Here is a 57,144-nt window from a genome sequence, read left to right as displayed (position 1 = left end):
ACGCCACGCAACCGGCACGCCCAGCGCAAGAAGAAGGAATTCACAGTGAAGAAGTCATCCCTGAAGAAGAGCATCCTGGCCTCACTGGCCGTCGTGCCGCTCGCCGCGCTGCTCGTCGGGTGCGCGGGAAACGCCGGCACCGCAGGCGAAGCCGCTGACAACGAGACGGTCCGCATCGGTGTTGTCGGCGCCAGCGACCCCTACTGGGAGACCTACGTCGACGCGGCAGCCGACGAAGGCATCGACGTCGAAATCGTCGACTTCTCCGACTACAACCAGCCCAACCCGGCTCTCGCCGAGGGTGAGATCGACCTCAACCAGTTCCAGCACATCATCTACCTGGCTGATTACAACGAGGCTAACAACCAGGACCTCGTGCCGATCGGCGCGACCGCGATCTACCCGCTGGGCTTGTACTCGACCCAGTACGAGAGCGTCGAGGACATCCCCGACGGTGCGACCGTCGCTGTGCCGAACGACCCGAGCAACCTCGCTCGCGCGCTCCTCGTTCTGCAGTCCGCTGACCTCATCACCCTCAAGGGCGGTGGCAGCATCTACTCCACCTCGGCCGAGATCGACGAGGCGAAGTCCCGCGTCACGGTAACCGAGCTCGACCCGACCCTCACGGCGACGTCGCTGCCGGATGTCGCGGCTGCGATCATCAACAACGACTTCATCACCGACTCGGGCCTCGAGGCATCCGATGCCATCGCGCAGGACGACCCGTCCGACCCCAACGCTCTCCCGTACGTCAACATTTTCGCGGCCCGTTCCGAGGATGCCGACAATGAGACCTACAAGAAGCTCGTCGAGATCTACCAGGACTCGAAGGCGGTCACCGATGGTGTCGTCGAGAACGCGGGCGGCACCGCCGTGATGGTGAAGACTCCGGTGGATGACCTCCTCGAGTCGCTCAAGACCGTTCAGGAGCAGATCGCCGAGCAGGGCTAAGTCCCACGTCGAAGCGCCACCAGGCGGAGAGGCGCCGGAGCGGATGCTCCGGCGCCTGTTCGCGCCGCGGCCTGTTGAGGGAATCGAGAGAGGAATCCCCGTGAGCATCGTCAGCATGACGGATGTCGTAAAGTCGTACCCGTCGGCCCAGAAGGGCGGCGCCCCGGTCGTCGCGATCGACGGCGTGACCCTCGAAGTTGAGCGGGGTGACGTATACGGCATCATCGGCTACTCCGGCGCAGGAAAGTCCACACTCGTGCGCCTGGTGAACGGGCTCGAGAAGGCCACATCAGGCAGCATCGTCGTCAACGGCACCGAGATCACCTCGTTGCCCGAGCGGTCGATGCGTGCCGTCCGTGGTGACATCGGGATGATTTTCCAGCAGTTCAACCTCTTCAACTCGAAGACCGTTGCCCGCAACGTCGCGTACCCGCTGGAAGTCGCCGGACGATCTTCGGCCGAGGTCACCGCCCGCGTCGCGGAAATGCTCGCGTTTGTCGGGTTGAGCGACAAGGCGAAGAACTACCCGGACCAGCTCTCGGGCGGCCAGAAGCAGCGGGTGGGCATCGCCAGGGCTCTCGCCACGTCGCCCTCGCTGCTGCTGGCGGACGAGGCGACGAGCGCCCTCGACCCCGAGACCACGAGCGAGGTCCTCTCACTGCTTGCCCGGGTCAACCGTGAGCTCGGCGTCACCATCATCCTCATCACCCACGAGATGGACGTCATCCGCAGCTTGGCGACGAAGGTCGCTGTCATGGACGGCGGGCGCATCGTCGAACGCGGGGACGTCTTCGACGTCTTCTCCCAGCCCGAGAACGCTGCCAGCGCGCGGTTCGTCTCGACCGTTGTGCAGGGAATCCCCTCGCCGGTCGAGGTCGCCACGCTCAAAGCCCGCCATGAGGGACGGATCGTCACTTTCTCATTCCGTGACGGCAACGCCTCGCAGGCGCAGGTGTTCCTCGACCTCGCCGCTGCAGGCATCCGCTTCGAGCTCGTGTACGGCGGAATCAACGACATCCGCGGCCGGGCGTTCGGGCACCTGACCCTGGCGCTGACCGGGGATGACGCGGCCATCGACTCCGTTCTCGCCCGAATAGCCACCCACTCAGAAGTGACGGAGGTGAGCAGGTAATGGACAAGCTCATCGACCTTCTGCCCCTGCTCGGTGAAGCCGCGTGGGAGACGCTTTACATCGTCGCGGCGAGCCTGCTCTTCGGTGGCATCGCCGGTCTCTTCATCGGGCTCGGCCTGTACGTTACCCGCCCGGGCTCGATCCTCGAGAACCGGTTCGCGTTCACGGTGATCAACGTCCTCGTGAACATCTTCCGGCCGATCCCGTTCATCATCTTTATCGCCGCCATCCAGCCGCTGGCGCGCGCCGTCCTCGGCACAGGCATCGGCAACGGTGCGCTCATCTTCGCCATCTCGATCGGCGCCGCATTCGGCATCAGCCGCATCGTTGAGCAGAACCTGCTCACCGTCTCGCCAGGTGTGATCGAAGCTGCACGGGCGGCGGGAGCCGGGCCGTTCCGGATTATCCGCACCGTGCTGCTGCCTGAGGCACTCGGGCCGCTGATCCTCGGCTACACGTTCGTGTTGATCGTTCTCGTGGACATGTCAGCAGTCGGCGGCTACATTGGCGGCGGCGGCATCGGTAACTTCGCGATCCAGTACGGCTACAGGCAGTTCAACCCGGCCGTCACCTGGGCGGCTGTACTCGTCGTCATCCTGTTCGTCCAGCTGATCCAGTTCTTCGGGAACGCCCTGGCCAGGAGGATCATGCGGCGTTAGCTGCCGCTCTGCTCCGTGCGGTTCAGCTCTGGTCGAAGCCCATACTGAGCTTCCGGAGCAGGCCGGCGAGCTTCTGCTGATCGGCGGGCGACAGGGCCGCCAGCATGTCGGCTTCAGCGTCGACGAGGCGGGTGATCGCGGCGTCCACCCGAGTGAGCCCCGTCAGGGTCATCACCACGAGGATGCCGCGCCCGTCGCCCGGGTCGGCCTTGCGTTCGACGAGGCCGGATGCCACGAGCCGGTCGATCCGGTTGGTCATCGTTCCGCTGGAGACCAGGGTCTGCTGGAGCAGTTGCTTGGGGCTGAGGGTGTACGGCTCGCCCGCTCGCCGGAGTGCGCTGAGCACATCGAATTCCCATGATTCGAGTTTCGAGCGGGTGAAAGCCGTGCGGCGGGCGCGGTCGAGGTGCCGGGTCAGCCGCCCGACCCGCGAAAGCACCTGCAACGGGGCGAAGTTGAGGTCGGGACGCTCGCGCTGCCAGGCCCCGACGATGCGGTCGACTTCGTCGTGAACTTCAGGCATGCGTCCATTATGGCGGCGACGCGTCGGCTCTGGGTGCGGCAACTATCTGGCAGACTGGACTACTGCACGCGAGTGCGGTCCGCCTTAGTGTAATGGCAGCACGGCAACCTTTGGAGTTGTTCGGTCCAGGTTCGAGTCCTGGAGGCGGAGCGGAAGGCCCAGGTTTCTGCCCGGGCGACCGGAACGACCAGGGGCAGTTCGCCCGATCGGATTCTTGGGGAGACTCGTGCCAGACAACAACCTTGCCATCGTGATCCTGGCCGCCGGCCAGGGGACGCGGATGAAGTCTTCGACCCCGAAGCTGCTTCACCCGATCGCGGGTGTGCCGCTCGTCGGCCACGTCCTGGCAACGGCTCGTGCTCTGGATGCTGCCCATGTCGTCGCTGTCGTGCGCCACGAACGCGACCGCCTCGTCGAGGTCATCACCGCAGAACTGCCCGACAGCATCATCGTCGACCAGGACGAGGTCCCCGGCACCGGTCGGGCCGTCGAGCAGGCCGTCGATGCTCTCCCAGCGAACTTCGACGGCGACGTCCTCGTCGTGAACGGCGATGTCCCTCTCCTCGACGCGGGTACCCTGTCCTCGCTCGTCGCCAGCCACAGGGAAGCACAAACCGCTGCGACGCTGCTCTCCGCCGTCCTCGACGACGCCACGGGCTATGGCCGCATCATCCGTGGGGAGTCCGGCGGGCTCGACCGCATCGTTGAACAAAAGGATGCTTCGGAAACGGAGCGAGCGGTTCGGGAGATCAACGCCGGCGTCTATCTCTTCACGCTCGGGTCCCTTCGGGCGCAGCTCGCGAATCTCACGACCGACAACGCGCAGGGCGAGAAGTACCTCACCGATGTGGTCGAATTGCTCCGCGCCTCGGGTGGCGACGTCGCGGCGATTCCGGTCGCCGAGCCGTGGCTGGTCGAGGGAGTCAACGACCGCGCGCAGCTGAGCGCACAGGCCCACCGTCTGAACGCGCTCATCGTCCGCGGCTGGCAGATGGCCGGTGTGACGATCCAGGACCCCGCATCGACCTGGATCGACCTTAAGGTCAGCCTCGCCCCGGATGTGACGGTGAAGCCAGGGACCCAGTTGCTCGGGGCAACCGCCGTCGAAACCGGTGCCGTGATCGGCCCGGACACCACCCTCGTCGACTGTGAGGTAGGCGAAGGCGCCGAAGTGAAACGCACCGACGCGACTCTCGCCGTCATCGGCGCTGGAGCATCCGTCGGGCCGTTTTCATACCTGCGGCCCGGGACCGTTCTGGGAGCCGACGGCAAGATCGGTGCCTTCGTTGAGACCAAGAACGCCCGCATCGGGACGGGGAGCAAAGTCCCGCACCTGTCGTATGTCGGAGATGCGGAGATCGGCGAAGAGTCCAACATCGGCGCCGGGAGCATCTTCGCCAATTACGACGGTGTGAAGAAGCACTCGTCCGTCGTCGGTTCACATGTGCGAACCGGATCGCACGGCGTCTTCGTCGCTCCGGTTAGGATTGGCGACGGGGCGTACACCGGAGCGGGAACAGTCGTCCGAAAGGACGTACCGGCCGGAGCGCTGGCGATCAACGTCGCCCCCCAGCGGAACATGGACGGTTGGACCCAATCTCACCGTCCTGGCACGGCCGCAGCAGAAGCCGCGGCTCGGGCACAGCACACGTCCCCCGAAGAAAACTAAGCACTAACGCCGACAGTATCGGCAGGAAGCAGGGCTCGTGTCGGGCATCAAAAGCAGCGGAGAGAAACGACTGGTCCTCGTGTCAGGGAGGGCGCACCCGCAACTGGCGCTCGACATCGCTGCAGAGCTCGGCTCAGAACTCGTGCCAACCGATGCGCGCACCTTCGCGAACGGCGAGCTGTACGCCCGCTTCGACGAAAGCGTGCGCGGAAGCGACGCGTTCGTCATCCAGTCGCACACCGCTCCGATCAATGAGTGGTTGATGGAGCAACTCATCATGGTGGATGCCCTCAAGCGCGCATCCGCCAAGCGCATCACCGTGGTCGCCCCGTTCTACCCGTACGCCCGTCAGGACAAGAAGGGCCGCGGACGTGAGCCGATCTCGGCCCGCCTCGTCGCCGACCTGTTCAAGGTCGCCGGCGCGGACCGGATCATGTCTGTAGATCTCCACGCCGCACAGATCCAGGGCTTCTTCGACGGCCCCGTCGACCATCTCTTCGCGATGCCGGTGCTGCTGAACCACTTCCGTGAGAAGCTCGACCCTGAAACGCTCACTGTCGTCTCGCCGGACATGGGCCGTGTCCGTGTCGCCGACATCTGGAGCGACAAGCTCGGCGTTCCGCTGGCGATCATCCACAAACGCCGTGACCCGCTTGTGCCGAATCAGGTCTCGGTTCACGAGATCGTCGGACAAGTCGAAGGACGCGTGTGCCTGCTCGTCGACGACCTCATCGACACCGGCCGCACGATCGTCCGCGCCGCCGAAGCGCTCAAAGCGGCCGGCGCCCTCGGTGTCGTCGTCGCGGCGACGCACGCGGTCTTCAGTGACCCGGCGACCGACATCCTGCAGAGCGACTTCATCGACTCGGTCGTGGTCACAGACACCCTGCCGGTGCCAGAAGACAAGCGCTTCCCGAGCCTCATGGTTCTGCCGATCGCACCCTTGCTCGGCCGCGCCATCCGCGAGGTGTTCGAGGACGGCTCTGTTACGAGCATGTTCGACGGCGCCGCGTAGGTCGCGATCCGGGCATAAGAGAGGGCGGGATATCCCGACTATCCCGCCCTCAAAGACCCTCCGGAATATCCCGTCGTCCGGGTGCTCTCACTAGCACCTAAGCGGGGCAACTCGGGGAAGGATCTTCTAATTCTGAGGTTAAGTTCGAAGACTGCCCCTGTACAGGGGCTTGACAGTTTTCGAACCCGTGATCTCACCGGTCGGAGAAATCGCCCCCGTCGGCCCCTGCGATTCTGACGCTCTGTTCAAGCAGTTCGTCCTCGGAGATCGCGATCCCGGCGTCCGCGAATCGCTGCCGAAGAGCCTCGAGAATCTCGGCCTGATCATGGCCGGCCAGGTCGGCTTCTTCCTGCACGAGAATCCCCGCCACCTTGTCATCGATGGGCTGCGGGTGCTGGTCCTCGACGGGAGCGTCCTGAGTGCGGTCGTCAGTCATTTGTGATCTCCTTCACTGTTGGTCTCCCATTGTGCCCTGCCAGGGGGAAAGTCCGGGCGGGTGGGGTCGATTCCCAGTTGTGCCGTCGCCGTGGCGCGCCGGCTCAGTAGAGGAAGATGGCGAGCCACTCGGGGTTGTGCGCATGCAGCAGCACGAGGAAGAGGACGAAGTCGAACAGCAGGTGGACACTGACGATGTACGACAGTGACTTCGTCTGCTTGAAGATCCAGCCCTGGACGAGTGCGAACGGGAAGATGAGCAACGGCCCCCACGCGTGGAAGCCGAGTTCCCAGAGGAACGAGGTGAACAGCACGGCCTGGATCAGGTTAGCCTGCCAGTCGGGGAAGTGCCTGCGCAGAAGCGTGAAGCAGGTGCAGATGAAAAACAGTTCATCCCAGATGCCGAGCGCGTTGGTTCCGAGGAACAGGCGGGCGATTTCGTCGGGAGCGGTCGCCGCTGGCCAATTCTGGTAGACATCGGTTGGGATCATGTAGACCGGCAGCAGGATCCAGCCGAGGACGACGACGGCGATGAGGTACCACCACTCGACCTTCGTCCAGCGCTGGCCGGTGGCCACGGGGAACCGGATGGCGTGGTCGCGGTAGACGAAGCGTGAGGTCAGGTAGGGGACCAGCACGGCGGCGCCGAGGGCGATCCCCATGATGATCATGTGTTCCCATGAGATGTCCGTATTGATCTGGACGAGACTGATGATCCCCAGCCCGGCGGCGATGAGCAGAAGGTCTTTCGCGAGGGCACGGTTGACGATCGCGGCGGCGACGAGGGCCGCGGCGAGGACGAGGTAACCGCCCGGGCGCCAGTGCACACCGAAAAGCAGGAAACCTGATGCGGCGAGCAGCAACCCCGGCAGGAGGTTCCAGCTGATCAACCGGTGGGTGGCCGTCTGGGTCGAGAGGTTCGTAGTCATGGGACCTTCCGGGAGGCGGGGGATACTTCGAGCCTACCGGCCCCCGGGCATGGAGGCTGGCGCGGATTCCGGCGCTCGCGGGCGATCCGGCCGCGGCCCCAAAACGCCCTGCCGGGCGCCCGAAGGCATCCGACAGGGCGTCGTCGTGACGTGCTAGTGGCTGTCGACGGCCTGGACCTCGCTGCGGTCGCCTGACCAGAGCGTGTGGAACGTGCCCTCAGCGTCGACCCGCTTGTAGGTGTGCGCACCGAAGAAGTCACGCTGGCCCTGCACGAGTGCCGCAGGCAGACGCTCGGCCCGCAGCCCGTCGTAGTACGACAGCGACGACGAGAACGCAGGAGCGGGGATGCCGGACTGGGCCGACGCGACGACCACGCGGCGCCAGGCATCCTGCGCCTTCGACATCGCATCAGCGAAGTACGGTGCCGAGAGGAGGAGCTTGAGGTCGGGAACTTCGGCGTATGAGTCAGCGATCCGGTTGAGGAACTGGGCGCGGATGATGCAGCCGCCGCGCCAGATCTTCGACACCGCTCCGAGGTCGATGTTCCAGCCGTGCTCGTCTGCTCCAGCGGCGATGGCGTCGAAGCCCTGCGAGTATGCGACGATCTTCGACGCGTAGAGCGCGAGCCGGACGTCTTCGATGAAGGCATCCTTGTCGTCGACGGTCCACTCGTCGCTCGGCCCGGGGAGACCGATTGCCGCTGCGCGCTGCTCAGGGTGCGAGGAGAGTCCACGAGCGAAGACGGCCTCGGCAATGCCGGAAACCGGGGTGCCGAGGTTGAGGGCGGTCTGAACGGTCCAGACGCCTGTGCCCTTGGAGCCGGCCTGGTCGACGATGACGTCGACGAGGGGCTTTCCGGTCTTCGCGTCGACCTGGCGGAGGACCTCGGCGGTGATCTCGATGAGGTAGCTCTCGAGCTCGCCGCGGTTCCACTCGGCGAAGACCTCGGCGATTTCGGCCGGCGACTTTCCGGTGCCACGGCGGATGAGGTCGTACGCCTCCGCGATCAGCTGCATGTCAGCGTATTCGATGCCGTTGTGGATCATCTTGACGAAGTGGCCGGCCCCGTCGGTGCCGATGTGGGTGACACAGGGCTCGCCTTCTGCGACGGCCGCGATCGAGGAGAGGATGGGGCCGAGCGTCTGGTACGCCTCAGCTGACCCGCCGGGCATGATCGACGGGCCCTTGAGTGCGCCCTCTTCGCCACCGGAGATACCGGCGCCGACGAAGTTGATGCCCGTCTCACGGACGGCCTTCTCGCGGCGGATCGTGTCGGTGAAGAGTGCGTTGCCGCCGTCGACGATGATGTCACCCGGTTCGAACAACTCGGTCAGCTGGTCGATGACGGCATCGGTGCCCTTCCCGGCCTGAACCATGATGATCGCCGTGCGCGGCTTCTGCAGCGAGGCGACGAAGTCCTCGATCTTCTCCGACGCGATGAACCCGGCTTCGGGGTGCTCGGTGATAAGGGTGTTCGTCTTCTCCCATGAGCGGTTGTACACCGCCACGGTGTTTCCTTCGCGGCTGGCGAGGTTGCGGGCCAGGTTCGAGCCCATCACCGCCAATCCGACGACGCCGATGTTGGCCTGGGCCTTGGTTGTATCCGCCATGGAGGTCTCCTCTTGTGGTCAGCGGTCAGCGGTCAGAAGTCGGGCAGTCCTCACGAAGAGGAGCGAAGACAATGGGGCAAAGCGCGCAAAGTCGCACCTGGGGCTTCGTGTACACGCTAGCAAACCGGGCAGGTCCGGTTCCCCACGTGACGACGGCGCCGCCGCGATTACAGCCGGGTTCCGAACGTGTCACACCAGACGTTCTCGTTGAACGTTCCGGTGAACCCGGAGAGGCCCTGGATCTTCTCGACGGCCGCCGAGATCGCATCGCGGCTCGGGGCGTGCGCATGAATCATCGTCTTATGAAGCTCTTCGGGCCAGCTCAACGTCGAGGAGCTGTACACGCAGGAGACGATCGAGTTCGATTCCCCGTGGGGCGCCCAGCACGCCGGCGTTCTCGAGAACTTCGCCGCCAACATCCTCGACGGCGCGTCCTGGCTTGCTCCCGGTTCGGACGGCATCAAGGGTGTGCGCCTGGCCAACGCCATCCACCTCTCGGCATGGACGGGGCAGGATGTCTCGCTCAACTTCGATGAGGACGAGTTCCTGGCCGAGCCGAACTCGCGCATCGCCGACGAGGGTACATTCCCCGTACGAAACTAATCACGCTTCGCCCGCTTCCACAGCCGGATTTTTCGTCCGGTCCCTCCCGACCCGGACCGTCAGGAGCAGGGCGGGCCAACCGGCTCAGGCTTCTGGCCGCACAGCGGGAGCAGGACGTCCAGGCCGGTGTTGCGGCGTGATTGGCGAGAACAAGGTGCGATTTCTTGGGGCCAGGCCGTCACGGCCGACTGCAGAGGGCGTGCGAACGCCCGGAGGAGTATCAACATGTCGAGCGACGCCGTAGCCGCAGAGCCCGCATTGACGTCGCGCGCCCGCGGGCCGCGAGGTGGCAAATCTGCCCCGACGATCTACGACGTCGCGAGACTCGCCGGGGTGAATCCGTCGACCGTTTCGCGTGCGCTCAGCCAGCCCGGTCGCATCAACATCAAAACCGCAGAACGAATCCACGCCGCGGCGAAAGAGCTGAATTACCGGCTCAACCCGATGGCGAGGGCGCTGCCCACCGGACGGACCAACACGCTCGGGCTGCTGCTCGCCGACATCACCAACCCGATGATCTTCGGTATCGTCCGCGGCGCTGAGCATGCTGCAGCTCAGCAGGGCTACACGCTCGTGATCGCGGAGTCCCAGGAGTCGGGGGAGATCGAGGCCTCAACGGCGGAACGCATCCAGCCCTCCGTCGACGGCCTCATCCTCGGGACGACCCGTCTCAGCGACGAGCGGATCCAGCGGCTCGCTGACTCCAAGACCCTCGTCCTGATCAACCGGGACGGGCAGGGGGTGTCGAGTATCCTGCCCGACGTCTCACCCGGTATCGAGGAGGCCGTCGCTTACCTCGCATCTTTTGGCCACACGAGCATTGCCTACCTGTCCGGGCCGGCGAATTCATGGATGAGAGCCACCTGTTGGTCCGCACTGCTCGAGAACGCTCTCTCCCACGGGATGTCGATCGCGGAAATCGGCCCGGGTGTGCCGACCCTCGACGGAGGCCGTGCGGCGCTCGCGCGGGTTCTCGCCGCTGGTGTCACCGCTGTTGTCGCCTACAACGACCTGATGGCGATCGGCCTGCTCCGGGCCGCAGCTGAGCAGGGAATCGAGGTGCCTGGCCGGCTGAGCGTCATCGGGTTCGACGACATCTTCGGCTCGGACTTCACGTCGCCAGCGCTGACAACGGTTCGTACCCCGCTCGCCCTCGCCGGTGAGCGCGCCGTCAGTCTCGCGCTCGAGATACTCGGCGCCGAGAACGCTCCAGCGCCCGGCGATGACGAGGCGATCGTCACGTCGCTGATCGTTCGCGGTTCGACCGGTCCCGCCGAGCGCTGAACCTGCCCGGTCGAAAACGGCTGGACTTCGCCGAAAGGTTCAGCCGTTTGCGACCGAGCATCGGTGCGAACAGCCGTTTGTGACCGAGCCTGCGGTCCGCACAGCTTCGTCGTCGAAGACATCCCGGCCATAAAAGTCGTCCTGCTCGACCAGCAGGTACTTCGCATCGCTTGCGAGGCTCTGCTCTATGATTCCGCGGAAGTCGAGGTTGCCCTCACCGACCTCGGCGAACTGCACGACCGTGGTGAATGCCGCCATGAAAGCAGCGAAATCGCCGGCGGCGAGGGATGCGAAAGCGGAGTAGGGCATCAGCCCGATCCGATAGTCCTTGAGGTGAATCATTGCGACGCGATCGCTGTATTTCGCGATCGTGGCTACCGGATCGAGGCCGCCACGCTGGATCCAGTGAACACCCAGCTCGAGGCCGAGCAGGGGAGCGCGGTCGGCGATGATGTCGAGCAGGTGCTTCTCACGCACGCTGTCGAAGAGCTCGGGAAGAGACTCGCCCGAAGCGTGGCGTAGGCCATCAGGCCGGTGCGGGACGCACCACCGAGGAGCTGGTACAGCGGCATCCCGGCAACCTTGGCACAGCGATGCACCTCGCAATGTACATCCACAACGTCGGTATCCAGGAGTACATGAAGCACGGAGCGAAGACCGACAGCGTCTTCGAACAGTCCTTCACCTGGAATGACGGCATGCTGCACCCGGGCAACAAGCCTGGACTCGGTGTCGAATTGAACGTCGACGAGGCGGGCAAGTACCCCTACGAGACCGCTTACCTGCCGTACAACCGGCTCGCCGACGGCACAGTCCACGACTGGTACCGACGGCACAGTCCACGACTGGTAACTGAGAGAATTATCGAATGACTATTGACGACGGAACATCCGAGGGCATCCAGATCATCGTGATGGGGGTCTCCGGATCAGGCAAAAGCACGATCGGCGCGCTCATCGCCGGCGCCCTCGGGGTTCCGTTCGTCGATGGTGACTCACTTCACCCGCAGTCCAACGTTGAGAAGATGGCCGGCGGTCAACCGTTGAACGACGATGACCGCTGGCCATGGCTCGCGACTGTCGGAAAGACACTTGCGGATGCCGGTGAGCAGGGCAGCGGAATGGTCATCGCCTGTTCCGCGCTCCGCCGCACCTACCGGGACGCGATCCTCCGGGCCGCCCCGAAGACTCGCTTCGTGCACCTCTCAGGAACCCGTGAGGTGCTCGCGTCACGGCTCGAAGGCCGCAGTGACCACTTCATGCCGCCTGCCCTCCTCGATTCGCAGTTCGCCACGCTCGAACCGCTCGAGGACGATGAGCCCGGAATCGTCGTCGACATCGACCAGAGGGTCACCCAGATCCTCTCTGAGACGACGGCGAAGCTCAATAAGGCGTCAACCGTCTGACGGCGGCCGCGCGGTGGCTTCCCGGTCCGCAATGCACCGGTTCAGCCATGGGGTAGACTTGGCCACTGAACTTCGGCGAGGGATGCTGCGCGTTGCGTTACAGCGGCATCCGTAATCGACGCGGTGGACAAGGCAACCATGGTTTCTCGACGGAACCGGCTTTTCCTCACGCTGACATGCGTTCGAGTTGACACGGAGTCGGGCATTCCCGGCCTCCTCCCAGACCACCCGGAGCGCGCTCCGGTTCACGCGAAGAGCCCAGGCTCACCACAAGGAGAACACCATGGCTGACGACAACAAAGTAGTCGCAGAAACCCGCACCTCGTTCGGCAAGGGCGCTGCCCGCAAGCTCCGTGCAACCGGCAAGATCCCCGCCGTCATGTACGGCCGCGGCACCGAGCCGAAGCACGTCGCCCTGCCCGCCCACCAGATCGGCCTGATCATCCGCAAGTCCAACGCGGTTCTCGAGCTCGAGATCGACGGCAAGCAGAGCCTCGCGCTGGTCAAGGACGTTCAGAAGGACCCGGTGCTCCGCATCATCGAACACCTCGACCTCATCGTCGTCATCAAGGGTGAGAAGGTCACCGTTGACATCCCCGTCCACCTCGAGGGTGAGTCCGCCGCAGGTACCGTCCACAACCTCGACGCGACCACGCTGTCGATCGAGGCTGAGGCAACCCACATCCCTGAGAACCTCGTCGTTTCGATCGAGGGCCTCGAGGCCGGCGCGCACATCCTCGCCAAGGACGTCCCGCTTCCCACCGGTTCCAGCCTGCTCAGCGACCCCGACGTGCTCGTTGTCGCCATCTCCGAGCCGGCCGAGACCGAAGAAGAGGGCGAGGCTGAAGGTGGAGCTGCGGAAGCAGCACCGGCAGCCGAGTAACGACCGGATATTCCGCCAGCGAGCCTGCCCGGATCGCGACCTCCGGGGTCGCGAACCGGCAGGCTCGCTTGCTTGAGCAAGGAGAATCATGTGGTGGCGCAAAGAGAAGGCAGAGCCGGCCGTGGCTGAGAACACCTGGCTCGTCGTTGGTCTGGGGAACCCCGGGCCGGCCTACGCGCGCAACCGCCACAATGTCGGACACATGGTCGTCGACGAACTCGCGGCGCGAATGGGCACCGGATTCCGCAAGCACAAGACCCCGGCTGTCGTCGCCGAGGGCTTCGTCACCCCCGGCGGACCGAAACTGGTGCTGGCGAAGCTGAATAGCTACATGAACGTGTCTGGCGGCCCCGTCGCGGCACTGCTCCGCTTCTATTCGCTCGACCCGGCACGCCTCATCGTCATCCACGATGAGCTCGACCTCCCGTTCGACACCGTCAAGCTCAAACAGGGCGGCGGGCACGGCGGCCACAACGGGCTGCGCGACATCGCCAAGGCCGCAGACAGCCCCGACTTCCTTCGTGTGCGAGTGGGGATCGGGCGCCCGCCTGGACGCCAGGACGCCGCCGACTTCGTGCTCAAGGACTTCGCCGGAGCGGAACGAGACGTTCTTCCCAACCTCGTAGGAGACGCAGCGGATGCCGTCGCGCTCCTCGCGACGGACGGCCTCCAGGCCGCGCAGTTGAAGGTGCATTCGCCTTCCTGAGTCGGCCGCCCGTGCGGCGACCGTGCTGTCTGACGTGCCGCGTAGACTGTTCTGGTGACTCTTTCGGGCTTGATCGAAGCGCTTTCGCGCGCCTCCACGTTTGACAACGCCCTCGGCTACGCCACCAGGAACGCTGACTTCTCCGTCACCGATGGGCTCCGCGCCCCGCTCCTGGCTGGCCTTCTCCAGGCACGTAGCAAGGCGGGTAAGCCAGCCGCGCTGTTCGTTGTCACACCGACCGGACGTGACTCGGAGTCCTTGCGCGCGGCGCTGGAGAGCGTCATCCCCTCTGCTCGCATCGTGGACTTCCCGGCCTGGGAGACACTCCCGCACGAGCGGCTGAGCCCCAGCGCCGAGATCGTCGGCAAGAGACTCGCCGCACTCCGGGTCATGACCGACTGGGACGGAACAGCACCGCTCATCGTCGTTGCCTCGGTTCGTGCTGCGCTTCAACCGCTCGCCGACAACCTCACCGAGGTGGACCCGATCCGGCTGGATGCCGGTGCCCGCGGCCACGACCTGCAACGGCTCTCGACCGAGCTCGTCGAGCTCGCCTACGTCCGGGTCGACATGGTGTCCCGCCGCGGAGAATTCGCCGTGCGCGGTGGAATCCTCGATGTCTTCCCGCCCGTGGCGGAGCATCCGTACCGCGTGGAATTCTTCGGAGACGAAGTCGAACAGATCCGTGAGTTCTCCGTCGCCGACCAGCGGTCGATCCCGGATGCCGTGCCCACCATCTCGCTCCCGCCCAGCCGGGAATTGCTGCTCAATGATGCCGTCCGCCAGCGAGCGGCCGAAATGCAGCACGAGTTCCCGAACATGTCGGGCATGCTCGAGAAAATTGCCAACGGCATCCCCGTCGAAGGGATGGAATCGCTCGCGCCCGCGCTTCTCGAGCGTCTCGTGTCTGTGAGCCACTACTTCCCGGCCGGTGCGGCAGTCGCCGTCATGTCTCCCGAACGGGTTGCGACCCGCGCCATCAGCCTGTCTGAGACCAACCGTGAATTCCTCGCCGCCGCCTGGCATGCGGCGACCGCAGGAGCACAGGCGCCGATCGACCTCGCCAGCGGCGAGTTCATCACACTGGAAGACCTTCGCACCGCCACGCAATTCACCGCCCCGGGTGAGCCAGCGGCCGATCACCCCTGGTGGACATTCAGCACGTTCCAGCAGGGGCCGGACGACGTGCTGCCCGAGGAACGCGAGATGGACGAAATCCTGACCGTTCGCGTCGCCGCCGACCCGGTGCCGAGCTTCTCAGGCAACGTCGACGGAGCCATTGAGCATGTCGCTTCGCGGCTGCGTGAGGGCTGGGTCGTCGGTATCGCCGCACGCGGCACCGGCCTGGTCGAGCGTGCCCGCGACGTCCTCGCCGAGCATGAGGTTCCTGCGCGGGTCGTGGACGGGTTCCCAGCCGACCCAGAGCCCGGCATCGCCTACCTGCTCCAGGGGACCGCTGAAAGCGGCTTCGAACTTGCCGAGGCGAAACTCGCGCTCATCAGCGAGAACGAGTTCTACGGCCGCACCATCGGCTACGACTCCCGGCAGGTCAAGAAGCTCGCCTCACGGCGTAAGAACGTCGTCGACCCGCTGCAGCTCAAGGCCGGCGACTACGTCGTCCACCAGACCCACGGGATCGGGCGTTTCGTGGAGCTCAGCCAGCGTGAGGTTTCCAGCGGAGGCCGGAACCCGACGAAGACCCGTCGTGAGTACCTGACCCTCGAATACGCGCCGTCCAAGCGGGGCTACCCGGGCGACAAGCTGCTCGTCCCCACCGACCAGCTCGACCTGCTCAGCCGTTACGTCGGCGGAGAAGCGCCCGCGCTGTCGAAGATGGGCGGCAGCGACTGGGCGCAGGCCAAAGGCAAGGCCCGCAGGGCCGTTCGCGACATCGCCGTCGAGCTTGTGAAACTGTACTCAGCGCGGATGGCGTCGAAGGGTTTCGCGTTCAGCAAGGACACCCCGTGGCAGAGGGAGCTGGAGGAGGCCTTCCCCTTCGCCGAGACCCCCGACCAGCTCACTACGATCGACGAGGTCAAAGCCGACATGGAACGGCCGATCCCGATGGACCGGCTGCTCTCTGGTGACGTTGGATTCGGTAAGACCGAGGTCGCCATCCGAGCGGCGTTCAAGGCTGTCCAGGACGGCAAGCAGGTCGCCATGCTCGTACCGACGACGCTGCTCGTCCGGCAGCACTTCGAGACCTTCGCCGAGCGCTTCGCCGGGTTCCCCGTGCACCTTCGCGCCCTCAGCCGGTTCCAGACCGCCAAGGAGGCGAAGGAAACGCAGGAGGGCCTCGAGCGCGGCACCATCGATGTCGTGATCGGTACCCACCGGCTGCTCAGCGAGGGGATGACGTTCAAAGACCTCGGTCTCGTCATCATCGACGAGGAGCAGCGATTCGGTGTTGAGCACAAGGACAAGCTCAAGAAGCTCAAGACCAACGTCGACATCCTGGCGATGAGTGCGACCCCGATTCCCCGCACCCTCGAGATGGCAGTCACCGGCATCCGTGAGATGTCGACCCTCGCCACGCCACCCGAGGAACGGCATCCGATTCTCAGCTTCGTCGGCCCATACAGCGAAAAGCAGGTCGGTGCTGCAATCCGGAGGGAACTGCTGCGTGAAGGGCAGATCTTCTTCGTCCACAACCGGGTGTCGAGCATCAACCGCATCGCCGCCCAGCTCGCCGAGATCGTGCCGGAGGCCCGGATCGCCGTCGCACACGGTCAGCTGTCCGAGAGCACTCTCGAGCGTGTCGTCGTCGACTTCTGGGAGCGCAAGTTCGACGTCCTCGTCTGCACGACGATCATCGAGACCGGACTCGACATCCAGAACGCCAACACGATCATCATCGACCGTGCCGACAAGTACGGGCTCAGCCAACTTCACCAGTTGCGCGGCCGGGTCGGCCGCGGCCGCGAGCGTGCGTACGCCTACTTCCTCTACGACGAGAACAAGCCGCTGTCCGAGACCGCCCACGACCGGTTGTCGACGATCGCCGCCAACAATGAACTCGGCAGCGGAATGCAGGTCGCCCTCAAGGACCTCGAGATCCGTGGCGCGGGCAACCTGCTCGGTGGGGAGCAGGCCGGGCACATCGCCGGCGTCGGCTTCGACCTGTACCTGCGGATGATCGGCGAGGCCGTCGCCGACTTCCGCGGTGACGTTGCCGAAGGCCAGACCGAACTGCGGCTCGAGTTGCCCGTCGACGCCCACATCCCCGAGGACTATGTCGACAGCGAGCGTCTGAGGCTGGAGGCCTACCAAAAGCTCTCAGCTGCTTCCGGGCCAGCCGCGGCCGACGACCAGATCGGGCTCGTCATCGACGAGCTCACCGACCGCTACGGGGAACCGCCCGCTCAGGTGCAGAACCTGATCGCGGTCTCCCGCCTGCGCCAACGAGCCCAGCGGGTCGGCCTCAGCGAACTCGTGGCCATGGGGACGAACCTGCGAGCCGCGCCCGCAAACCTCCCGGACTCGCTGCAGGCACGACTTCGCCGGATGTATCCCGGCGGGAAGTACCTCGCGCAGGCGAACGCGCTGATCGTGCCGATGCCCGCGAAGCACGGCGAGAAGCTCAGCGACGCGGACCTCATCGCATGGGTCGGTCAGTTCCTCGACGCGCTCTTCCCCCTGCCGCCGAAGGAAGCACAGGCCGCTTCGTAGCATCACAGGTTCGCTCCGCGGACGATGGAATAGTGTGGGACCCCACCGCATCCGATGGAGGTTCCCGTGGCATTCACCGTCTCACACGCTCGAGTCCTGGTGACCGGGGGAGCGTCAGGCATGGGGCGTCTCTATGCCCAACGTGCCGTCCAGGAACAGGCGGCGTCCGTCACGCTGTGGGACATCGACGCCCTCACGCTGGATGCCACCGCGAGCGCGCTCTCCGGCTATGGGACGGTCATCCACACGCGGGTCGTCGACGTGTCAGAGCTCGACGACGTGAGGAGCGCCGCCACACACGAGCTCGACGAGGGGCGGGTGCCTGACGTTCTCATCAACAACGCGGGCATCGTCCGGGGCAACGAGTATTTCTGGAACACCGACTCCGAACGTGACACCGAACCGACCATGCGGATCAACGCGATCGCACCGATGCACATCACGCGCGAGTTCCTGCCGGCGATGATCTCCGACGCTCCGTGGGAGAAACGCATCCTTAACGTGGCATCCGCCGCAGGCACTCTGTCGAACCCCCGGATGAGCGTTTACGCAGCGTCGAAGTGGGCGCTGATCGGCTGGAGCGACTCGGTGCGGCTGGAACTCGAGCGCTCCGGCAACGCACACGTTCGAATCACAACATTCTGCCCGTCGTACGTCGCCACCGGCATGTTCGAAGGCGCCAGGGGTCCGTTGATGACGCCCGTCCTGTCGCCCGACATCGCCGTCGCTCGCGCCTGGCAGGCCATGCTCGCCGGAAAGCCGATGCGGAGAACTCCGTGGACCGTCGGCCTGGCGAGCACCCTCAAAGGTGTGCTTCCGCAGCGCGCATGGGATGTGGTCGCCGACCGCGTCTTCTCGGTTTACTCGAGCATGGACGAGTACACCGGTCGGGTTGCGACCCCGCGGGTGGCGGAACCGACACGCGAGGAGGAACGTTCGTGACCGATCTGCTCAGCTCTGCGTTCGCGACACGGGTCGCCGCGGCGAGGGATGCCTTCCGAGCGGGAACCACCAAGCCCATCACCTGGCGGCTGCGGCAACTGACGGCCCTGCGGCGGATGCTGCTCGAACAGGGTTCCGCCCTCGAGGATGCTCTCGCCTCAGATCTGGGAAAGAGCCCAACCGAGTCGCAGATGAGCGAAATCGGCGTGGTCGTCGGTGAGATCGACAACACGATCCGTCACCTGCGCCGCTGGCTGCGCCCCAAGCGTGTGTCCGTTCCGCTGTCGGTGGCTCCCGCCGCGGCGCGTGTCGTCCGCGAACCGCTCGGAGTGGTGCTCGTCATCGGGCCCTGGAACTATCCCGTGCAACTCGCGCTGGTTCCGCTCGCCGGAGCGCTCGCCGCGGGGAACGCCGTTCTCCTGAAACCGAGCGAACTCGCGCCGGCGACATCCGCTCTCCTCGCCCGGCTGATCCCTGAATACCTCGACAGGTCAGCAGTCGCCGTGATCGAGGGCGGTGTCGATGAAACCACCGAGCTGCTCACCGAGAAGTTCGACCACATCTTCTTCACAGGCAACGCCAGGGTCGGACGCATCGTCGCCCACGCGGCCGCCGAACACCTCACCCCGGTGACGCTCGAACTCGGGGGAAAATCACCGGTCTACGTGCACGACGATGCCGACCCGGCCGAGATCGCGGACCGCCTGGTCTTCGGCAAGTTCCTCAACGCCGGGCAGACCTGTGTCGCACCGGACTATGTCCTCGCGACGCCGGAAACTGCACGACGGCTCCTTCCGCACCTGCAGGACGCCGTCTCCCGGCTGTACGGGGACGACCCGCAGGCAAGCCCGGACTACGGGCGCATCGTCAACGACCGCCAGTTCTCCCGCCTTTCCGCGCTGCTCGACGGTGTACGGGCCGACATCGGTGGAACAACCGACAAGGCAACGCGATACATCGCCCCGACCATCGTCGACGGTGTCGGGACGGACGCGCCGCTGATGCAGGAGGAGATCTTCGGGCCGATCCTCCCAATCGTGCACGTATCCGGCGTCGACCAGGCCATCGAGGTCATCTCAGCGCGCGAGAAACCGCTCGCGCTCTACCTGTTCACCGAGTCGCGGGCGATCGTCCGCCGATTCCTCCGCGACACATCCTCCGGGGCGTTCGGCGTGAGCATTCCCGCAGCTCATCTGCTGGTACCCGGGCTCCCGTTCGGTGGGGTGGGGGAGAGCGGCATGGGCCGCTACCACGGGGAATTCTCGATCGACACGTTCAGCCACCACAAGGCGGTGCTCAGCAAACCCACCCGTCCCGACACCCTGAAACTCATCTACCCGCCGTTCACAGCCCGGCGCGAGGCCCTCATCCGGCTCTTCGTCGCCCGCACGGCGAAGAGGCGCCGGTGACGCCATGACCGACACGGCCCTACCGAACATGGACGCGCTCGCAGCGTCGATGCGCACGGTGCTCGACAACTGCGTGTGGAGCCAGACGATGACGCACGCGTCGCTGGTCACCTACCTCATCGAGGAAAGCTACGAACTCATCGACGCCGTTGAAGCGGACGACCGCGACGTCATGCTCGAGGAACTGGGCGATGTCTTGCTCCAGGTCGTGTTCCACGCCGAGATCGCCCGCCGGACGCCCGCCGAGCGGTTCTCGCTCGACGACATCGCCCGGGCCGCGAACGAGAAGATGATCCGACGTCACCCGCACGTCTTCGGCGACGAGACCGCTCTCACCGTCGAGGAAGTCTGGCGGGTCTGGAGCGCCGCCAAAGCCGCTGAGAAATCCACACGGACGAGCGCACTCGACGGCATCCCGCAGAGCATGCCCGCTCTCGCGCTCGCCGAGAAGGTGCTCAGCAGAGCAGAGCGCGCGGGCCTTCTCGGCCCAGGCCAGGGCCAGGCGAAACCCCAATTCTCAGACGAAGCCGAACTCGGGCGGCTCCTGCTCGACATCTCGGCCGCTGCCCGGTCGCAGGGGCTCGACGCAGAGAGGGCGCTCCGCTCGGCGCTCCGTGAGCTGCAGGACGGCATCCGCGACCAGGAAGCCGCGACTGGCTCCTCCTGAACCGGACGCCCCTGAACCGGACGCCCGGTGGGCCCATGCCAGAATTGAGCCATGGCCTCTCCTGTTACACCGCCCCGCGGTATGCGCGATTTCCTTCCCCGGGACAAGGCCAGGCGAGAGCATGCCCTCGGGATCATCCGGGCGGTGTACTCCGATTTCGGATTCGACGAGATCGAAACACCCGTCGTCGAGGACTACGCCCGGCTGCACTCTGGCCTCGGCGGTGACAACGAAAAGCTTGCGTTCAACGTCCTCAAGCGGGGGCTGACTCCCGAGGATGCGGTCAGCGCCGCCGAATCCGGCAGCCTAGACTCGCTCGCCGACCTGGGGCTCCGCTTCGACCTGACCGTCCCGCTGGCCCGGTTCTATGCGACCCACCGTGCCGAGCTCCCTCCCGTGTTCCGTGCCGTCCAGATCGCACCGGTCTGGCGAGCGGAGCGCCCGCAGAAGGGCCGTTACCGGCAGTTCATGCAGTGCGATATCGACATCATCGGTGAGGCAGGACCCCTCGCTGAAATCGAGCTGATCAGCGCGACATCCGCCGCCCTCACCGCACTCGGACTCATCGGGTGCCGGGTGCGGATCAACGACCGGCGCCTGCTCACCGGGATGCTGGATGCGTTCGGTTTCGTTCCCGCGGAGCACCCAGGCGTTCTCATCACCGTCGACAAGCTCGACAAGATCGGAACCGCAGGCGTTCTCGCTGAACTCCGCGAGCGGAACGTGACCGCCGAAGCCGTGAACCGGCTCGAGGAGTTCTTCGCGCGTCCGACACCTGACGACCAGCTCTTCGGCGAAGCGCAGATCCGGTCACAGCTCCCGGCAGGCGTCGACGACACCGTCATCGCGGAACTGGCCACGATCGGCACGGCGGTGACCCAGGCCGACTCGACGCCACTGGTCTTCGACCCGTTCCTCGTGCGGGGGATGGGCTACTACACCGGCCCCATCTTCGAGATCGAGCACCCGGAACTCGGCTACTCCCTCGGTGGTGGTGGACGCTATGACGGAATGATCGGGCGGTTCCTCGGCCAGAACGTGCCGGCGACGGGGTTCTCGATCGGCTTCGAGCGGATCGTCGACCTGCTCGAGCTCGCCGAAGACGCCGGTACCGACTCCCTGGTGCTGGTTTACGAGCAGGATGTCGCACCGGCCACCCTGGTTGCGCTCAAATCCGAGCTCATCGCTGCGGGGAAGCGGGTAAGGCTCGAGAAACGGGTCAAGAACCTCAAGGCCCTCCTCGACCGTGTGACGGCGGAAGGCTTCTCGGCATTCGCGTTCGTAACCCCGGCGACAGCATCCGCGGCCGACCTGGAGCTCAAGCCCCTGGGCTGAAACGATTCGCAGGAAATCGCACGGTTAGCAGGACAGAACACGCGAAAGCGTCCTGATAACCCTGTGATCTCCTGATTAGCGAGCGTCAGAGCCCGTGCCTCCTCCGGCCGAAACCTGCTCGTAACCTGCCGAAGCCGGGTGGCTAGACTGAGCGCGGGTCAACGTCGCTCCACACAATCCACTGGCAACACCCCGAACAGGAGAAAAACTGTGGCACTTATTGATGCTGTAGGCGCTCGCGAAATTCTGGATTCCCGCGGGAACCCGACCGTTGAGGTCGAGGTTCTCCTCGACGATGGCACGGTGGAGCGTGCAGCCGTTCCGTCCGGCGCTTCGACCGGCGCGTTTGAAGCCTACGAACTGCGGGACGGAGACGCCGACCGTTACCAGGGCAAGGGCGTCCTCAACGCCGTTGACGCGGTCCTCGACGAGATCGGCGACGCTGTCGAAGGGCTCGAGGCCGACGACCAGCGACTGCTGGACAAGACTCTCCGCGACCTTGACGGCACCGACAACAAGGAACGCCTCGGCGCCAACGCCATTCTCGGCGTGAGCCTCGCCGTTGCAAAGGCTGCCGCACAGGCCGCCAACCTTCCCTTGTACCGCTACCTCGGTGGTCCGAACGCCCACGTGCTTCCGGTGCCGCTCCTGAACATCATCAACGGTGGTTCGCACGCGGACAACGACGTCGACATCCAGGAATTCATGATCGTCCCGCTGGGCGCGGAGAGCTTCTCCGAGGGCCTTCGCTGGGGCGTCGAGACCTACCACGCGCTCAAAGCGCTGCTGAAGTCGAAGGGCCTCGCCACCGGCCTTGGCGACGAGGGCGGATTCGCGCCGAACCTGCCGAGCAACCGCGCGGCACTCGACCTTATCGTCGAAGCGATCACCAACGCCGGTTACACCCCGGGCAAGGACATCGCGCTGGCACTCGACGTCGCAGCAACCGAATTCTTCAAGGACGGTTCCTACCACTTCGAAGGCAAGCAGCTCTCGGCGCAGGAGCTCAGCGCGTACTACGCGGAGCTCGTCGCGGCGTACCCGCTCGTCTCCATCGAGGACCCGCTCGAGGAGGAGGACTGGGAAGGCTACCAGCACCTCACCGCCGAACTGGGCGACAAGGTGCAGATCGTCGGCGACGACCTGTTCGTGACCAACCCGAGCCGTCTCGGCAAGGGCATCGAGCTCAAGGCCGGCAACTCCATCCTCGTCAAGGTGAACCAGATCGGTACCCTCACCGAGACCCTCGACGCCGTCGCCCTGGCACAGCGCTCCAGCTACACGGCGATCCTCTCGCACCGCTCCGGTGAGACCGAGGACACCACCATCGCCGACCTCGCCGTTGCCACCAACGCCGGCCAGATCAAGACCGGTGCGCCTGCCCGGTCCGAGCGGGTCGCGAAGTACAATCAGCTGTTGAGGATCGAAGAAGAGCTGGGCGAATCCGCGGTTTACGCGGGCCGCAGCGCCTTCCCGCGGTTCTCGGCGTAACCGTCCCAACAACTCCCGGTATGCGTCGAAGATCGACCCATACCGGGAGTTGTGCTTGGACCGCTAGAGAACGAAGAGGAGCGGCGCGTGGCCAGACGACCAGGAAGCACCCGCTCGAGCTCGACAAGGCGACCGGCCAGAGCAGCGCGATGGGCCGGCCCCAACGGAACACCAGCGCCCGAAGCTGAGGCGGGAAGCTGGATCAGGGGCATCCGTTTCTCGGGTTTCGGTCTCCTGATGATGTCGCTTCTGGTGCTCGGGATCGTCGTCATTGCGCCGAACCTCAAGGCGTACATCGAGCAGCGCCAGCAGATCGCGCAACTGGAAGCATCCGTCGCTGAGAGTGAAGACGAGATCGAGCGGCTGAGCGTCGAACGCGAACGCTGGAACGACAGCACATACGTGATGACCCAGGCACGCGACCGCCTGTTCTACGTCAACCCCGGCGAAGTCAGCTTCATCGTCCTGAATGACGTCGATTCGGCGCTGCTCGGCAAGGATGAGGCTCCGGTCAGCACGGAACTGACCGCGACGAAAGTGAACTGGGCCGAGTCGATGCTGGCCTCCCTTGTCACCGCAGGACTGACGGACGTCTCGACCGCTCCGTCTGCTCCTCAGGCACCCACGCCGGAGCCCACTCCCTGAGCTGGGATAATGGGTGCATGACGACACCGCCATTCGAGACCGTGACGGCCGACGATATCCGGGCCGTCTCCGCCCAACTGGGACGACCAGCCCGCAATGTCGTCGGGATTGCGGCGCGCTGTGTCTGCGGGGCGCCGACCGTCGTGTCGACAGCTCCCCGGCTTGATGACGGTACGCCGTTCCCGACCTTCTACTACCTCACACACCCCGCTGCGACAGCCGCCGTGTCGACGCTCGAAGCCACGCAGGTGATGAACGAGTACAACGATGACCTCGCCGCGGACGAGGACCTCCGTGCCGCGTACACATCAGCGCATCAGGCTTACCTCACCGATCGGGAGAGCATCGCGGTGGTTCCGGAGATTGCGAATATTTCCGCAGGCGGGATGCCTGTCCGCGTGAAGTGCCTCCACGCTCTCGTCGGCCACGCCCTTGCGGCAGGCCCTGGAGTCAATCCGATCGGTGATCGCGCGCTGGAGCGGGCCGACTGGTCCCCGAACGTGTGCGCATGTGTGGACGTCGATGATGAGGCTGATCGCGACGAGGCTACCCCGGCGGGGGAGTGAGCTCGATGCTGCAGAAGACCCGGGGGATCTTCGCAGGGGGGCTGGCGACGCTCTTCGTCGTCGGGGTGGTCGCGGCCGGGGTGACCCCGGCGCACGCCGACCCGGTCCGTGATGCCCAGTACTGGCTCGCCAACTATGGCATCGCGGATGCGTGGCAGCACAGCACCGGCGCTGGCACGACGATCGCGATCATCGACACCGGCATCGCCGACGGCCCCGCGGAGTTCGCCGGAGCGGTTGTCGCCGGCCATGACGCCTCGGGTGTCGGCGGCGCCAACGGCAGAACCCCGGTGGGTGGGGCGGATGAGAACCCACACGGCAGCTGGGTCGCATCGCTCGCCGCAGGGCGAGGCAATGGCGACGGCGCCGGTGTGATCGGCGCAGCGCCCGGGGCCAGCCTCATTTCGATTTCCGTGGGTTTCGGCTCGAGCGGATCCACCATTCCATTTGCCGACCAGATCGCTGATGCGATCCATTTCGCCGTCGACAACGGTGCGGATGTCATCAATATGTCGCTGACGACCAACACCAAGGACTGGCCCGAGAGCTGGGACGAGGCGTTCACCTACGCGTACGACAACGACGTCATCGTCGTCGCTGCGGCTGGCAACCGCGGCAGCGGAACCGAAGAGGTGGGGGCTCCGGCCACCATCCCCGGCGTCCTCGTCGTCGCCGGCGTCGACGCGTCAGGCAAGGCGAGCTACGACGCGTCGAGCAGGGGGATCACCCTGTCGGTGGCCGCGCCGAGCGAAGAACTCGTCGGCGTCTCACCCGACGGCGGGTACGTCCAGTGGGCAGGAACCAGCGGGGCATCCCCGATCGTCGCCGGCGTCGCGGCCCTCGTCCGTTCGCGATACCCGGACATGGATGCCGCCAACGTCATCAACCGCATCATCCGCACCGCCAGTCCGGTGCAGGGTGAAGTCCTTCCGAATGCCATCTACGGATACGGCTATCTGAACGCCGTTGCCGCGGTGACAGCGGATGTCAAAACTGTCGACGAGAATCCAATGGGGGACCTCGCCGCCTGGATCACGCAGCACCGGAAGGCGGCATCCGCGCCCGAAGCAATCCCTCAGGACACGGGAACGATCCCTGAGGTCCCGCCGCTTGATACGGCCCCCGGCCCGCCGAATCCTTTCCTCCCGACGCGCGACACCCTGCTGTATGTCAGCCTTCCGCTCGCCCTGTTCTTGGGAACTGGTACCCTAGTAGTGCTCGGTGCCATCGGTGCCACCCGGCACCTCAAGCGGTCGGTTCGAAGACAGTAGCCTGCTTGAGTCCGTGCGACCCCCCAGTAGGAGAATTTTCACCGTGCCAAAAATTTTGATTGTCGGTGGCGGCTATGCCGGTTTTTACACCGCATGGAAGCTTGAAAAGTGGCTGCGTCATGGAGAAGCAGAGGTCACCGTCGTTGACCCGCTTCCGTACATGACCTACCAGCCGTTCCTCCCCGAAGTGGCAGCAGGGTCGATCGAACCGCGTCACGCGGTCGTCGCCCAACGCCGTCACCTCAAGAAGACGAACATCCTCACGGCCAAGGTCACCAACATCAACCACGCCCAGAAGAAGGCGACGATCCTCCCAGCCGTGGGCGAGCCATGGGAGTTCAACTACGACATCGTCGTGGTCACCGCCGGCGCTGTGTCACGCACGTTCCCGATCCCGGGTGTCGCCGACGAGGCGATCGGCCTCAAGACGATCGAAGAGGCTGTCGCGATCCGCGACCGCGTCCTGTCGAACTTCGACAAGGCAGCCACCCTCCCGGCCGGACCTGAGCGCGCACGCCTGCTCAACTTCGTCGTCGTCGGTGGCGGCTTCGCCGGCATCGAAGTCTTCGCCGAACTCCGCTCCTTCGCGAGCGCGCTGCTCAAGAACTACCCCGAGATCACATTCGAAGAGGTCGAGTTCCACCTCATCGAGGCGATGGGGCGAATCATGCCCGAGGTCAGCGAGAAGACCAGCCACTGGGTGCTCAAGAACCTCGCCGAGCGCGGCGCTCTCGTTCACCTCGACACCCAGCTGACCTCAGCCGTCAACGGCAAGATCGAGCTGTCGACCGGTGAGACGTTCGAGTCCGACCTCATCATCTGGACCGCTGGCGTCATGGCCAACCCGCAGATCGTCCGTAACACCGACCTCCCGATCGAAGAGCGCGGCCGTCTCGTTGTGCGCCCGGACCTCCGCGTCGGCACCGACGACGAGATCGTCCCGGATGCGTGGGGTGCCGGTGACGTGTCTGCGGTCCCCGACCTTTCCGGTGGCGGCGTTGGCGGCTACTGCGTGCCGAACGCCCAGCACGCCGTTCGCCAGGGCAAGCTCATGGCGAAGAACATCGTCGCGGTCCTCCGCAACGAGGACCCGAAGCAGTACGTCCACAAGAACGCGGGCGCCGTCGCCGGCCTCGGTCTTGGCGTTGGTGTCTTCCAGTCCGGCAAGATCGCCATCAAGGGCTTCCCTGCCTGGCTTGCGCACCGTGCCTACCACGGTCTGGCCATGCCGACCTGGGAGCGCAAGATCCGCGTCATCGTGGGATGGGTCACCAACTTCTTCCTGGGCCGCGACATTGTGAGCCTGATCGCTGTGCAGACGCCTCGGGCCGCTTTCGAGGAGTTCGCCTCCCGTCCGAAGCCGCCCGCCGCCGCGGATACGGTCAAGCCGGTTGAAGCCCTCAAGAAGCCGGCCGTCAAGAAGGTAGCGAAGCCGGCCATCGAGAAGGAATCCGTCGCCGCGTCGAAGTAGCGCGGTATGAGTGATGAGCCCGGTCCGGGAATGGACCGGGCTCATCATCATTAACCGGGTCGTCGGCATCCCTGGCTCACTACACTTGCTGGCATGTTCCCTCTCGGGCGTGCGGCGTTCGACAGCGCCCTCTCATGAAGGCGGTTGTCTACGACCGCTACGGGCTGTCTGACATGCTGCGGGTGGAAGAGGTTTCGGTACCCGTACCAGGAGCGAATCAGGTGCTCGTCGAAGTCGCGGCTACCTCGGTCAACCTGTCCGACTGGGAGTCCCTGATGGGCAAACCGGCGTACGCGCGGATCGGCGGGCTGCGAACTCCCGCGCGGCCGGTGCTGGGCTCCGACATCGCGGGACGGATCGCAGCGGTCGGATCCGGGGTGACGCGGTTCCGCGTTGGGGACGAGGTCTACGGGGACAACCTGCGCCTTATGGGCGGTTTCGCCGAGTTCGCTGTGGCAGCTGAAGCATCGCTCGTGCGTAAACCCGCACAGTTGAGCTTCGTCGAAGCGTCGACGCTGCCTCAGTCGGGGGCGATCGCGGTTCAGGGGACAGCGATCGCACGGCCGGGCCAGCGAGTGCTCATCAACGGCGCGGGGGGAGGGGCCGGCGCGTTCGCCATCCAACTTGCCTCGCTCGCCGGGGCACATGTCACCGGTGTCGACAATGCGGGCAAGCTCGCGTTCATGCGCGATGTCGGTGCCGACGAGGTCCTCGACTACCGCAAAGAGGACTTCACCCGGCAGGAGCCGTTCGATCTTGTTCTGGATCTCGTCGCCTACCGATCCGTGTTCGCTTACCGGCGGGCGCTGGCTCGCGGGGGCCGTTATCTCTGTGTCGGCGGAACCGTTCGTGCACTCCTGCGGGTGGCGACCGTCGGAGCGGCCGCCGCAGCGCTCACCGGGCGGCGGCTGGGGATCCTCGTGGCGAGGGAGGGTCCGGAATACTTCGGGCCGGTCGCGGAGCGGTGCATCGCCGGTGAGGTGCGCATCCACATCGACCGCACCTTCTCGATTGACGAGGTGCCCCAGGCGCTCGCGACGGTCGGTGAGGGGCGTGCGCTCGGCAAAGTCGTCGTAACCCCTCAGGCTGCCGGGGGAGCGTCAGATGCTCCCGGTCCCGCGCAATAAGCTATTCAGGCATGCCCCCGTAGTCCAATGGCAGAGACAGGCGACTTAAAATCGCTCCAGTGTGGGTTCGAGTCCCACCGGGGGTACCAGCCCGGACAGAAAGACCAGGAAACCCGACGTTCAGGCACCGACGTCGTGACTCTGCTGAGAGCGTTCGGCGATGTCGGCATCCGGGTGGGGGCACCCCGAGGGTGTTTGGCGGTCAGCGCCCGCTGTATCGTCAAAGTATGAGCGCGACCACACGTGGTCTCGACCGGATGCCCGGGATGCCCCGCAGGGCGGCGTTGCAACGCCGCATCCGGCTGATCGTTGCCATCACGATCACCTACAACATTCTCGAGGCGATCATCGCCCTGGCAGCCGGAGCCGTGGCATCCTCCGCCGCCCTCATCGGGTTCGGCCTAGACTCGATCGTTGAAGTGTTGTCGGCCGCCGCGGTGGCCTGGCAGTTCACAGCATCCGACCCCCAGAAGCGTGAAAAGGTCGCGTTGCGGGTCATCGCGTTCTCCTTCTTCGGCCTCGCCGCCTACGTCAGCGTCGACGCATTGCTGTCCCTCTTCGGCGTGCGTGATGCGGAACACAGCGCCGTCGGCATCCTCCTCGCCGCTGTCAGCTTGATTGCGATGCCGTTCCTGAGCTGGTTCGAGCGCCGCGCCGGAAGGGAGCTCGGGTCGGCATCAGCGATCGCCGACTCGAAGCAGACCCTGATCTGCAGCTACCTGTCCGCCACGCTCCTCGCCGGGCTGCTGCTCAACACTCTGTTCAGTTGGGCTTGGGCGGATTCGATCGCCGCGCTCGTGATCGCCGCCTTCGCAATCGGTGAAGGGCTCCAAGCGTGGAAGGGTGAGGCGTTCCCTGTGCCTGTGTCGGTTCTCACCGGCGAGCGACCCGCACCGGCTGACGTGACCCCACGCGCTACTTGGCCTGGTCGTAACTCGACACCGTAGCGACCGTCAGCGCGAAATCGACCGGGAAGTTTCCGAAAAGCAGGCGACCGGCGTCGTCCGCGGCCTCAGTCACGGCGATTGTGACCGCGTCAGCGAGGTGGGCGGGCGTGTGCACCATGACCTCATCGTGCAGGAAGAGCACCAGGTGCGGTTCGCCCCGCTCGTCGGCGAGGGCGCGGAGTCGTTGGCGCAGCCCGGCCATCCAGCACATCGCCCACTCCGCCGCGGTGCCCTGGGCGACGAAGTTGCGAGTGAAGCGTCCCCAGTCACGAGCCGCCTGACGCGCCCGCCGGTCGTCCGCCGCCGGGGCATCCGTCGACGGAACGGCGTCAGCGCCTGCCCAGTCGTCACCGGGCAGGGGGGAGCTGCGACCGAGCCACGTGCTCACCTGCTCACCGCGTTCCCCGGCGCGGGCCGCAGCCTCGACGAGGCCAATCACCCGCGGGAACGCACGGGTCAGCCGCGGCATGAGCCGGGCGCTTTCACCGCTGGTCGCCCCGTAGAGCGCACCGAGCATCGCGATCTTCGCGTGCGCGCGGGTGTCGACGACGCCAGCGTCGACGAGGCCCTGGTAGAGGTCACGTTTGCGGCCGGCCGCAGCCATGGCTTCATCGCGGGACATCGCCGCGATGATTCGAGGTTCCAGCTGGGCGGCGTCCGCCACGACGAGCGACCAGCCCTCATCGGCGTGCACCGCTCCGCGGACCTCGGCTGGCAACTGGAGGGCGCCTCCGCCCCGGGTGGCCCACCGGCCGGTGACCACCCCACCAACGACGTACTCGGGATGGAACCGTCCGTTCTGCACCCACGCGTCCATCCACGCCCAGCCGTTCGCGGACAACAGCCGGGCGCCTTTCTTGAATTCCAGCAACGGTTCGATGGCGGGATGCCGCAACTCGCGCAGCTCCCATTTGCTTGTTCCCGTCACAGGCAGGCCCGCCCTCTTCAACGAGCGGAGCAGATCCGGTTGCGAATCAGGGTTGAGCGCCGGGTTGTCCAGTGCGACGCGGATCCGGTCGGCCAGACCCTCGAGCTTCGCGGGTCGCCCGCCGAACTGCGGACGCGGCCCGAGTGCCTCCTCGAGCGTTGCGGCGTGAACGTCCCTGCGCCAGGGCATGCCGGTGAACCGCATCTCCTCGGCGATCAAGGCGCCGCAGGACTCAGCCGCCAGCAGCAACTGGAGGCGCGCTGCCTTCGCTGGGTCGGTGCGCGCCACGTCGTCGAGTGTGTGGCGCTGCAACAGGAATTCTGCGATGGGATCGGCGCCGTTCTCTGACGCCCCGTCGTCGAACAGCGTGTTCGCGTGATCGCCGGGAGGGACCGCGGAACCGTCCCACGCGTTCGCTGGGGCGTCCCGCAGGGCTGTGCCCTTCGTCGCCTCGGCGAGTTTCAGAATGCGGTGCGCCAGTCGGAGATCCTGTGAGCGCTCGACCCGCAGTCCCGCTTGGAGAAGCGCCGGGTACCAGAGGGCCGTGTCGCTCCACACCCACCGCGGCCGTTGTGGCTCACGACTGGCCACGGCGGTGAGGAGTCCGGCCCCGTCGAGGCGGAGGGGTGCAGACGCGACGCCCTCTGGAGTAAGTTCCGTCAGCGTGATGCCGCCACGTGGGGACCCTGCCAGAACAATGAACACCCGTCCATTCTCCCGTTCGCCACCGACAGGCCAGTACCGACAAGCAGGCCAGTACCGACAGGCGAGTACCGGCCGGGGCAGACCCGCAGGATGTCAGTCGGCGGTGAGGGCGGGCTGGATGAGCCGTCGCCAGATCCACAGCGAGAGGCCGACGGCGCCGAAACCGAGCACAATCAGGAATCCGACGATGACCTCACCGCTGGTCTCCCACACGTCGAACACAGGAGCGAGGAGCGCGAAAAGCACGGTCAGCACGACGGTCGTCGACAGGAACCAGGTGGGCCGAGACCACACCAGCAGCGCCCGTCCGTCCAGCTTTCCGAGCGGGATGAGCAACACGGCTGCCGAGCCTACGCCGGCCATCGCAGCGATATTGGCCGTCTCGGTCAAGAGCGACCCGAAGAATCCGGGCGGCGAGCCGAGGAGTGTGGACGCGAGCCAGGCGATGATGCCCGCCGTGAAGACAGCACCGATCCGGATGCCCGCGACAATTCCCCGCGCTGACCGCCTTCCTGAGATCGCTGTGACGGTGAACACGATGCCGAACAGCAGCGCGGGCTGCAGATCCAGGACCCGCGAGACCAGCGCAACGGCTGCAACCGAGAGGAGCAGCCGTGGCGACAGGGCGATCCGGGCCGGCCCGGTCGGCAGCCGGGCAGCGAAGAGTGCCGGCACGGTGGTCGCGACAAGGTTGATCGTAGCCAGCGCGATCACGGATGCCAGCAGGACACGAAGGTATTCGGGCTCGCCGTGCACGGGGGTGGCGAAAAGGACGATCGCAGCGGCCAGGCCGACCAGGAGCGCAGACGTGACACGCTCACCGGGCCCGGTGAGGACCGGGGCTGGGTCGTCGTGGGTCGGCACGCGGTTTCGGCCGGTGAGTGACAGGGAGGAACGCAGGCCCCGGCGCGGGCCGACCGTGGTGGCGAGCATCCGTGCGGGGACGAGCAAGAGGAGGATCGCAACGGCGGCGAGGACCAATGCCCGGAGCCAGGACAGGTCGGTGGTCGCGACGGCCGACGGCACCGCTTTCGTGAACGGTGTGGCGGCGTCCCAGCTTCCGGCCGCGGGCGGCTCCGTCTCGGGAACGGGAGGTGACGGGACGGCCGGGGCCGGAGTCGGCGTTGGCGTCGACGCGGGCGGCACGACGGGGGCTACGGCAGCGTCATCGCTGGGGCTCGGCGACGGGACGACCTGCGGCGCTGCCGTCGCAGGTCGCGCGACCGTGACAGTGAGCGGAGTGCTTCCTGCACCCGGGTTGCCGGCGGCATCCGTCTGGAACGCGGTCACCGTTACCTTTCCCGATCCCGCGGGCAGGCGCCTACCCGAGCACGACCAGACGCCGCCGGACACGGGAGTGGAACAGAGCGCCACGTCGACGCCGGATGCGGTGAGTGCGAAGACGTTCACGGTTGCGCCGTCTTCACCGGTGCCGGAGTACAGCACGCCCGTCGGGGAGATCGTGCTCCCGGGGGCGGGGGACGTTACAGCCGGGGCGTCAGGCGCGTCGACGTCGAGCAGGATGGTGCGGCTCGCGCTGGAGTCGGACGAGCTGCCCTGGCTGAAGGAGGTGGACTGGCTGGCGGTGAGGGTGTACATGCCACTACCGAGATCGCGCGGCATCACATAGGCCCAGGTGCCATCCGATCCCGCCGGGAACGACCACGACGGTCCGCCGTCCACGGACAGGGTGATATGTGCGTTGGGGTAGCCGCCGCCCCGGACAAGACCGCCGGTCAGCAGGGGAGATGCTCCGGCGATGGTGGGCGGAGCAAGAACATCCACCAGCACCGTCTCAGACTCGACGTTCTTGCTCCCGGCGACAAGTTGCACGGCGGTCAGCCGGATGTCAGGGCCGCTGGGGAGTCGGGAGACGGCACAGGAGTAATCGGTGGCGGTGCTGCGGATGGTGCACACGTTCGTTCGCGACGTTCCGGCGAGGATCTGGACCTCGGAACCGGCCACTTTCGTCCCGGTGATGACGGCGCTCGCCGAACCGAGGAAGGATCCCTGTACGGGCGATGTGATCGTCGGCGCGTCGTCGTCGAGTGAACGCGGCTCTGGATCTGGTTGGGCACTAGCGGCGCCCGGGAACGCGGCGAGAACGAGAAGAACGGTAATGGATGCCGCGGCAAGCCCCGGGAACATGGGCCAAAGGGCTCGCATGCGCGGCCTGGTCAGCTTGACCGACCGGCCCCCATCACGTCGAGCAGAACTGAAAATCCCCACCTTCGTTCCATTTACGAGTGTGACTCGCGCAGTGTCAAACCAACACGCCCGTTTGGGGGTGTTTCACAGCCACCGCTGCCGGTGTCGGGCATCCGAAAACCGCTAACGTGGAAATCGACGAAGGGAGTGCCGGTGGTGATAGCGCTCTCCGCAGTGGGACCGGCGTCGCCTGCACCCGCCCCCTGGTTGAACCCCGCGCAATTCTGGCCGCGCGTCGAAGCGGCCACGGCCGGCCTTGAGAGCCCGCTCGCGGTCCTCGAGCTCGGGGCGCTCCGATTCAACTCCCACGACCTCGTTCGCCGAGCCGCCGGGAAACCCATTCGCGTCGCCAGCAAGTCGATCCGGGTACGAGGCCTGATTCACGCACTGCTCGGTACGGAGGGTTACGCGGGGGTCCTTGCCTTCACGCTGCCCGAGGCGCTGTGGCTCGCCGAAACGGTCGACGACGTCGTGGTGGGATATCCGACCGCCGACGCCGACGCCATCCGCAGGCTTGCCGCCGACCCCGTCGCTGCAGCACGGGTGACCCTCATGGTCGATTCGGTCGAGCACCTCGACTTCATCGATGCCTGTGTGCCCCCGAACCGGCGAGAACGCCTACGCGTCTGCCTGGAACTCGACGTGTCATGGCAGTCGTCGGTCCTGCTCGGCCACGTGGGGGTGTGGCGCTCGCCCGTCCGCACCGCTGATGAAGCTGCAGCGCTCGCACGTGTCGTCGAGGCCCGGGCCGGATACACTCTCGTCGGCATGATGGCGTACGAAGCCCAGATTGCTGGGCTCGGTGACCGGGGTTCCTGGTCCATGACGAAACGCTGGATGAAAGGGCGGTCGATCGCGGAGCTCACCGATCGGCGATCCGAAGCGGTCGCCGCCGTCCGGCAAATCACCCCGCTGGAGTTCGTCAACGGTGGGGGAACCGGTTCGATCGAAAGCACGTCGCAGGACGAGTCGGTCACCGAGATAGCGGCGGGCAGCGGGATTCTCGGCGGTCACCTGTTCGACAATTACCGGTCGTTCTCGCCGGCTCCGGCTGCCTCGTTCGCGCTCTCGGTCGTGCGCAAACCCGCGCCGTCGATGGCGGTCATCCTCGGCGGCGGCTGGGTGGCATCCGGGCCTCCTGGCGAGGATCGGATGCCGCGGCTCGAATGGCCGACGGGGCTTCAGCTGGTGCCGCGCGAGATGGCCGGTGAAGTGCAGACACCGATTCGCGGCGAAGCAGCATCGAGCCTGGTAACGGGCGACCGGGTCTGGCTACGGCACTCGAAATCCGGTGAACTGAGCGAACGGGTCAACGAATTCGTCGTGGTCGACAGCGACCGGGTCCTTGACCGCCTGCCGACCTATCGCGGCGAGGGGAAGGCTTTTCTGTGACAGCGACCGGAGCGGTGTGGCGCAACTGGGCCCGAACCGAACAGGCCAGACCGCTGCGGGTGGAACGACCGCGGACGACAGCCGCCGTGCAGCGCGCCGTACGAGCAGCAGGTGGATCGGGCATCCCGATCAAGGCCGTCGGGTCGGGGCACTCGTTCACCGGGATCGCCGTGGCGACCGGTGTGCAGCTCGCCCTCGACGACCTGACCGGGCTGATCGACCGGCCAACGGCCGATGGCCGCGCGTCGTTCTACGCCGGAACGCGGCTGCGTGACATTCCCCGTTTGCTCGCCCCGTTCGGCCTTGCGATGAACAACCTTGGCGACATCGACGGGCAGAGCATCAGCGGGGCAATTTCCACCGGAACGCACGGCACCGGCGCCCCATACGGCGGACTGGCCGACCAGGTCCGTGGCGTGACGATCATCACAGGCGATGGCGAGCTCCTGCACATCGACGAAGACGACAACGCGGACCTCCTTCCCGCTGTTGCGCTCGGTCTTGGTGCGCTCGGAATCCTCGCCGAGGTGACCATCGCGTGTGTTCCCCGATTCCTGCTCGAGTCGGTCGAGCAGGCCGAGCCACTCGCCGACGTGCTCGACTCGCTCGCCGAGCGGGCGGCATCCGCCGACCACTTCGAGTTCTTCTGGTTCCCGCACACGGCGACGGCCCTCACCAAAACGAACACCAGGCTGCCGGGCAGTGCCGCGCGGAAGCCGCTGCCGTTCGCCAAGCGGTGGGTCGATGAGAGCCTCATGGCCAACGGCGTTTACCGGGCCACGTGTTTCGTCGGGACGATCCTGCCGCCGGTGATCCCGGTCCTGAACCGGCTGGCAGCGAAGGCCGCCCGCCGCCGCCGCTTCACGGATGTCTCGCACCGCGTCTTCTCGACAAAGCGGACGGTCCGTTTCCGGGAGATGGAGTACGCACTGCCCGCGGAGAACGTACCAACGGTCATCCGTGAGATCGAGGCGCTCATCGCCCAGCGGCGATGGCGGATCAGCTTCCCGATCGAAGTACGTTTCGCCGCCGCGGACTCCCTGTGGCTTTCGACCGCGTACGGTCGCGACACCGGGTATGTCGCCGTTCACCGCTACATCCACGAGAACCCGGCCAGGTATTTCGCCGCGGTCGAAGCGATCCTGATCGAACACGGCGGGCGCCCCCACTGGGGCAAGATGCACACGCTGGGTGCAGGAGACCTCCGCGCACTGTATCCACGCTTCGACGACTTCCTCGCCGTGCGCGACCGGCTCGATCCACGACGCCTGTTTTCCAACCCGTATCTCACGCGCGTGCTCGGCCCCTGACCCCGAGGGTTTGCCTTGAGAACCGACGGTATCCTCATGGTCCCGTGCGGTCGCTCACGTAGAATGGAGGGGATCATCCGCACGCACTTGCCTACCAGCACACCAAGGAGCTCTCGCCATGGAATGGCTCATTCCTGTACTCATCATCGTCGCACTGGCGGTCATCGTCGGTATCTATTTCTGGGTCACCTACAACTCCCTGGTGTCCCTCAACGTGCGCGTTGACGAAGCCTGGAGCGACATCACCGTGCAGCTCAAGCGTCGAGCGGATCTGATCCCGAACCTGATCGAATCGGTCAAGGGTTACGCAGCCCACGAGCGGGCCGTCTTCGAGAATGTCACGAGGGCGAGGGCCGAAACGCTCAGCGCGCAGGGACCAGCAGATGCCTCGGCAGCCGAGAACCACATGCAGCAGGCGCTGAAGTCGATCTTCGCGGTGGCCGAGGCCTACCCGCAGCTGCAGGCGAGCCAGAACTACCTCCAGCTCCAGGGAGAGCTCGTCGACACCGAAGACAAGATCCAGGCGTCACGCCGTTTCTACAACGGTGGCGTCCGGGAGTTGAACACAAAGATCAAGGTGTTTCCCAACAACCTCATCGCCAAGAACCTCGGATTCACCGAGCGTGAGTTCTTCGAGGTCACCGACAACGCGGCGATCGCGGAGCCGCCGCGCGTGCAGTTCTAAACCATTCGACACGGGCTCGGGCGTGAAATTGCGCCCGGGCCCTTGCTGTATCCCGAGGTCAACAGTGAAAGGACGATGAATGTACAGGGCCATCCGCAAGAACAAGGTGAACACCGTGGTCATCATCGCGTTCTTCCTGCTGATCATCGGCGGGCTGGGTGCGCTGGCCGGGTACATCTACAACAGCCCCAGCATCGTCATCTTTACCATCGTCGGTGCTGCCGCCTACGCGATCTTCCAGTACTACTTCGCGTCGAGCCAGACGATCGCGATCAGCGGCGGCCACGAGATCGAAAAGCGCGACAACCCGCGGCTCTACCGCATCGTGGAGAACCTCGCGATCACGACAGGCACGCCGATGCCCAAGGTATACCTCATCGATGACCCGGCCCCCAACGCGTTCGCGACCGGCCGGGACCCGCAGCACGCATCCGTTGCGGCGACGACCGGGCTGCTCGACATTCTCACCGACTCCGAACTCGAAGGGGTCATGGCTCACGAGATGGCGCACGTGCGCAACTACGACATCCGGGTGTCGATGATCGTCTTCGGGCTCGTCGTCGCTGTCGGGTTCCTCGCAGACATGTTCCTGCGGATGGCCTGGTTCGGCGGGGGGAACCGCAACAACAACGGCGGCAACCCGGTCGTTCTCGTTTTCGGCATCGTCGCGATGGTCGTGGCGCCGCTTCTCGCGAGCATGGTGCAACTCGCCGTGTCACGTCAGCGCGAATACCTTGCGGATGCCACCGGTGCGCTCACGACCCGGCATCCGGATGCGCTCGCGAACGCGCTCCTGAAGCTGCAGGCGTATGGCCGGCCGATGCGGCGGCAGAACTCCTCGATGGCTCACCTGTGGATTGCGGACCCGCTGAAGCCCGGTGCCGTCGCCCGCCTATTCGCAACGCATCCGCCGATCGAGGAACGCGTCGCGCGGCTCCGCGCCATCGGCGGCGGGTTCTAACCTGCCCCGTTGCTGTTTCGTCCTCGTCGATCGGTCCCAAAGGGCTGTTGCCGCGATCGGTTGGGCCAAGAAGGTCGTGCAAGGGCGGGTAAACGACCCGTTGGGCCCAATCGATCGGCGGCGGGCCGCCCCGTGAATGCGAAAGCGGAGCGAGCCGGTCGGCCCGCTCCGCTTTCGGAGGATCAGGTGGAACCCGTGACGACTCCTAGAAGCCGTAGACCTCTTCGATCGTCACCGTGTCACCGTCGATGACGACGCTTCCGGAGATTCCCCAGTCGTCCCAGGTGTAGGTGCTGGTGCCCTCGCCGCCCGGGTATGCCAGCTCACCGCTCGCGGTCGCGGATGCCTGGCCCTTGTCAGCTTCGAACCGGGTTCCCATCTCATTCACCGTAACTGTCGGGTATTTGACGACCTTGTACGAGAAAGTCGGCTCCCCGCTGAAGTGCAGGTAGTAGTTCGTGCGCAGGTTGCAGTTCTCCGGGTTCGCAACCGTCTGGGTCGCACACGTGTCCATGTACTGGTTGACCTGCGCCTGGATCTCGTCGGTCAGTTCCTTCGTCGGCGCCAGCTCAAGTGCGATGGACTCGTAGCTCGCTTTGGAGCCGGTCGCAGCGACGAACGTCTGCGTCTCAGCTTCGAAGAACTTACCCTCCGGCGCACCGACTTCATATGCCGCCGGGTAGGCCAGGAGCTCGTACCCCTTGCCGAAGTCCACGTCGACGCCGTTAATGGAGACGTTGGAGTCCTGGTTCGGATAGACGTAGACGGATGCCAGCAGCGGCTTGTCGATCGTCCAGTTGTCGAAGACGCCGGCCTGCTTACCGTTCTTGCTCAGCTCGAGAATTCCGTCGTAGACAGTGCCGTCGATGCTGTACGAAACCTCGACCATGGCGGAGTCACCGCGGCTGGAGACATCCGTGACCTTGGGGTTCTTCATCAGGGCCTTCGACCCCTTGAGGATGTCGTTGCTCAGGAGCGCGGCCGCTCCTTCGCTGACCCCGGGGTCGACGAGTTTGTTGGCTTCGGACGCCTTGCCCTGGCTGATCGCGCTCAGGTACGCCTCCACCTTGGCTTCCGGACCATACTGCGTGCCGCCGATGACCTTGATGATCACGGAACCGATGATCAGGAGAAGTACGAGGCCGGCGGCGAGCGCCGAGAACAGGATGACCTTCTTCTTTTTCCTCGGGTCCATCGGCGGACGCTGCGACGTCAGCGGCTGCGGGTAACCGGCGGGGGCGGTACCGTACGGGTGGCCCGCTCCTTGCGGGTAGCCGGCCTGCGGCGCGCCCTGGCTGTAGGCGCCCTGCGTGTATGAGGCCGCCTGCTGTGCACCCTGGCTGTATGCGTCTGCCGGGGTCTGACCCTGGCCGTACGGGTTCTGGCCGTACGGGTTCTGGCTATACGGGTTCTGCGGTCCGTTCGGCTCCTGGCCGTATGGTGCCTGATCGCTGAACGGGTTCTGGTTCTGTCCCTGGCTGTACGGGTTCCGCGGGGCGCCAGCGGCAGGCGAGTACGGTGCCTCCTGGTCTGCAGCGGGCTGCCCATACGCTTCCTGCGCATAAGCGGAGCCCTGGGCGTACGCCTGTTGGTCCGGCGCATCCTGCTGTGGTGTGTCGGCCGAACCCCCCTGGGGCACCGAGCCGTCTCCGTGAGCTGCTTCTGGTGCCTTATCGTCCGTGGCCATGAAAAATAGTCCCCCTTCTCCGAGCGCGATCGATGTCAACTTATCATCGAAGACGACCCCTCCATCGGGGGGATCAGGCCGGAAAATCCCCTGATCTATGGGGTAGTTTCACCCATCCCCGTCCGGCCGGATCCCGAGGGCGCCAGCGAGCTCACGCGCCAGGGTTCCACGCCCGGCGACGGCGATGCGTTCGTTGCCCTGCCAGGCCGCCGCCTGCCGGAGCAGCGCCGCGATCCGTTCGGCGGCATCGGCCGGAGCCCCGGGCTCGAGCCACGCTGCCTGCACGCGCAGGACCCCGGCGGCCCGGTCGTTCTTGAGGTCGAGCCGCGCCGACAGGTGGTCGTCGAGCAGCACGGGGAGCACGTAGTAGCCGTGCACGCGCTGGTGCTTCGGCGTGTAGATCTCGATCCGGTAGTGGAAGTCGAACATCCGCAAGGCACGATTGCGCGCCCAGACGACCGGGTCGAAGGGGGAGAGGAGAGCGGATGCCTCGATCGAACGCGGGCGACGTGCGTCGCGGTGCAGCCACGCCTCCCTGGGCCGCGTGCCGCGAAGCCAGCCCGGCACGGTGACAGGCAGCAGCTCCCCGGCATCCTCGAGTTCACGCACGGCGATCTGGGCGTGTGCGGAGGAGAGGCGGTAGTAGTCGGCCAGGTCGTCGAGCGTGCCGATCCCGGAGGCCACCCCCGCACGCCGGACGAGCTCACGGACCGCATCCTTTTGCGGGATGTCCTGGTTGAGCACCGCTGGCGGGAGCACCTGCTCGGGGAGGGCGTAGCGCCGTTCGAATCCAGCACGGCCGGCCGACACGATCTCGCCCCACCGGAAGAGAGTTTCGAGGCCGATCTTCACATCGGACCAGCCCCACCACGGTCCGACACGTTTGTTCGCGTCGTGTTCGATCGCACTTGCCGGCAGCGGGCCCTTCTCCGCCAGTTCGTCGTGCAGCCAGCGAAGGAACGCCCCGTTCGCGTTGGCCCAGCTCTGCGGATCGGCGAGGCTCTTGTCGCGGTAGGCCTGCATGCGCCACCGGAACAGCGGCCAGTTGTCCTTCGGCATGATCGTCGCCTCGTGGCCCCAGTACTCGATGTAACGTCCTGACCTGGCGAAGGTGAGGTCGTCAAGGGTGGACTTGTCGTAGGCGCCGAGGCGCGCGAAGACGGGCAGGTAGTGGCTGCGCTCGAACACATTCACCGAGTCGATCTGAAGGACGCCCAGCCGGTCGATGAGCCGGTTCAGCTGTCTCGTGCCCGGCCCCGCCGTTCGAGGACGGCCGAAGCCCTGCGCGGCCAGGGCGATCCGTCGTGCGAGAGCCGGTGCCACGCTGTTCGTCATAAGGTCCGACGTTAGCGTGTCCCTCAGACACCTGCCGCATAGACTGATCCGGTGGCGAATACGACGGAGAAAAACTGGTGGGCCCGCGTTGTGCGACCCTCTGATTCGGCTGTCGACGAACTCGCTCCTCGAAGCGGCAACGGCGACGACGGCGTCCCCCGCGGAGTGCGGATTGCTGGCGCGTGGTCCTGGCGTCTCCTCGCGATTGCTGGAGCGCTCGCCGTTCTCGTTTACCTGATCGTTCAGCTGCGGCTGATCATCATCCCCTTGCTGATCGGGGTGCTCGTGTCGGCACTTCTCACCCCGCTCGTCGAATTTCTCACCCGGCATCGCTGGCCGAGGGGACTGGCGATTGCGACGAGCATCCTCGGAACCATCGCCGTTGTCGGCGGGTTGCTCTCGCTGGCGATCTGGCAGATCACCAGCGACTTCTCCGAAGTCCAGCAACGGACCGCCGCGTCGTTCAACGAACTGAAGGCCGCTCTGCTCCAGTCGCCGTTGCACCTCACCGAGACGCAGATCAACGACTTCATCTCGGATGCCGTCGCCACGGTGCAGGATGACGGCCAGGCGTTGTTGAGCGGCGCGTTGTCGCTCGGCTCGACGCTCGGGCACGTCGCGACGGGTGTTTTCCTGGCCTTGTTCTGCCTCATCTTCGTTCTCATCGACGGCCGCAGCATCTGGGGCTGGCTTCTTCGGTTGATGCCGAAGAAGGCGCAACCGGCGATCGACGGTGCGGGCAAGGCCGGCTGGTTCACATTGACGAACTACGCACGCACCCAGATCCTCGTCGCCTCGATCGACGCGGTCGGCATCGGTCTCGGCGCGTTCCTGCTTGGTGTGCCGCTCGCGATCCCGATCGGTGTTCTCGTCTTCCTCGGCTCCTTCGTCCCGATCGTCGGTGCGGTCGTCACCGGCATCGTCGCCGTGTTCATCGCCCTCGTCTACAACGGCTGGTTCATCGCCCTGCTGATGCTCGGTGTTGTTTTGCTCGTGCAGCAGATCGAGGGACATGTGCTGCAGCCGCTCCTCATGGGGGCCGCGGTCAAGGTCCACCCGCTAGCCGTCGTTCTGGTGGTCGCCGGGGGCACACTCCTCGCCGGGATCCCGGGCGCGTTGTTCGCCGTCCCTGTCGCCGCCGTGATCAATGTCATGTTCCGGTACATCTCGGCCGGTGCGTGGCGAACAACAGGACCGCCATCGGCGGCTCTCAACGACGTCATCTGGCGAACCGTCCCCACCGAACGCCACGCCCGCAAGAATGCCCTGCCCCGGCACGGCAAGACCGCCCCCGAAACCGAGGAAACACCGAATGCATGATTCCGCGCTGTCCAACCCCACTCTCGAACAGTTCGAGACGGCGAGGACCGTGGTGGCACGCGTCGCCCAGGAGACGCCGATGGAGAGTTCGCGGTATCTCGCCGAACTGCTCGGCGCGGAGGTCTTCCTCAAGTGCGAGAACCTGCAACGGACCGGATCGTACAAGATCAGGGGTGCGTATAACCGGATGGCACAGCTCACCGAAGAGGAACGCGCGCGCGGCGTCGTCGCAGCATCCGCCGGCAACCACGCCCAGGGCGTCGCCTTCGCAGCACGGGAGCTGGGCATCGCATCGACCATCTTCATGCCGATCGGGGTGCCGCTGCCGAAACTCCAGGCCACGAAGGCATACGGCGCAGAAGTGATCCTGCGCGGGCACACCGTCGCTGAGCCCCTGCTCGCCGCCGCCGCGTATGCGGAGGAGACCGGCGCGATCTTCATCCCGCCGTTCGATCACCCTGACGTGATCGTCGGCCAGGGCACGCTGGGTCTGGAGATCTGGGACTCGGTTCCCCAGGTGGAGACGGTGATCGTCCCGATCGGTGGCGGCGGCCTCATCGCCGGCGTGGCATCCGCCATGAAACAGCGTGCCGAAGCAGCGGGGCGCTCGATTCGTGTCATCGGCGTCCAGGCGGCCAATGCCGCCGCCTACCCGGGGTCCCTCGTCGCGGGCGCCCCGACCGAGGTTCCGGTTCAGGCGACCATCGCCGACGGTATCGCCGTCGGGAAGCCGGGGGTGCTCAATTTCGAGATCATCCGCCACCTCGTCGACGACATCGTCACCGTCACCGAGGACGACATCGCCAAGGCACTGCTTGTCCTCCTCGAACGCGCCAAGCTTGTCGTCGAACCGGCCGGGGCCGTCGGCGTCGCGGCCATCCTCGCCGGCCTGGTGTCGCCCAGTGGTCCCACCGTCGTCATTCTCTCCGGCGGCAACATCGACCCGCTTTTGATGCAGCGCGTCATTAGCCACGGTTTGTCGGCATCCGACCGTTACCTCACCCTGCGTATCCCGCTGCCCGACCGTCCTGGTCAGCTCGCCAGGACGGCTGAACTGGTCGCCGAGGCAAACGCCAACGTGATAGAGGTGCTGCACACCCGCCACGGGCACGGACTCAAGATCGGCGAGGTCGAACTCGAGTTGAGCGTCGAAACCCGCGGGCTTGAGCACCGCGAACTCGTCGTGGAGACCCTCCGGTCCGCCGGCTATTCGCCGCAGATCGTCGAAGACTGACCGCGACCACAACAGAGAACGGCCCGGCGAGAATCTCGTCGGGCCGTTCTCGTGTTGAGGCTATTGGCCTGCGTACGTTTCGACCTTCGTGATCTTCACGGTGATCTCCTTGCCGTTCGGCGCCGTGTACTTTGTAGTTGCCCCGACTTTGAGGCCCAGAATCGCTGCACCGAGCGGGCTCTGCTCGCTGTACACGTCGAGGTCCGAGTTAGCGGCGATCTCGCGGTTACCGAGGAGGAAGACCTCCTCGCCGCCGGCGACGGTAGCGGTGACGACGGTGCCGGACTCGACCACTCCGTGGCTCTCAGGGGCGGTGCCAACCGTGGCATCCCGCAGCAGCTGGGTCAGGGTGCGGATGCGCGCCTCCTGCTTGCCCTGCTCGTCCTTGGCGGCGTGGTAGCCGCCGTTCTCCTTGAGGTCGCCCTCTTCGCGAGCCGCTTCGATCTTCTTGGCGATCTCTTCACGCCCGACGGTTGACAGTGTCTCGAGTTCGTTGGCGAGTCGGTCGTAGGCATCCTGAGTCAGGAAGGTGACCTGAGTGTCAACAGCCATGGCGAACTCCTTACATAAACGGACGCCCTGACGGGTGCGTCAGGGCGTATGAAATCGACCCGGCTTTCGGGTATCAGAGAATCTTATGCCAGCCAACAGCGATAAATCAAACCCGTTGAGGCGAGTTCGGTGGTTGTCACCGTCTCGGTGAAGCTGCGCGTTCTCTGCTCTGACGGGGGAATTTCCACGACCTTCCAGCCCACGACGGCGAAGGTGTCGTTGAGCGCCTGCACGGCGCAGTAACTCGTGGTTTCTGTGGCGACGGACAGCTCGAAGGTGACCTCGACGGTGCGCTCGTTGACGACCGTATGGGCGGTGTCGCGCACGTCGAGCGAGGACGGGCCCACCATGTCAAGTGCGGCCCAGACCACCCAGGCCACGAAGACGAGTGCGATCGCGCTACCGGCGATCCAGCCCAGGCGTCGCTGGCGCTTCCGCGCTCGGGGAGCCCGCCCGTATCGTTCGTCGAGGACGGAGGTGTCCCGCTGGGTGTTCGAAACCATCAACCCTCATCCTGCGAACGTTAGTCTGTACAGACAAGGCTAATCGCTTTCTCAACCCCCGCACTCTCACTGAAAGATCCGGCTACCGTGACACTCCGCTTGCTTTCGGTCCATGCGCACCCCGACGACGAGTCCAGCAAGGGCGCGGCCACGAACGCGTACTACCGCTCCCGGGGGGTGGAGGTCATGGTCGTCAGCTGCACCGGCGGTGAGCGCGGCGACATCCTCAACCCTGAACTCGAAGCACGGGCGATGGGCGAGCGTGACCTCGCCGGTCTCCGCCGCCGGGAGATGGCCGAGGCTGCGCGGATCATGGACATCCGTCATCGCTGGCTCGGCTACACCGACTCCGGGATGCGCCGTGAAGACGGAAGCCTCCCGGCGAACTCGTTCGCGGCGATCCCGCTCGCCGCGTCGGCCGAACCGCTCGTTCGGATCGTCCGCGAGTTCCGGCCGCAGGTGATGGTCACCTATGACGAGAATGGCGGGTATCCGCACCCCGATCACGTGCGCTGCCACGAGGTATCCGTCGCCGCCTTCGAGGCCGCTGCCGACGCCTCCGCCTACCCGGACGCCGGTCCTGCCTGGGAGGTCTCCAAGTTGTACTACGACCACATCTTCAACTACGAGCGAGTGAAGGCGAATTTCGACGAATTGCTTCGACAGGAGCCGGAGTCGCCGCTTGCCGAGCAGCTTTCCGAGATGGTCTCGTGGATGAAGGAGCGCCCTGCGCGCGCAACGACGCACGTGCCCGCCGGCGAGTTCTTCGAGGTCCGCGACGCCGCGCTCCGTGCCCACGCGAGCCAGGTCGCTGCCGACTCGAGCTTCTTTTTCTGGTCGAACGACCTGCAACGCGCGGCCTGGCCGTATGAGGACTTCGAGCGCGCACGCAGCACCGTGCCGCCCGTCGCAAACGAGAGCGACCTGTTCGCCGGAATCGAGGACACTGAATGATCGCCGCCAGCTGGAACATCGTCACGGATGCCGCGTGGCGGCTGGCCTCGACCCCGACGCCGTCGCTCAACATTGATCCGAACGATGTGACACCGGGGCCGGCCGGGTTCTTCGTTGTCGCCCTCCTCGCCGCCGCGGTGTTCCTCCTCATCTTCGACATGCAGCGTCGTATTCGCCGCGTGAACCACCGCGCGGAGATCCGGGAGCGACTGCAGGCAGAGGTAGACGAGCGCGACCGCGCGTCGGGGGCGGACGACGAGGGAACGGCGACCGATTCGGGCATCGACCCGAGACCGGGCGACAAACCGTTCTGACCGCGGTAACAACTCAGATCACACGATTGTGCGGTGCATCTCGAGCTCGTTTCTCGACGGGTCGAGGTTGTACGGGATGGTGCGACCAGTGAGGTCGTAGCCGCGACGGCGGTAAAACGCGATCGCCCGGTCGTTGTCCTCGTGCACATGCAGCGTGAGGGTGTCGCCCTGCGTTCGCGCCCACTCCTCGACCGCGTCCAGCAGCGCGTCCGCGACACCGGCGACCCTCCCGCGGGCTGTGGGAGCGACGAAGGCGCCGACGAGCAGCGGCCCGCCCACCTCGAGCTTGTCGAGGAATCCGCTCATCGTGCCCACCCATCGGCCCGAAGCATCCACAGCCACGTATTGCACACTGCCGGCGGTAGTGCCGCGGTTCGCCCGCATTCGCCAGACCTCCTCGGAGTTCGCCTCGGCCGCTTCGATCGTTTCCATAAAGGCGATCGGGGTATCCCTGAGCATTTCGAGTCGAAGATCGCGTACGCGCTCCCAGTCGGATTCGGTGGGGGAAATGATGGTGACGGCGGTCATCCCGATACTGTACCGACCTCGGCACGGCGATCCCGGGAAACACCCTGTTCGGCAAGGGCGGTCCGGAAAACGTCGATGGCCTGGCGGCCATCCGCCTCGGCGGCAACGAACCCGTCGGGTCGGATGAGATAGAACCGTCCGTTCACCAACTTGCTTGAACCCGCCGTCGGGAAACGGTGGAGAGGCAGCCGCAGAGCGCTGCGAAGTCGGACCGCCTCACGCCGCGCGACGGCACCGTAAGAATGAACCTGCCAGTCGAGGGCCCTGAGGACGTCGAAGTTCGTCCCGGTCCACGGCAGCCGACGGCCAACGACCCGACCGCGCCGGCCGGTGCTTCTCGCTGCGGCGCTCATCCAGTAATGGATGCGGATTTGCGACACGTATTCGAAGAGGCGGCGAGATAACGGCACCCGCGGAAGCGCTCCGACCAGGAATGGCAGGAAAACCCGGGAGAGCCGGCGCCGGACGAAACGAGAGGCGCTGGACGTTCCCGTGACGAAACCAAACACCCGATCGGTGGTCGCGACGAGGCGAAGCGCCACCGGGCGGCGCTCGGCTTCATACCGATCGAGCGCCGAGTCCTGGGCGCCCTGGTGGAGGACCGCCGTCAAAGCGAAGGCAAGATTGTGGGAGTCCTGGAGGCCTGTGTTCATCCCCTGGGCGCCGACGGGGGAGTGAACGTGCCCGGCATCCCCTGCAAGGAAAACGTGTCCATCGCGGAAGTGGGCGGCGACCCTGTGCGAGATCCGGTAGGTGGAGAACCACGACGAGGTGTCGTAGTCCACTCCGAAGACGGTGGAGAGCTTCACCCTAGCCGCGTCCTCTGTCACCTCCACGGCTGGACCGGACAGGCGGATGGTCCCGAGGAGACGGTCATTGCCGCCAGGCGCCATCGGGAAGGTGACGAGCAGGTCGTCGGAACCGAATCGCAGGTTCACAGCGTCTGGTTCGAGGCCGGTCACGCCATGCGCATCCGACACATAGAAGCTGTGCTCGTTTGTCACACCCTCGAACGGGATTCCGCGGAGCTTTCGGACCAGCGACGACGCCCCGTCGGTTCCCACGCAGTACCGCGCGCTGACGAGCATCCGCCCGTCCGTGCCTTCCAGAACGGCTTCGATGCCACCATCGGGCTGCTCGCTGAGACCGGTCAGCGGATGCCCCCACAGCACTGACCCGCCCAGTCGCGCGAGATGCTCCCCGAGGATGCGCTCCGTCTTCGACTGCTCCAACACATAGAGGCCGGCGAACGGTGAAAGCCCCGCCCCGATCCGGCCAACAGGCACCCTGCCGAACGACCGCCGCTCGAAGCCGGGGCTGGCCACCCGGGCGGTCATCGCTTCGTCAAGGAAGGCATCAACCAGGTCGAGCTGGTCGAGGATCTCCATCGTGCGAGCCTGCAGAACCAAAGCCCGCGATTCCGTGGTCGGACCCGGCTTCCCGTCGACAAGAACGGCGTCAACCCCGAGTTTCGTGAGCGCGGCGGCGAGCAGCAGTCCGGTTGGACCAGCCCCGACGACGAGGACGTCGGTCTTCATTTCTCGAGAGAGATCGCCCACGTTCCCCATGGTAGGCACCTGCGGCGCGTGGCACTACACTGATCCCCTCGGGGTTTCAGCGCCCTGCGGGGAGGGGTAATCATGCCGTTGACGGGAGAATACGAGCCGAGCACGAGTGGCTGGGCACGCAAACAAGTCGAACAGTACGAGGCATCAGGCGGCACGAAGGCGACAACACTTCACGGGCGACCGGTGATCGTTCTCACGACCGTCGGTGCGAAGACCGGCAAGCTCCGCAAGACGGCTCTGATGCGTGTGGAGCACGACGGCGAGTATGCGATCGTGGCGTCCCTCGGCGGCGCGCCGAAGCATCCGGTCTGGTACTACAACGTCCTCGCGAGTCCCGAGGTCGAACTTCAGGACGAAACCGAGAAGCACGACTACACGGCACGGGAAGTCACCGGCGAGGAGAAGAGGGTCTGGTGGGAACGGGCCGTCGAGGCCTACCCGCCATACGCCGATTACCAGACGAAGACGGCGAGGGAGATACCGCTCTTCGTGCTCAGCCGACGGGACTGAGCCCGTCAGCCCAGGTTGTACGCCGGGTCGATGGCGAGCAGCAGGATGCCGGTCCAGTGGCACAGGAACGCGAGCACCGTGCACACGTGGAAGATCTCGTGGAACCCGAAGTGGCCGGGAAAGGGATTCGGCCGCTTCAGCGCATAGACGACGGCGCCACCCGTGTAGAAAAGCCCGCCCACGATGATGAGGGTCATCGTCGCCGGATTCACCCTGAAGATGTCGAAGAGATACATCACCGCCGCCCAGCCCATGGCGATGTAGAGGAAAACGTAGAGCCAGCGCGGCGCGTGCAGCCAGAACATCCGGAAGATGATGCCGACGAAAGCTCCTCCCCAGACGAGGATGAGCAGCAGGCTGCCCTTCTCCGGTGGCAGCGCCAGCACAGCGACCGGGGTGTAACTGCCTGCAATCAACAGGAAGATGTTGGCGTGGTCCATCCGCTTGAGCAGAACTTTCGACCGCGGTGACCAGTTGAGCCGGTGGTAGAGCGCAGAAACTCCGAAGAGGAGAAGTGAACTCAGCGCGAACACCGCCGTTGACCACTTCGCAGGCGCTCCCTGCGCCAGCGACACCAGGACGATTCCGCCGACGATGGTGAGAGGGAAGGTGCCGGCGTGGATCCAGCCGCGCCAGGTCGGTTTGCTGTCCTCCGGCCGGGCGATGATGTCGTCGAGAAGCGGGATGTTGGGCAGGTCGGGCCCGGCGGCGTCGTCACGTGCGACGGCGGCATCCCCAACAGGATCCTGCCCGGCGATGCCAGCTTCACTGTCTTTGTCCGGGTGCTCGCGAGAAGAAGGCGACAAGGGCATAGATGACAGGATACGCGGCCCCATTGGGGAATCTGCACTAACGTAACGGTGTGACGAACAGCCAGTCGAACAGAGGGCCCGGGTTTCTCTACAACCTGTACCAGAAGCGCCTGCGTCGTGGCCTCAGCTCCGAATCGTTGCCGCACCACGTCGCGATGATCATCGACGGTAACCGCCGGTGGGCGAAGCAGCTCGGGTATGAAACGGCCGCCCACGGGCACCGCGCCGGGGCAGCCAAGATGCGCGAATTCCTTGAATGGTGCGACGACCTCGGAGTCAAAGTCGTCACCCTCTACCTCCTGTCGAGCGACAATCTCAGTTCGCGGTCCACGGATGAACTCTACGACCTGATCGAGATCATCGCTGACCTCGCCGAAGAGCTCTCGCATTACCGCGACTGGCGGGTGAAGCGCGTCGGAGCGACCACCGGGCTCCCCGAACCGCTCATCGCGGCACTGGACGCCGCCGAGGCGCGGACCGCGCAGAAGAAAGGCCTGCACATCAACCTCGCCGTCGGCTACGGCGGGCGGACCGAGATCGTGCACGCGATGCGCAGCATCGTCGAGAAACACCACCTGACCGGCGGCAACCTCGAATCCCTCGCCGAACTGCTGACCCCGGACCTCATCGGCGAGCACCTCTATACGAGCGGGCAACCAGACCCTGACCTTGTCATCCGCACCTCCGGGGAACAGCGGCTCAGCGACTTCATGCTCTGGCAGAGCGCGCACAGCGAGTTCTACTTCGTCGAGGCGCTCGGCCCTGACCTGCGCGAAGTGGACTTCCTGAGGGCGCTCCGCGATTTCTCGAGGCGGCAACGCCGCTACGGCGGTTGAGGAGAACGATGACCGACATCGACACGTTCCTTCGCGGATTCGGTGAAGAATCCGGTTACCTCGACTACGGCAGGGTCGGCCCGCTCTCGGCCGTCGTCCAGGAAGAGTTGCGGCTTCAGGTCGATCTGCTCAGCCGCGCCCGGTATGGCGTCGTGGATACCTTCCTCGGCCAGGACGAACGGATGCGCACCGCCGTGGCCGGGCTCGTCGGGTGCTCGCCGGAGAACATCGTCAGCCAGCCGAACACGGGCATGGGGCTCATGCACACCATGTTCAGCATGACCGGGGGACTGCTGCTCTCCGCCGGCGACTTCCCAAGCCTCACCGTGGCGGCGACCCGCGCCGCCGAGTCCATGCAGGTTCTCACCCCGACATGGCTGGAAACCGACCATGGGCGGGTAACCCCGCACACCATCAAGCAGCAGCTGACACCCGCGATCACCGCCGTCGCCGTGAGCCTGGTCGACACCCGCACCGGATACCTCGCCGACCTCGACGGCATCCGTCAGGTGATCGGTGACCGTTTGCTCATCGTCGACGCGATTCAGGGGTTCGGCGTCGTCGACGCGCCGTTGGAAGTGGCCGATGTGATCGCATCCGGCGGCCAGAAATGGGTCCGTGCGGGCTGGGGCACCGGGTTCCTTGCGTTGAGCGACCGGGCGCTTGACCACCTCGAACCCGTCGTCAGCGGCTACACGGGGACCGATGAGAGCGAACCGTGGGATGCTGTCCCGCCGCCGTCGAAGTCGGCTCGCGCCTACAGTGTGGCGAACCCGGACTTCTCGGCCGAGGCCCGGCTCGCCGCGGCGCTCGAGGAGATCAGCGCGGTCGGAGTGGCGGAGGTCGCCGCGGCTGTCGGTGACCGGGTCAGTGAAACCCTCGACCTCGCCGACGAATTCGGGATCTCGGTCGCGTCGCCCCGGGCGGCCCACGAACGGGCGGGCATCGTCATCCTCGACCCGCCAGACGACCAGGTTGCGCTGCTTGTCGCGTCGCTCCACAACCACGGTGTGAGCACGACACTTCGGCAGAACCGGATCCGGCTCAGCGTGCACGCCGGCACCACGAGCGAGACCCTCGGAATGCTCCGTGACTCGTTCGTCTCGTTCTCGACGGCTATCGCCTACTAGAAGCGCGTGTCACCCGAACGGGAAAAAGTTCACCTGTTCGCAATGTCAAGCCAGCGTGTCTTGTTTGGAACGGTGAACTAGTCGTCGTAACGTTCCAAGTATCAGGCACGGAGCCTGGTCGAGACGGCCACATAAGTTCGACTCGAAACGTACGTGGCCGCACTCGCTGGAGAACCGAACCGACAGGTTCGGCTGGGAGTGGCAATGACCGCGACACGCACCCATGCACTACAGCACAAGAGCGAAGGGCAAGCAGAGAACACAACTTCACAGCCAGCACCGCAGAAACAGACCGAGCGTACCTATGTTTTGGATACCTCGGTGTTGTTGTCTGACCCGAAGGCGCTCTTCCGGTTCGCGGAGCACGCCGTCGTGATCCCCGTCGTCGTGATCTCGGAACTCGAAGGAAAACGCTACGACCCTGAGATCGGCTATTTCGCCCGGCAGGCTCTCCGGATCCTCGACGAACTGAGGGTCGAATATGAGCGGCTCGACTTTCCGGTGCCGGTTGGCGAAGGCGGCTCCCTCCGCGTCGAACTCAACCACTCCAGCATGTCGGTGCTGCCAAGTGGTCTGCAGCTCGGTGACAACGACTCCCGGATCCTCGCCGTTGCCCTCAACCTGGCCAACGACGGGCTCGCTGTGACAGTTGTGTCGAAAGACCTGCCGTTGCGGGTAAAGGCGGCATCCATCGGGCTCTCCGCCGAGGAATACCGCGCCGAACAGGCGATCGACTCCGGCTGGACGGGTATGGCGTCGATCACGGTCTCCGCGCACGAGATGGGCGACCTGTACGAGACGGAGGTGGGCCTGTCGAAGGCGGTGGAGGCGCTGCCGGTCAACACGGGGCTGGTCATCCACTCGGACCGCGGGTCGGCACTCGGGCGGGTCACCGGAAAGCGGGAGTTCAAACTCGTCCGCGGCGACCGCGATGTCTTCGGCCTCCACGGGCGAAGCGCCGAGCAACGACTGGCCATCGATCTGCTCCTTGACCCCGAGGTGGGCATTGTTTCGCTCGGAGGTCGAGCAGGGACGGGGAAGTCCGCGCTCGCGCTCTGCGCGGGACTCGACGCCGTCCTCGAGCGCCAGCAGCACCGCAAGATCATGGTGTTCCGGCCGCTCTACGCGGTCGGCGGCCAGGAACTCGGCTACCTGCCCGGCGACCAGGGCGAGAAGATGAACCCGTGGGGCCAGGCCGTGTTCGACACGCTCGGGTCTGTGGTGTCGCAGAACGTGCTCGACGAGGTGATCGAACGGGGCATCCTCGAGGTGCTGCCACTGACCCACATCCGTGGCCGTTCCCTTCACGACGCGTTCGTCATCGTCGATGAGGCTCAGTCGCTCGAACGTAACGTCCTTCTCACGGTGCTCTCACGGATCGGTCAGAACTCGCGGGTCATCCTGACCCATGATGTCGCCCAGCGCGACAACCTGCGGGTGGGCCGTCACGACGGGGTCGCCTCGGTCATTGAAACGCTCAAGGGCCACAACCTGTTCGGGCACGTCACCCTCACCCGGTCGGAGCGCAGCTCCATCGCAGCCCTCGTCACCGAACTCCTGGAAGGAAACGAGCTGGCCTGAGTTGTCGAGACCGGCTGAGCCACGCAGCCGGGCTGTGGATAACCCGTGCGCGGGAGATCCACGCCCGGCTAGCGTGTCGCCATGGCGATCGGCACGTCGGCTGGTGAGAGAACGGATGCTGCCCGGCGGCGGGCGCGGACAGTCCCCGACCTTTCGGCTGCGGTTGTTCAGGGTGTTGTCGCTCTCCTCGCCGTCGGGCCGAGCCCGCTACTCCTCGGAACGCTGTACGTCGCCGCAGTGACGGGTCCCCTCGTCCGCATCGACGTCGAGAGCCACCGGCTGCCCAACCGGCTCGTACTGCCCGGTTACCCGGTTGCGCTCACCGGGATCGTGACGAACAGCATGCTCGCCGGCGCCCCGCCGACTACCGCTGTCGCGATTGGGGCCGCATGGTTTCTCTTCTTTCTCATCCTCAGCGTCGGCGGGGGGATGGGCATGGGCGACGTCAAACTGGCCGGGCTCCTCGGCCTCTGCCTCGGTTCGATCGGGGTGGCACCAGCCGTGGCAGGCCTTGCCGTTGCGTTCCTCTTCGGCGGAGTCGCCGGCATCCTCGTCCTCGTGAGGCGCGTGGGCGGCACCCAGTCCCGTATCCCGTTCGGTCCTTTTCTGCTCGCCGGTTTCTGGGTCGCCCTCGCGCTCGCGCCGACGTTGGCGGTGCCGACTCCGTAACGCAGGACATCCGGGGAACCTCGCCCGGTCGCGAGACCCTAGGCTGGGGCCATGGAACAGCGCACCCTCGGCCGCACCGGCCGTCCCGTTTCGATCATCGGCCTCGGAACCTGGCAGCTCGGCGCCGACTGGGGTGCCGTCTCGGAAACCGACGCACTCGCCGTGCTCGATGCCGCCGTCGACTCCGGCGTCACTCTCTTCGACACCGCCGACGTGTACGGCGACGGTCGCAGCGAACAGGTCATCGGCCAGTTCCTCGCCGCCAACCCCGACATCGACGTGTTCGTCGCCACGAAGATGGGCCGTCGCGAGGCGCAGGACCCGGCCAACTTCACGCTCGCGAAATTCCGGGAGTGGACCGACCGCTCCCGGTCCAACCTCGGCGTGGACCAGCTCGATCTCGTGCAGCTGCACTGCCCGCCCACGCCGGTGTTCTCATCGGACGTCGTCTACGACGCGCTCGACACCCTGGTCTCAGACGGCGTCATCGCGAATTACGGGGTCAGCGTCGAAACCTGCGACGAAGCCCTGGCGGCAATCGCCCGTCCCGGAACCGCGAGCGTCCAGATCATCCTCAACGCGTTCCGGCTCAAACCGCTCGAGCAAGTGCTCCCCGCCGCGAGGGAGGCGGGGGTTGGCATCATCGCGCGGGTGCCCCTCGCCTCCGGCCTGCTCAGCGGCCGTTACACCCCCACCACCGAGTTCGCGGCCGACGACCACCGCACGTTCAACCGCGACGGCAGCCACTTCGATGTCGGCGAAACCTTCGCTGGGGTCGACTTCTCCACCGGTGTCCGGGCGGCGGACGAGCTCGCGACGCACGTTCCCGAGGGGCTGACCGCGGCACAGGCAGCGCTTGCCTGGGTCAGCCAGCAGGACGGCGTCACATCCGTCATCCCGGGCGCGCGGTCCATCCAGCAGGCGCAGTCCAACGCAGCGGCCGGCACCGCCGGCCCGCTCCCGGCCGCGTACCTCGAGGCGGTCCAGAGCATCTACGAGGCGGACATCAAGAGCGCCGTGCACGACCGCTGGTAGCCCCCTCAAACGCGAATTGCCCGGTTTGCCGGGTCCTGCGCGAACAGGACCCGGCAAACCGGGCAACTCGGAGTGGGCTTAGCCGGGGTGCGTCATCGACAGCAGATCAAGGGCGCTGTCGAGCTGTTCTTCGGTGATGTCGCCGCGTTCAACGAACCCGAGGCTCACGACGGCTTCGCGTACGGTGATTCCTTCGGCGACGGCGTGCTTGGCGATCTTCGCTGCCTTCTCGTAGCCGATGATCTTGTTGAGCGGGGTGACGATCGACGGCGACATGCCGGCCAGGGCCGCCGCACGCTCGAGGTTCGCCTCGAGGCCGTCGATGGTCTTGTCTGCGAGCACGCGGGAGGCATTCGCGAGCAGGCGGATCGACTCGAGCAACGCCGTTCCCATCACCGGGATCTGCACGTTGAGTTCGAATGAGCCGGATGCTCCGCCCCACGCGATCGTTGCGTCGTTTCCGATGACCCGTGAGCAGACCATGAGCACGGCCTCCGGGATCACCGGGTTGACCTTGCCGGGCATGATCGACGAGCCCGGCTGGAGGTCGGGGATGTGCAGTTCGCCGAGTCCGGTGTTGGGGCCTGAACCCATCCAGCGGAGGTCGTTGCAGATCTTCGTGAGGCTCACCGCGATGGTCCGCAGCGCGCCGGATGCCTCGACGAGGCCGTCCCGGTTGGCCTGCGCCTCGAAGTGGTCCGCCGCTTCGGTGATCGGGAGTTCGGTGTCGTCCACCAGCAGCTGGATGACGAGCTGCGGGAAGCCCGCGGGGGTGTTGATGCCGGTGCCGACTGCGGTGCCGCCGAGTGGTACCTCGGCCACGCGGGGGAGGGCAGACCGGACCCGCTCGATGCCGAGGCGGATCTGGCGGGCGTAGCCGCCGAATTCCTGGCCCAGGGTAACGGGCGTTGCATCCATCAGGTGAGTGCGGCCGGATTTCACGGCACTCTTCCACAGCTCTGCCTTCGCCTCCAGCGACACAGCGAGGTGGTCGAGTGCCGGAATCAGGTCGTCGATGAGGGCGCTCGTCACCGCGATGTGCACCGAGGTGGGGAACACGTCGTTCGAGGATTGTGAGCAGTTGACGTGGTCGTTGGGGTGGACCGGAGAACCGAGGCGCGTGGATGCGAGGCTTGCGAGGACCTCGTTCATGTTCATGTTCGAGGACGTCCCCGAACCGGTCTGGTAGACGTCAATCGGGAACTGGCCGTCGTGGCGCCCGGCGATCACTTCATCTGCCGCAGAGCCGATCGCCTCGGCTATGGCTGTGTCGAGCACGCCCAGCTGTGCGTTCGCGGCGGCCGCAGCCTTCTTGATCCTCGCGAGAGCGGCGATCTGCGCCGACTCGAGCCCTGCACCTGAGATCGGGAAGTTCTCTACGGCGCGCTGGGTCTGTGCGCTGTACAGCGCAGAGGCCGGCACGCGGACCTCACCCATCGTGTCGTGTTCGATGCGGTACTCGGTGTTGTCTGACACGGTTTGTCTTCTCCTGGGGTGGTGGCGCTACATCGCGCCGGTGGACGTGGTTTCAAGGTTCCCGACGATGATGTCGGGCACTGCGGTCCCCTCGAGCAGTTTGTAGTTCGCTCCGACGATACCGAGGATGCCGGCGGCCACAGCGTCGCTGATCATCTCGGACCGCTCCAGCAGTTCGGCGACCGTGTGGCGCAGGTGTTCCCGGCCGACTTCGAACGCGTCTGCTTCCCAGGGGTTGACCTCCCGGGCTTTCGCAACCCGTTTGACAGCGGGTGTGATCTGCTCGATCAGGTTATTGATGTGAGGGGGCAGCGGCGTGGCATCCGGTGCGAGCGAGTCGATCGCCGCGCGGACGGCGCCGCACTGGTCGTGGCCGAGGACGACGATCAGCGGAACGTGCAAGACGCCCACGGCGTACTCGAGCGACCCGACGACCGAGTCGGAGATGACCTGGCCCGCGTTCCGCACGACGAACAGGTCGCCGAGGCCCTTGTCGAAGATGATCTCTGCCGCGAGGCGGGAGTCGGAGCATCCGAAAAGGACGACGTCGGGCTGCTGCTGGTTAGCGAGCGACTCGCGGCGTTCAACGTCCTGGCGCGGGTGGAGTGGCTCACCTGCAACGAAACGCGCGTTCCCCCGCAACATCACAGACCAGGCTTTGCTTGGACGGGAGGTAGGCATTATTCGCTCCTGTTCGAGTCGTTGGCGAGCACCTGGTCGGCGAGGGCGGATGCCACGGTGAGGAATTCGTCGTCGCTGGCCGTTCCGAACACGATGAAGGTGGATGCGCCTGATTCGGTGGTCAGCGCGTACTCCACGTTCCCCATGTCTGCACGCCCACGGTTGTCATAGACCGTCCACTCGACGCCGTCGACGGTGATCGTCGAGGACGCGGTCGACTGGCGCAGTTGCTGGGACACCCAGGTCTCATTGGCGTCGAAGCCCTGCGTGATGCCGATGTATTGCTGTGACGGGGTGATCAGGCCGATGTTCCAGGACGACACCCCTCCGCTCTTGTCGGCTTCGGCTCGGTTCGAACTCCAGCTGCCGGGAAGATCCGGGTTCGCGAGGGTGTGTTCCGACGAGGACTGCGCCTCGACGGCGACGGCGGCGTAGTCCACCTCAGCGACGAGCGAACTATCGGCCCGCGGCACCGCAAGGGCGATGATCAGGACGAGCCCGACACAGACCAGCAACGAATAGACGAGATTGTTGACGGTCTTGCGCTTGCGGTAATTGCGCGAGTTCTCGGCCTTGCGGTCGGCTGTCTCCTGGGGAGTTTCGGGGCGGCCGAGTTCGGCGACGACTCGCGGTTGGCGACGTGAGGGACTCATTCGGCTGGTTGCGCCTCGCTTGGCTGAGTGGCTGCGCGTGCGGCGTCGAGCCGGGCCTTCGCTCCGATCAGCCAGTCCTCGCAGCGGCGGGCGAGGGCTTCACCGCGCTCCCACAGGGCGAGGGACTGTTCCAGGGTCGGTGCTCCCTGCTCGAGTTCCGACACAACGCGGATAAGTTCATCCCGTGCGTCCTCGTAGCTGAGGGTAGACACCTCGCGGGTTTCTGGCATGG

55 protein-coding genes, 2 tRNA genes and 1 pseudogene are annotated in these 57,144 nt (G+C 65.7%); 39 read left to right on the top strand and 19 right to left on the bottom strand.

Annotated features, from left to right (window positions below; all coding sequences use genetic code 11):
* The first annotated feature begins 45 nt into the window (after nt 1-45).
* From BM197_RS14290 to BM197_RS14280, 3 genes are all read left to right on the top strand, one after another.
* Nucleotides 46-951: a MetQ/NlpA family ABC transporter substrate-binding protein gene (locus BM197_RS14290; RefSeq protein WP_245762555.1), complete on the top strand. Its 906-nt coding sequence runs from the start codon at nt 46-48 to the stop codon at nt 949-951.
* Nucleotides 952-1,051: 100 nt separating this feature from the next.
* On the top strand, nt 1,052-2,083 hold the full coding sequence (locus BM197_RS14285) for a methionine ABC transporter ATP-binding protein (RefSeq protein ID WP_177216851.1): 1,032 nt from the start codon (nt 1,052-1,054) through the stop codon (nt 2,081-2,083).
* Nucleotides 2,083-2,742 (top strand): methionine ABC transporter permease, encoded by a 660-nt coding sequence (locus BM197_RS14280; protein ID WP_090712704.1) that lies wholly within the window; start codon nt 2,083-2,085, stop codon nt 2,740-2,742. The genes BM197_RS14285 and BM197_RS14280 overlap by 1 nt, the downstream gene beginning before the upstream one ends.
* A gap of 22 nt (nt 2,743-2,764) precedes the next feature.
* On the opposite strand, the gene BM197_RS14275 is transcribed toward BM197_RS14280, so the two are convergent.
* The gene (locus BM197_RS14275) at nt 2,765-3,265 is read right to left on the bottom strand and encodes a MarR family winged helix-turn-helix transcriptional regulator (protein WP_090712702.1); all 501 of its coding nucleotides are present in this window, start codon (nt 3,263-3,265) and stop codon (nt 2,765-2,767) included.
* 78 nt (nt 3,266-3,343) lie between these two features.
* Between BM197_RS14275 and BM197_RS14270 the strand changes: the two genes are divergently transcribed.
* The 3 genes from BM197_RS14270 to BM197_RS14260 all read left to right on the top strand — a co-directional run bounded on the left by BM197_RS14270 (nt 3,344) and on the right by BM197_RS14260 (nt 5,949).
* A tRNA-Gln gene (locus BM197_RS14270) sits at nt 3,344-3,415 on the top strand.
* Nucleotides 3,416-3,491: 76 nt separating this feature from the next.
* Nucleotides 3,492-4,934, top strand: coding sequence for a bifunctional UDP-N-acetylglucosamine diphosphorylase/glucosamine-1-phosphate N-acetyltransferase GlmU (glmU, locus tag BM197_RS14265; protein ID WP_090712701.1), 1,443 nt, complete (start codon nt 3,492-3,494; stop codon nt 4,932-4,934).
* A 37-nt stretch (nt 4,935-4,971) separates the two neighbouring features.
* Nucleotides 4,972-5,949: a ribose-phosphate diphosphokinase gene (locus BM197_RS14260; RefSeq protein WP_090712699.1), complete on the top strand. Its 978-nt coding sequence runs from the start codon at nt 4,972-4,974 to the stop codon at nt 5,947-5,949.
* Between the two features lie 193 nt (nt 5,950-6,142).
* On the opposite strand, the gene BM197_RS14255 is transcribed toward BM197_RS14260, so the two are convergent.
* From BM197_RS14255 to BM197_RS16375, 4 genes are all read right to left on the bottom strand, one after another.
* Nucleotides 6,143-6,385 (bottom strand): hypothetical protein, encoded by a 243-nt coding sequence (locus BM197_RS14255; RefSeq protein ID WP_090712697.1) that lies wholly within the window; start codon nt 6,383-6,385, stop codon nt 6,143-6,145.
* Nucleotides 6,386-6,488: 103 nt separating this feature from the next.
* Nucleotides 6,489-7,313 (bottom strand): CPBP family intramembrane glutamic endopeptidase, encoded by an 825-nt coding sequence (locus BM197_RS14250; RefSeq protein WP_090712695.1) that lies wholly within the window; start codon nt 7,311-7,313, stop codon nt 6,489-6,491.
* 153 nt (nt 7,314-7,466) lie between these two features.
* Nucleotides 7,467-8,924 carry an NADP-dependent phosphogluconate dehydrogenase gene (gene gndA / locus BM197_RS14245; protein ID WP_090712693.1) on the bottom strand — a complete coding sequence of 486 codons (1,458 nt, stop codon included), beginning with the start codon at nt 8,922-8,924 and terminating at the stop codon, nt 7,467-7,469.
* Nucleotides 8,925-9,091: 167 nt separating this feature from the next.
* The gene (locus tag BM197_RS16375; protein WP_177216850.1) at nt 9,092-9,268 is read right to left on the bottom strand and encodes a hypothetical protein; all 177 of its coding nucleotides are present in this window, start codon (nt 9,266-9,268) and stop codon (nt 9,092-9,094) included.
* A 124-nt stretch (nt 9,269-9,392) separates the two neighbouring features.
* Here BM197_RS16375 and BM197_RS16760 point away from each other — a divergent pair, with 124 nt between their 5' ends.
* Entirely contained in the window at nt 9,393-9,527 is a 135-nt protein-coding gene (locus BM197_RS16760) for a hypothetical protein (protein ID WP_281247445.1), read from the top strand.
* Between the two features lie 225 nt (nt 9,528-9,752).
* Complete coding sequence (locus BM197_RS14235; RefSeq protein ID WP_090712691.1) at nt 9,753-10,811, top strand: LacI family DNA-binding transcriptional regulator; 1,059 nt, start codon at nt 9,753-9,755, stop codon at nt 10,809-10,811.
* Nucleotides 10,812-10,850: 39 nt separating this feature from the next.
* Here BM197_RS14235 and BM197_RS16370 read toward each other — a convergent pair whose 3' ends face one another.
* Nucleotides 10,851-11,288, bottom strand: coding sequence for a hypothetical protein (locus BM197_RS16370; RefSeq protein ID WP_177216847.1), 438 nt, complete (start codon nt 11,286-11,288; stop codon nt 10,851-10,853).
* A 128-nt stretch (nt 11,289-11,416) separates the two neighbouring features.
* On the opposite strand from BM197_RS16370, the pseudogene BM197_RS14230 reads away from it, so the two are divergent.
* The 17 genes and pseudogenes from BM197_RS14230 to BM197_RS14150 all read left to right on the top strand — a co-directional run.
* Nucleotides 11,417-11,683 (top strand): annotated as a pseudogene (locus BM197_RS14230) (hypothetical protein); the annotation flags it as partial.
* Nucleotides 11,680-12,216 carry a gluconokinase gene (locus BM197_RS14225; RefSeq protein ID WP_090712690.1) on the top strand — a complete coding sequence of 179 codons (537 nt, stop codon included), beginning with the start codon at nt 11,680-11,682 and terminating at the stop codon, nt 12,214-12,216. The pseudogene BM197_RS14230 and the gene BM197_RS14225, both read left to right, overlap by 4 nt.
* Before the next feature lie 283 nt (nt 12,217-12,499).
* Complete coding sequence (locus BM197_RS14220; protein WP_090712689.1) at nt 12,500-13,099, top strand: 50S ribosomal protein L25/general stress protein Ctc; 600 nt, start codon at nt 12,500-12,502, stop codon at nt 13,097-13,099.
* An 88-nt stretch (nt 13,100-13,187) separates the two neighbouring features.
* A complete protein-coding gene (gene pth, locus BM197_RS14215) occupies nt 13,188-13,805 on the top strand; it encodes an aminoacyl-tRNA hydrolase (protein WP_090712687.1) in 618 nt (205 codons plus the stop codon).
* Nucleotides 13,806-13,859: 54 nt separating this feature from the next.
* Complete coding sequence (mfd, locus tag BM197_RS14210) at nt 13,860-17,474, top strand: transcription-repair coupling factor (protein ID WP_090712685.1); 3,615 nt, start codon at nt 13,860-13,862, stop codon at nt 17,472-17,474.
* A gap of 66 nt (nt 17,475-17,540) precedes the next feature.
* Nucleotides 17,541-18,416, top strand: a complete 876-nt coding sequence (locus BM197_RS14205) for an SDR family NAD(P)-dependent oxidoreductase (protein ID WP_090712764.1) — start codon at nt 17,541-17,543, stop codon at nt 18,414-18,416.
* Nucleotides 18,413-19,825 (top strand): aldehyde dehydrogenase family protein, encoded by a 1,413-nt coding sequence (locus BM197_RS14200; RefSeq protein WP_342714591.1) that lies wholly within the window; start codon nt 18,413-18,415, stop codon nt 19,823-19,825. The genes BM197_RS14205 and BM197_RS14200 overlap by 4 nt, the downstream gene beginning before the upstream one ends.
* A 4-nt stretch (nt 19,826-19,829) precedes the next feature.
* Nucleotides 19,830-20,492, top strand: coding sequence for a nucleoside triphosphate pyrophosphohydrolase (locus BM197_RS14195; RefSeq protein WP_090712682.1), 663 nt, complete (start codon nt 19,830-19,832; stop codon nt 20,490-20,492).
* 51 nt (nt 20,493-20,543) lie between these two features.
* On the top strand, nt 20,544-21,827 hold the full coding sequence (hisS, locus tag BM197_RS14190; RefSeq protein WP_090712680.1) for a histidine--tRNA ligase: 1,284 nt from the start codon (nt 20,544-20,546) through the stop codon (nt 21,825-21,827).
* Between the two features lie 210 nt (nt 21,828-22,037).
* Complete coding sequence (gene eno / locus BM197_RS14185) at nt 22,038-23,318, top strand: phosphopyruvate hydratase (RefSeq protein WP_090712678.1); 1,281 nt, start codon at nt 22,038-22,040, stop codon at nt 23,316-23,318.
* 87 nt (nt 23,319-23,405) lie between these two features.
* Nucleotides 23,406-23,963, top strand: coding sequence for an FtsB family cell division protein (locus BM197_RS14180; RefSeq protein ID WP_143095084.1), 558 nt, complete (start codon nt 23,406-23,408; stop codon nt 23,961-23,963).
* Nucleotides 23,964-23,980: 17 nt separating this feature from the next.
* Nucleotides 23,981-24,529, top strand: a complete 549-nt coding sequence (locus BM197_RS14175; protein ID WP_090712674.1) for a DUF501 domain-containing protein — start codon at nt 23,981-23,983, stop codon at nt 24,527-24,529.
* 5 nt (nt 24,530-24,534) lie between these two features.
* On the top strand, nt 24,535-25,800 hold the full coding sequence (locus tag BM197_RS14170) for a S8 family serine peptidase (RefSeq protein ID WP_090712761.1): 1,266 nt from the start codon (nt 24,535-24,537) through the stop codon (nt 25,798-25,800).
* 43 nt (nt 25,801-25,843) lie between these two features.
* A complete protein-coding gene (locus tag BM197_RS14165; RefSeq protein WP_090712672.1) occupies nt 25,844-27,271 on the top strand; it encodes an NAD(P)/FAD-dependent oxidoreductase in 1,428 nt (475 codons plus the stop codon).
* Between the two features lie 134 nt (nt 27,272-27,405).
* Nucleotides 27,406-28,398, top strand: a complete 993-nt coding sequence (locus tag BM197_RS14160; RefSeq protein WP_090712670.1) for an NAD(P)-dependent alcohol dehydrogenase — start codon at nt 27,406-27,408, stop codon at nt 28,396-28,398.
* 13 nt (nt 28,399-28,411) lie between these two features.
* Nucleotides 28,412-28,487: transfer RNA gene (locus BM197_RS14155), tRNA-Leu, on the top strand.
* Between the two features lie 138 nt (nt 28,488-28,625).
* On the top strand, nt 28,626-29,345 hold the full coding sequence (locus BM197_RS14150) for a cation efflux transmembrane domain-containing protein (RefSeq protein ID WP_090712668.1): 720 nt from the start codon (nt 28,626-28,628) through the stop codon (nt 29,343-29,345).
* On the opposite strand, the gene BM197_RS14145 is transcribed toward BM197_RS14150, so the two are convergent.
* Nucleotides 29,314-30,978, bottom strand: coding sequence for a bifunctional 3'-5' exonuclease/DNA polymerase (locus BM197_RS14145; protein WP_090712667.1), 1,665 nt, complete (start codon nt 30,976-30,978; stop codon nt 29,314-29,316). The two genes, BM197_RS14150 and BM197_RS14145, sit on opposite strands and share 32 nt — an antisense overlap.
* Nucleotides 30,979-31,071: 93 nt before the next feature.
* Nucleotides 31,072-33,144: an Ig-like domain-containing protein gene (locus BM197_RS14140; protein ID WP_143095083.1), complete on the bottom strand. Its 2,073-nt coding sequence runs from the start codon at nt 33,142-33,144 to the stop codon at nt 31,072-31,074.
* 195 nt (nt 33,145-33,339) lie between these two features.
* Here BM197_RS14140 and BM197_RS14135 point away from each other — a divergent pair, with 195 nt between their 5' ends.
* The 4 genes from BM197_RS14135 (at nt 33,340) to BM197_RS14120 (ending at nt 37,534) form a co-directional block, all read left to right on the top strand.
* Complete coding sequence (locus BM197_RS14135) at nt 33,340-34,578, top strand: alanine racemase (RefSeq protein WP_425435731.1); 1,239 nt, start codon at nt 33,340-33,342, stop codon at nt 34,576-34,578.
* Nucleotides 34,575-35,888, top strand: a complete 1,314-nt coding sequence (locus tag BM197_RS14130) for a D-arabinono-1,4-lactone oxidase (protein ID WP_090712663.1) — start codon at nt 34,575-34,577, stop codon at nt 35,886-35,888. The genes BM197_RS14135 and BM197_RS14130 overlap by 4 nt, the downstream gene beginning before the upstream one ends.
* Before the next feature lie 118 nt (nt 35,889-36,006).
* Complete coding sequence (locus BM197_RS14125) at nt 36,007-36,573, top strand: LemA family protein (protein ID WP_090712661.1); 567 nt, start codon at nt 36,007-36,009, stop codon at nt 36,571-36,573.
* Nucleotides 36,574-36,652: 79 nt separating this feature from the next.
* The gene (locus BM197_RS14120) at nt 36,653-37,534 is read left to right on the top strand and encodes a M48 family metalloprotease (RefSeq protein WP_090712659.1); all 882 of its coding nucleotides are present in this window, start codon (nt 36,653-36,655) and stop codon (nt 37,532-37,534) included.
* 205 nt (nt 37,535-37,739) lie between these two features.
* Here BM197_RS14120 and BM197_RS14115 read toward each other — a convergent pair whose 3' ends face one another.
* On the bottom strand, nt 37,740-39,221 hold the full coding sequence (locus BM197_RS14115) for a zinc ribbon domain-containing protein (protein WP_090712657.1): 1,482 nt from the start codon (nt 39,219-39,221) through the stop codon (nt 37,740-37,742).
* A 108-nt stretch (nt 39,222-39,329) separates the two neighbouring features.
* The gene (locus BM197_RS14110; protein WP_090712655.1) at nt 39,330-40,556 is read right to left on the bottom strand and encodes a winged helix-turn-helix domain-containing protein; all 1,227 of its coding nucleotides are present in this window, start codon (nt 40,554-40,556) and stop codon (nt 39,330-39,332) included.
* Between the two features lie 51 nt (nt 40,557-40,607).
* Here BM197_RS14110 and BM197_RS14105 point away from each other — a divergent pair, with 51 nt between their 5' ends.
* Nucleotides 40,608-41,876, top strand: a complete 1,269-nt coding sequence (locus BM197_RS14105; RefSeq protein ID WP_245762554.1) for an AI-2E family transporter — start codon at nt 40,608-40,610, stop codon at nt 41,874-41,876.
* Nucleotides 41,869-43,110, top strand: a complete 1,242-nt coding sequence (ilvA, locus tag BM197_RS14100) for a threonine ammonia-lyase (RefSeq protein WP_090712651.1) — start codon at nt 41,869-41,871, stop codon at nt 43,108-43,110. The genes BM197_RS14105 and ilvA overlap by 8 nt, the downstream gene beginning before the upstream one ends.
* 60 nt (nt 43,111-43,170) lie before the next feature.
* Here ilvA and greA read toward each other — a convergent pair whose 3' ends face one another.
* A complete protein-coding gene (gene greA / locus BM197_RS14095) occupies nt 43,171-43,662 on the bottom strand; it encodes a transcription elongation factor GreA (protein ID WP_090712649.1) in 492 nt (163 codons plus the stop codon).
* Between the two features lie 83 nt (nt 43,663-43,745).
* On the bottom strand, nt 43,746-44,165 hold the full coding sequence (locus BM197_RS14090) for a DUF4307 domain-containing protein (protein ID WP_090712647.1): 420 nt from the start codon (nt 44,163-44,165) through the stop codon (nt 43,746-43,748).
* 87 nt (nt 44,166-44,252) lie between these two features.
* Here BM197_RS14090 and mca point away from each other — a divergent pair, with 87 nt between their 5' ends.
* Nucleotides 44,253-45,119: a mycothiol conjugate amidase Mca gene (gene mca, locus BM197_RS14085; RefSeq protein WP_090712645.1), complete on the top strand. Its 867-nt coding sequence runs from the start codon at nt 44,253-44,255 to the stop codon at nt 45,117-45,119.
* The gene (locus BM197_RS14080) at nt 45,116-45,433 is read left to right on the top strand and encodes a hypothetical protein (RefSeq protein ID WP_177216849.1); all 318 of its coding nucleotides are present in this window, start codon (nt 45,116-45,118) and stop codon (nt 45,431-45,433) included. The genes mca and BM197_RS14080 overlap by 4 nt, the downstream gene beginning before the upstream one ends.
* Before the next feature lie 18 nt (nt 45,434-45,451).
* Here the strand turns inward: BM197_RS14080 and BM197_RS14075 are convergent, their stop codons facing one another.
* Both BM197_RS14075 and BM197_RS14070 read right to left on the bottom strand, forming a co-directional pair.
* On the bottom strand, nt 45,452-45,961 hold the full coding sequence (locus BM197_RS14075; protein ID WP_090712643.1) for a GNAT family N-acetyltransferase: 510 nt from the start codon (nt 45,959-45,961) through the stop codon (nt 45,452-45,454).
* Nucleotides 45,958-47,520 carry an FAD-dependent monooxygenase gene (locus BM197_RS14070; RefSeq protein WP_218151875.1) on the bottom strand — a complete coding sequence of 521 codons (1,563 nt, stop codon included), beginning with the start codon at nt 47,518-47,520 and terminating at the stop codon, nt 45,958-45,960. Before BM197_RS14070 ends, BM197_RS14075 begins: the two co-directional genes overlap by 4 nt.
* 81 nt (nt 47,521-47,601) lie before the next feature.
* Between BM197_RS14070 and BM197_RS14065 the strand changes: the two genes are divergently transcribed.
* A complete protein-coding gene (locus BM197_RS14065) occupies nt 47,602-48,039 on the top strand; it encodes a nitroreductase family deazaflavin-dependent oxidoreductase (RefSeq protein ID WP_090712640.1) in 438 nt (145 codons plus the stop codon).
* Nucleotides 48,040-48,044: 5 nt separating this feature from the next.
* On the opposite strand, the gene trhA is transcribed toward BM197_RS14065, so the two are convergent.
* Nucleotides 48,045-48,851, bottom strand: coding sequence for a PAQR family membrane homeostasis protein TrhA (trhA, locus tag BM197_RS14060; protein WP_090712638.1), 807 nt, complete (start codon nt 48,849-48,851; stop codon nt 48,045-48,047).
* 50 nt (nt 48,852-48,901) lie between these two features.
* Here trhA and BM197_RS14055 point away from each other — a divergent pair, with 50 nt between their 5' ends.
* The 5 genes from BM197_RS14055 (at nt 48,902) to BM197_RS14035 (ending at nt 54,102) form a co-directional block, all read left to right on the top strand.
* The gene (locus BM197_RS14055) at nt 48,902-49,687 is read left to right on the top strand and encodes an isoprenyl transferase (protein ID WP_090712636.1); all 786 of its coding nucleotides are present in this window, start codon (nt 48,902-48,904) and stop codon (nt 49,685-49,687) included.
* Between the two features lie 8 nt (nt 49,688-49,695).
* On the top strand, nt 49,696-50,817 hold the full coding sequence (locus tag BM197_RS14050) for an aminotransferase class V-fold PLP-dependent enzyme (RefSeq protein WP_090712635.1): 1,122 nt from the start codon (nt 49,696-49,698) through the stop codon (nt 50,815-50,817).
* Nucleotides 50,818-51,021: 204 nt separating this feature from the next.
* The gene (phoH2, locus tag BM197_RS14045) at nt 51,022-52,398 is read left to right on the top strand and encodes an RNA 5'-3' helicase PhoH2 (RefSeq protein WP_090712757.1); all 1,377 of its coding nucleotides are present in this window, start codon (nt 51,022-51,024) and stop codon (nt 52,396-52,398) included.
* Nucleotides 52,399-52,479: 81 nt separating this feature from the next.
* On the top strand, nt 52,480-53,067 hold the full coding sequence (locus tag BM197_RS14040; RefSeq protein WP_090712633.1) for a prepilin peptidase: 588 nt from the start codon (nt 52,480-52,482) through the stop codon (nt 53,065-53,067).
* A gap of 51 nt (nt 53,068-53,118) precedes the next feature.
* On the top strand, nt 53,119-54,102 hold the full coding sequence (locus BM197_RS14035; RefSeq protein WP_090712631.1) for an aldo/keto reductase: 984 nt from the start codon (nt 53,119-53,121) through the stop codon (nt 54,100-54,102).
* A 78-nt stretch (nt 54,103-54,180) separates the two neighbouring features.
* Here BM197_RS14035 and BM197_RS14030 read toward each other — a convergent pair whose 3' ends face one another.
* The 4 genes from BM197_RS14030 to BM197_RS14015 are packed head-to-tail and all read right to left on the bottom strand — an operon-like array spanning nt 54,181 to nt 57,142.
* The gene (locus BM197_RS14030) at nt 54,181-55,578 is read right to left on the bottom strand and encodes a class II fumarate hydratase (protein WP_090712629.1); all 1,398 of its coding nucleotides are present in this window, start codon (nt 55,576-55,578) and stop codon (nt 54,181-54,183) included.
* Between the two features lie 27 nt (nt 55,579-55,605).
* Nucleotides 55,606-56,259 (bottom strand): carbonic anhydrase, encoded by a 654-nt coding sequence (locus BM197_RS14025; RefSeq protein WP_090712627.1) that lies wholly within the window; start codon nt 56,257-56,259, stop codon nt 55,606-55,608.
* Nucleotides 56,259-56,912: a DUF4245 domain-containing protein gene (locus tag BM197_RS14020; protein ID WP_090712626.1), complete on the bottom strand. Its 654-nt coding sequence runs from the start codon at nt 56,910-56,912 to the stop codon at nt 56,259-56,261. Before BM197_RS14020 ends, BM197_RS14025 begins: the two co-directional genes overlap by 1 nt.
* Nucleotides 56,909-57,142, bottom strand: a complete 234-nt coding sequence (locus BM197_RS14015) for an exodeoxyribonuclease VII small subunit (RefSeq protein WP_090712624.1) — start codon at nt 57,140-57,142, stop codon at nt 56,909-56,911. The genes BM197_RS14020 and BM197_RS14015 overlap by 4 nt, the downstream gene beginning before the upstream one ends.
* Between the last annotated feature and the right edge of the window lie 2 nt (nt 57,143-57,144).

This window comes from Mycetocola miduiensis (assembly GCF_900115155.1).
GTDB lineage: Bacteria > Actinomycetota > Actinomycetes > Actinomycetales > Microbacteriaceae > Mycetocola_A > Mycetocola_A miduiensis.
Note: the sequence above shows the minus strand (reverse complement) of the source record. Positions and strands in the feature narration are given on the sequence as shown.

Bases quoted from the DNA above. Each gene is read 5' to 3' on its own strand.
- BM197_RS14225 (WP_090712690.1), top strand. From the start codon at position 11,680: ATGACTATTGACGACGGAACATCCGAGGGCATCCAGATCATCGTGATG.
- gndA (WP_090712693.1), bottom strand. From the start codon at position 8,924: ATGGCGGATACAACCAAGGCCCAGGCCAACATCGGCGTCGTCGGATTG.
- BM197_RS14280 (WP_090712704.1), top strand. From the start codon at position 2,083: ATGGACAAGCTCATCGACCTTCTGCCCCTGCTCGGTGAAGCCGCGTGG.
- greA (WP_090712649.1), bottom strand. From the start codon at position 43,662: ATGGCTGTTGACACTCAGGTCACCTTCCTGACTCAGGATGCCTACGAC.
- BM197_RS14235 (WP_090712691.1), top strand. From the start codon at position 9,753: ATGTCGAGCGACGCCGTAGCCGCAGAGCCCGCATTGACGTCGCGCGCC.
- BM197_RS14275 (WP_090712702.1), bottom strand. From the start codon at position 3,265: ATGCCTGAAGTTCACGACGAAGTCGACCGCATCGTCGGGGCCTGGCAG.
- BM197_RS14090 (WP_090712647.1), bottom strand. From the start codon at position 44,165: ATGGTTTCGAACACCCAGCGGGACACCTCCGTCCTCGACGAACGATAC.
- phoH2 (WP_090712757.1), top strand. From the start codon at position 51,022: ATGACCGCGACACGCACCCATGCACTACAGCACAAGAGCGAAGGGCAA.
- BM197_RS14140 (WP_143095083.1), bottom strand. From the start codon at position 33,144: ATGCGAGCCCTTTGGCCCATGTTCCCGGGGCTTGCCGCGGCATCCATT.
- trhA (WP_090712638.1), bottom strand. From the start codon at position 48,851: ATGCCCTTGTCGCCTTCTTCTCGCGAGCACCCGGACAAAGACAGTGAA.
- BM197_RS14110 (WP_090712655.1), bottom strand. From the start codon at position 40,556: ATGACGAACAGCGTGGCACCGGCTCTCGCACGACGGATCGCCCTGGCC.
- BM197_RS14125 (WP_090712661.1), top strand. From the start codon at position 36,007: ATGGAATGGCTCATTCCTGTACTCATCATCGTCGCACTGGCGGTCATC.
- BM197_RS14040 (WP_090712633.1), top strand. From the start codon at position 52,480: ATGGCGATCGGCACGTCGGCTGGTGAGAGAACGGATGCTGCCCGGCGG.
- BM197_RS14050 (WP_090712635.1), top strand. From the start codon at position 49,696: ATGACCGACATCGACACGTTCCTTCGCGGATTCGGTGAAGAATCCGGT.
- hisS (WP_090712680.1), top strand. From the start codon at position 20,544: ATGGCCTCTCCTGTTACACCGCCCCGCGGTATGCGCGATTTCCTTCCC.
- BM197_RS14250 (WP_090712695.1), bottom strand. From the start codon at position 7,313: ATGACTACGAACCTCTCGACCCAGACGGCCACCCACCGGTTGATCAGC.
- BM197_RS14220 (WP_090712689.1), top strand. From the start codon at position 12,500: ATGGCTGACGACAACAAAGTAGTCGCAGAAACCCGCACCTCGTTCGGC.
- BM197_RS14160 (WP_090712670.1), top strand. From the start codon at position 27,406: ATGAAGGCGGTTGTCTACGACCGCTACGGGCTGTCTGACATGCTGCGG.
- BM197_RS14150 (WP_090712668.1), top strand. From the start codon at position 28,626: ATGAGCGCGACCACACGTGGTCTCGACCGGATGCCCGGGATGCCCCGC.
- BM197_RS14015 (WP_090712624.1), bottom strand. From the start codon at position 57,142: ATGCCAGAAACCCGCGAGGTGTCTACCCTCAGCTACGAGGACGCACGG.
- BM197_RS14025 (WP_090712627.1), bottom strand. From the start codon at position 56,259: ATGCCTACCTCCCGTCCAAGCAAAGCCTGGTCTGTGATGTTGCGGGGG.
- BM197_RS14065 (WP_090712640.1), top strand. From the start codon at position 47,602: ATGCCGTTGACGGGAGAATACGAGCCGAGCACGAGTGGCTGGGCACGC.
- BM197_RS14080 (WP_177216849.1), top strand. From the start codon at position 45,116: ATGATCGCCGCCAGCTGGAACATCGTCACGGATGCCGCGTGGCGGCTG.
- BM197_RS14035 (WP_090712631.1), top strand. From the start codon at position 53,119: ATGGAACAGCGCACCCTCGGCCGCACCGGCCGTCCCGTTTCGATCATC.
- ilvA (WP_090712651.1), top strand. From the start codon at position 41,869: ATGCATGATTCCGCGCTGTCCAACCCCACTCTCGAACAGTTCGAGACG.
- BM197_RS14175 (WP_090712674.1), top strand. From the start codon at position 23,981: ATGACGACACCGCCATTCGAGACCGTGACGGCCGACGATATCCGGGCC.
- BM197_RS14170 (WP_090712761.1), top strand. From the start codon at position 24,535: ATGCTGCAGAAGACCCGGGGGATCTTCGCAGGGGGGCTGGCGACGCTC.
- BM197_RS14195 (WP_090712682.1), top strand. From the start codon at position 19,830: ATGACCGACACGGCCCTACCGAACATGGACGCGCTCGCAGCGTCGATG.
- BM197_RS14120 (WP_090712659.1), top strand. From the start codon at position 36,653: ATGTACAGGGCCATCCGCAAGAACAAGGTGAACACCGTGGTCATCATC.
- pth (WP_090712687.1), top strand. From the start codon at position 13,188: ATGTGGTGGCGCAAAGAGAAGGCAGAGCCGGCCGTGGCTGAGAACACC.
- BM197_RS14255 (WP_090712697.1), bottom strand. From the start codon at position 6,385: ATGACTGACGACCGCACTCAGGACGCTCCCGTCGAGGACCAGCACCCG.
- BM197_RS14075 (WP_090712643.1), bottom strand. From the start codon at position 45,961: ATGACCGCCGTCACCATCATTTCCCCCACCGAATCCGACTGGGAGCGC.
- BM197_RS14020 (WP_090712626.1), bottom strand. From the start codon at position 56,912: ATGAGTCCCTCACGTCGCCAACCGCGAGTCGTCGCCGAACTCGGCCGC.
- BM197_RS14115 (WP_090712657.1), bottom strand. From the start codon at position 39,221: ATGGCCACGGACGATAAGGCACCAGAAGCAGCTCACGGAGACGGCTCG.